Annotated in this window: 62 protein-coding genes and 1 pseudogene (1 of these 63 cut by a window edge); 30 read left to right on the top strand and 33 right to left on the bottom strand. The window is 70.1% G+C overall.

What is annotated here, in order from left to right; translation table 11 throughout:
• On the bottom strand, nucleotides 1-15 hold the 5' end (the start) of the coding sequence (locus ACA514_RS37965) for a hypothetical protein (protein WP_375046126.1). Its footprint begins 1179 nt before the window's first position; 15 of the gene's 1194 nt are visible here — the first part of the coding sequence; its start codon is at nucleotides 13-15; its stop codon lies beyond the left edge, outside the window.
• Between the two features lie 328 nt (nucleotides 16-343).
• Here ACA514_RS37965 and ACA514_RS37960 point away from each other — a divergent pair, with 328 nt between their 5' ends.
• Nucleotides 344-2344: a hypothetical protein gene (locus tag ACA514_RS37960; RefSeq protein ID WP_375046125.1), complete on the top strand. Its 2001-nt coding sequence runs from the start codon at nucleotides 344-346 to the stop codon at nucleotides 2342-2344.
• Here ACA514_RS37960 and ACA514_RS37955 read toward each other — a convergent pair.
• Both ACA514_RS37955 and ACA514_RS37950 read right to left on the bottom strand, forming a co-directional pair.
• The gene (locus tag ACA514_RS37955; RefSeq protein WP_375046124.1) at nucleotides 2317-2469 is read right to left on the bottom strand and encodes a hypothetical protein; all 153 of its coding nucleotides are present in this window, start codon (nucleotides 2467-2469) and stop codon (nucleotides 2317-2319) included. The genes ACA514_RS37960 and ACA514_RS37955 overlap by 28 nt on opposite strands.
• 10 nt (nucleotides 2470-2479) lie before the next feature.
• Nucleotides 2480-3232, bottom strand: coding sequence for an SDR family NAD(P)-dependent oxidoreductase (locus ACA514_RS37950; protein ID WP_375046123.1), 753 nt, complete (start codon nucleotides 3230-3232; stop codon nucleotides 2480-2482).
• 136 nt (nucleotides 3233-3368) lie between these two features.
• Between ACA514_RS37950 and ACA514_RS37945 the strand changes: the two genes are divergently transcribed.
• The gene (locus tag ACA514_RS37945; protein WP_375046122.1) at nucleotides 3369-3875 is read left to right on the top strand and encodes a MarR family winged helix-turn-helix transcriptional regulator; all 507 of its coding nucleotides are present in this window, start codon (nucleotides 3369-3371) and stop codon (nucleotides 3873-3875) included.
• On the opposite strand, the gene ACA514_RS37940 is transcribed toward ACA514_RS37945, so the two are convergent.
• The 5 genes and pseudogenes from ACA514_RS37940 to ACA514_RS37920 all read right to left on the bottom strand — a co-directional run bounded on the left by ACA514_RS37940 (nucleotide 3872) and on the right by ACA514_RS37920 (nucleotide 7794).
• Nucleotides 3872-4294, bottom strand: coding sequence for a hypothetical protein (locus tag ACA514_RS37940; protein ID WP_375046121.1), 423 nt, complete (start codon nucleotides 4292-4294; stop codon nucleotides 3872-3874). The two genes, ACA514_RS37945 and ACA514_RS37940, sit on opposite strands and share 4 nt — an antisense overlap.
• Before the next feature lie 304 nt (nucleotides 4295-4598).
• Nucleotides 4599-4952, bottom strand: coding sequence for a VOC family protein (locus ACA514_RS37935; protein WP_375046120.1), 354 nt, complete (start codon nucleotides 4950-4952; stop codon nucleotides 4599-4601).
• A gap of 546 nt (nucleotides 4953-5498) precedes the next feature.
• Nucleotides 5499-6788, bottom strand: coding sequence for an FAD-dependent monooxygenase (locus ACA514_RS37930; RefSeq protein ID WP_375046119.1), 1290 nt, complete (start codon nucleotides 6786-6788; stop codon nucleotides 5499-5501).
• 286 nt (nucleotides 6789-7074) lie between these two features.
• Nucleotides 7075-7344: pseudogene (locus tag ACA514_RS37925) on the bottom strand (tyrosine-type recombinase/integrase); the annotation flags it as partial.
• 60 nt (nucleotides 7345-7404) lie between these two features.
• Complete coding sequence (locus ACA514_RS37920) at nucleotides 7405-7794, bottom strand: hypothetical protein (RefSeq protein ID WP_375046118.1); 390 nt, start codon at nucleotides 7792-7794, stop codon at nucleotides 7405-7407.
• A 404-nt stretch (nucleotides 7795-8198) separates the two neighbouring features.
• Here ACA514_RS37920 and ACA514_RS37915 point away from each other — a divergent pair, with 404 nt between their 5' ends.
• Entirely contained in the window at nucleotides 8199-9200 is a 1002-nt protein-coding gene (locus ACA514_RS37915) for a hypothetical protein (protein WP_375046117.1), read from the top strand.
• A 162-nt stretch (nucleotides 9201-9362) separates the two neighbouring features.
• On the opposite strand, the gene ACA514_RS37910 is transcribed toward ACA514_RS37915, so the two are convergent.
• Nucleotides 9363-10229, bottom strand: a complete 867-nt coding sequence (locus ACA514_RS37910) for a hypothetical protein (protein WP_375046116.1) — start codon at nucleotides 10227-10229, stop codon at nucleotides 9363-9365.
• Nucleotides 10230-10764: 535 nt separating this feature from the next.
• Entirely contained in the window at nucleotides 10765-11376 is a 612-nt protein-coding gene (locus ACA514_RS37905; RefSeq protein ID WP_375046115.1) for a TetR/AcrR family transcriptional regulator, read from the bottom strand.
• Between the two features lie 145 nt (nucleotides 11377-11521).
• Here ACA514_RS37905 and ACA514_RS37900 point away from each other — a divergent pair, with 145 nt between their 5' ends.
• Nucleotides 11522-12256, top strand: a complete 735-nt coding sequence (locus ACA514_RS37900; RefSeq protein ID WP_375046114.1) for an SDR family NAD(P)-dependent oxidoreductase — start codon at nucleotides 11522-11524, stop codon at nucleotides 12254-12256.
• A gap of 33 nt (nucleotides 12257-12289) precedes the next feature.
• Nucleotides 12290-12913: an NADPH-dependent F420 reductase gene (locus ACA514_RS37895; protein WP_375046113.1), complete on the top strand. Its 624-nt coding sequence runs from the start codon at nucleotides 12290-12292 to the stop codon at nucleotides 12911-12913.
• Here the strand turns inward: ACA514_RS37895 and ACA514_RS37890 are convergent.
• On the bottom strand, nucleotides 12894-13322 hold the full coding sequence (locus ACA514_RS37890) for a hypothetical protein (protein WP_375046112.1): 429 nt from the start codon (nucleotides 13320-13322) through the stop codon (nucleotides 12894-12896). The two genes, ACA514_RS37895 and ACA514_RS37890, sit on opposite strands and share 20 nt — an antisense overlap.
• Before the next feature lie 652 nt (nucleotides 13323-13974).
• On the opposite strand from ACA514_RS37890, the gene ACA514_RS37885 reads away from it, so the two are divergent.
• Nucleotides 13975-14394, top strand: coding sequence for a DUF2809 domain-containing protein (locus ACA514_RS37885; protein ID WP_375046111.1), 420 nt, complete (start codon nucleotides 13975-13977; stop codon nucleotides 14392-14394).
• Between the two features lie 6 nt (nucleotides 14395-14400).
• The gene (locus ACA514_RS37880) at nucleotides 14401-14991 is read left to right on the top strand and encodes an MFS transporter (protein ID WP_375046110.1); all 591 of its coding nucleotides are present in this window, start codon (nucleotides 14401-14403) and stop codon (nucleotides 14989-14991) included.
• Between the two features lie 166 nt (nucleotides 14992-15157).
• Here ACA514_RS37880 and ACA514_RS37875 read toward each other — a convergent pair whose 3' ends face one another.
• Nucleotides 15158-15841 carry a LuxR C-terminal-related transcriptional regulator gene (locus ACA514_RS37875; RefSeq protein ID WP_375046109.1) on the bottom strand — a complete coding sequence of 228 codons (684 nt, stop codon included), beginning with the start codon at nucleotides 15839-15841 and terminating at the stop codon, nucleotides 15158-15160.
• A gap of 177 nt (nucleotides 15842-16018) precedes the next feature.
• Here ACA514_RS37875 and ACA514_RS37870 point away from each other — a divergent pair, with 177 nt between their 5' ends.
• Nucleotides 16019-16435 carry a nuclear transport factor 2 family protein gene (locus tag ACA514_RS37870; protein WP_375046108.1) on the top strand — a complete coding sequence of 139 codons (417 nt, stop codon included), beginning with the start codon at nucleotides 16019-16021 and terminating at the stop codon, nucleotides 16433-16435.
• Nucleotides 16436-16503: 68 nt separating this feature from the next.
• Here the strand turns inward: ACA514_RS37870 and ACA514_RS37865 are convergent, their stop codons facing one another.
• From ACA514_RS37865 to ACA514_RS37845, 5 genes are all read right to left on the bottom strand, one after another.
• On the bottom strand, nucleotides 16504-17667 hold the full coding sequence (locus ACA514_RS37865) for a hypothetical protein (RefSeq protein ID WP_375046107.1): 1164 nt from the start codon (nucleotides 17665-17667) through the stop codon (nucleotides 16504-16506).
• The gene (locus ACA514_RS37860) at nucleotides 17664-18197 is read right to left on the bottom strand and encodes a SigE family RNA polymerase sigma factor (protein ID WP_375046106.1); all 534 of its coding nucleotides are present in this window, start codon (nucleotides 18195-18197) and stop codon (nucleotides 17664-17666) included. The genes ACA514_RS37865 and ACA514_RS37860 overlap by 4 nt, the downstream gene beginning before the upstream one ends.
• Before the next feature lie 66 nt (nucleotides 18198-18263).
• Nucleotides 18264-19778, bottom strand: a complete 1515-nt coding sequence (locus ACA514_RS37855) for a glycosyltransferase family 39 protein (RefSeq protein WP_375046105.1) — start codon at nucleotides 19776-19778, stop codon at nucleotides 18264-18266.
• A gap of 154 nt (nucleotides 19779-19932) precedes the next feature.
• Nucleotides 19933-20433, bottom strand: a complete 501-nt coding sequence (locus ACA514_RS37850; protein ID WP_375046104.1) for a hypothetical protein — start codon at nucleotides 20431-20433, stop codon at nucleotides 19933-19935.
• Between the two features lie 381 nt (nucleotides 20434-20814).
• Nucleotides 20815-21189 (bottom strand): VOC family protein, encoded by a 375-nt coding sequence (locus ACA514_RS37845; protein WP_375046103.1) that lies wholly within the window; start codon nucleotides 21187-21189, stop codon nucleotides 20815-20817.
• A gap of 298 nt (nucleotides 21190-21487) precedes the next feature.
• Between ACA514_RS37845 and ACA514_RS37840 the strand changes: the two genes are divergently transcribed.
• The 3 genes from ACA514_RS37840 to ACA514_RS37830 all read left to right on the top strand — a co-directional run bounded on the left by ACA514_RS37840 (nucleotide 21488) and on the right by ACA514_RS37830 (nucleotide 23683).
• Nucleotides 21488-22222, top strand: a complete 735-nt coding sequence (locus tag ACA514_RS37840) for a class I SAM-dependent methyltransferase (protein WP_375046102.1) — start codon at nucleotides 21488-21490, stop codon at nucleotides 22220-22222.
• Between the two features lie 386 nt (nucleotides 22223-22608).
• A complete protein-coding gene (locus tag ACA514_RS37835) occupies nucleotides 22609-23094 on the top strand; it encodes a hypothetical protein (RefSeq protein ID WP_375046101.1) in 486 nt (161 codons plus the stop codon).
• A 451-nt stretch (nucleotides 23095-23545) separates the two neighbouring features.
• Complete coding sequence (locus tag ACA514_RS37830; protein WP_375046100.1) at nucleotides 23546-23683, top strand: hypothetical protein; 138 nt, start codon at nucleotides 23546-23548, stop codon at nucleotides 23681-23683.
• Nucleotides 23684-23893: 210 nt separating this feature from the next.
• Here ACA514_RS37830 and ACA514_RS37825 read toward each other — a convergent pair whose 3' ends face one another.
• The 3 genes from ACA514_RS37825 to ACA514_RS37815 all read right to left on the bottom strand — a co-directional run bounded on the left by ACA514_RS37825 (nucleotide 23894) and on the right by ACA514_RS37815 (nucleotide 27878).
• Nucleotides 23894-25582: a serine/threonine-protein kinase gene (locus ACA514_RS37825; protein ID WP_375046099.1), complete on the bottom strand. Its 1689-nt coding sequence runs from the start codon at nucleotides 25580-25582 to the stop codon at nucleotides 23894-23896.
• A 66-nt stretch (nucleotides 25583-25648) separates the two neighbouring features.
• Nucleotides 25649-25789 carry a hypothetical protein gene (locus ACA514_RS37820; RefSeq protein ID WP_375046098.1) on the bottom strand — a complete coding sequence of 47 codons (141 nt, stop codon included), beginning with the start codon at nucleotides 25787-25789 and terminating at the stop codon, nucleotides 25649-25651.
• Nucleotides 25790-25994: 205 nt separating this feature from the next.
• Entirely contained in the window at nucleotides 25995-27878 is a 1884-nt protein-coding gene (locus ACA514_RS37815; protein ID WP_375046097.1) for a cellulase family glycosylhydrolase, read from the bottom strand.
• Between the two features lie 124 nt (nucleotides 27879-28002).
• On the opposite strand from ACA514_RS37815, the gene ACA514_RS37810 reads away from it, so the two are divergent.
• Nucleotides 28003-28614, top strand: coding sequence for a TetR/AcrR family transcriptional regulator (locus ACA514_RS37810; RefSeq protein ID WP_375046096.1), 612 nt, complete (start codon nucleotides 28003-28005; stop codon nucleotides 28612-28614).
• 103 nt (nucleotides 28615-28717) lie between these two features.
• On the opposite strand, the gene ACA514_RS37805 is transcribed toward ACA514_RS37810, so the two are convergent.
• Nucleotides 28718-30211: an MFS transporter gene (locus ACA514_RS37805; RefSeq protein WP_375046095.1), complete on the bottom strand. Its 1494-nt coding sequence runs from the start codon at nucleotides 30209-30211 to the stop codon at nucleotides 28718-28720.
• Nucleotides 30208-30507, bottom strand: a complete 300-nt coding sequence (locus tag ACA514_RS37800) for a hypothetical protein (protein WP_375046094.1) — start codon at nucleotides 30505-30507, stop codon at nucleotides 30208-30210. Before ACA514_RS37800 ends, ACA514_RS37805 begins: the two co-directional genes overlap by 4 nt.
• Nucleotides 30508-30692: 185 nt before the next feature.
• On the opposite strand from ACA514_RS37800, the gene ACA514_RS37795 reads away from it, so the two are divergent.
• Complete coding sequence (locus ACA514_RS37795) at nucleotides 30693-31730, top strand: sigma-70 family RNA polymerase sigma factor (protein ID WP_375046093.1); 1038 nt, start codon at nucleotides 30693-30695, stop codon at nucleotides 31728-31730.
• Nucleotides 31731-31984: 254 nt separating this feature from the next.
• Entirely contained in the window at nucleotides 31985-32788 is an 804-nt protein-coding gene (locus tag ACA514_RS37790; RefSeq protein WP_375046092.1) for a VOC family protein, read from the top strand.
• Between the two features lie 100 nt (nucleotides 32789-32888).
• Here the strand turns inward: ACA514_RS37790 and ACA514_RS37785 are convergent, their stop codons facing one another.
• Nucleotides 32889-33506, bottom strand: a complete 618-nt coding sequence (locus ACA514_RS37785) for a TetR/AcrR family transcriptional regulator (protein WP_375046091.1) — start codon at nucleotides 33504-33506, stop codon at nucleotides 32889-32891.
• A 93-nt stretch (nucleotides 33507-33599) separates the two neighbouring features.
• Between ACA514_RS37785 and ACA514_RS37780 the strand changes: the two genes are divergently transcribed.
• The 5 genes from ACA514_RS37780 (at nucleotide 33600) to ACA514_RS37760 (ending at nucleotide 37773) form a co-directional block, all read left to right on the top strand.
• Complete coding sequence (locus ACA514_RS37780; RefSeq protein WP_375046090.1) at nucleotides 33600-34313, top strand: SDR family oxidoreductase; 714 nt, start codon at nucleotides 33600-33602, stop codon at nucleotides 34311-34313.
• A gap of 244 nt (nucleotides 34314-34557) precedes the next feature.
• A complete protein-coding gene (locus ACA514_RS37775) occupies nucleotides 34558-35421 on the top strand; it encodes an oxygenase MpaB family protein (protein ID WP_375046089.1) in 864 nt (287 codons plus the stop codon).
• A complete protein-coding gene (locus tag ACA514_RS37770) occupies nucleotides 35418-36065 on the top strand; it encodes a TetR/AcrR family transcriptional regulator (protein WP_375046088.1) in 648 nt (215 codons plus the stop codon). The genes ACA514_RS37775 and ACA514_RS37770 overlap by 4 nt, the downstream gene beginning before the upstream one ends.
• Before the next feature lie 30 nt (nucleotides 36066-36095).
• On the top strand, nucleotides 36096-36896 hold the full coding sequence (locus ACA514_RS37765) for an alpha/beta fold hydrolase (protein ID WP_375046087.1): 801 nt from the start codon (nucleotides 36096-36098) through the stop codon (nucleotides 36894-36896).
• Nucleotides 36897-37362: 466 nt separating this feature from the next.
• A complete protein-coding gene (locus ACA514_RS37760; RefSeq protein WP_375046086.1) occupies nucleotides 37363-37773 on the top strand; it encodes a hypothetical protein in 411 nt (136 codons plus the stop codon).
• A 21-nt stretch (nucleotides 37774-37794) separates the two neighbouring features.
• Here the strand turns inward: ACA514_RS37760 and ACA514_RS37755 are convergent, their stop codons facing one another.
• Both ACA514_RS37755 and ACA514_RS37750 read right to left on the bottom strand, forming a co-directional pair.
• On the bottom strand, nucleotides 37795-37962 hold the full coding sequence (locus tag ACA514_RS37755; RefSeq protein WP_375046085.1) for a hypothetical protein: 168 nt from the start codon (nucleotides 37960-37962) through the stop codon (nucleotides 37795-37797).
• A gap of 90 nt (nucleotides 37963-38052) precedes the next feature.
• Nucleotides 38053-38964, bottom strand: a complete 912-nt coding sequence (locus ACA514_RS37750; RefSeq protein WP_375046084.1) for a TetR/AcrR family transcriptional regulator — start codon at nucleotides 38962-38964, stop codon at nucleotides 38053-38055.
• On the opposite strand from ACA514_RS37750, the gene ACA514_RS37745 reads away from it, so the two are divergent.
• Nucleotides 38950-39858, top strand: coding sequence for an FAD-dependent oxidoreductase (locus tag ACA514_RS37745; RefSeq protein ID WP_375046083.1), 909 nt, complete (start codon nucleotides 38950-38952; stop codon nucleotides 39856-39858). The genes ACA514_RS37750 and ACA514_RS37745 overlap by 15 nt on opposite strands.
• 36 nt (nucleotides 39859-39894) lie before the next feature.
• On the opposite strand, the gene ACA514_RS37740 is transcribed toward ACA514_RS37745, so the two are convergent.
• Nucleotides 39895-40044: a hypothetical protein gene (locus ACA514_RS37740; protein WP_375046082.1), complete on the bottom strand. Its 150-nt coding sequence runs from the start codon at nucleotides 40042-40044 to the stop codon at nucleotides 39895-39897.
• A gap of 441 nt (nucleotides 40045-40485) precedes the next feature.
• Between ACA514_RS37740 and ACA514_RS37735 the strand changes: the two genes are divergently transcribed.
• The gene (locus tag ACA514_RS37735; protein ID WP_375046081.1) at nucleotides 40486-41220 is read left to right on the top strand and encodes a dienelactone hydrolase family protein; all 735 of its coding nucleotides are present in this window, start codon (nucleotides 40486-40488) and stop codon (nucleotides 41218-41220) included.
• Nucleotides 41221-41259: 39 nt separating this feature from the next.
• On the opposite strand, the gene ACA514_RS37730 is transcribed toward ACA514_RS37735, so the two are convergent.
• A complete protein-coding gene (locus tag ACA514_RS37730) occupies nucleotides 41260-41424 on the bottom strand; it encodes a hypothetical protein (RefSeq protein ID WP_375046080.1) in 165 nt (54 codons plus the stop codon).
• A gap of 122 nt (nucleotides 41425-41546) precedes the next feature.
• Between ACA514_RS37730 and ACA514_RS37725 the strand changes: the two genes are divergently transcribed.
• Together ACA514_RS37725 and ACA514_RS37720 are read left to right on the top strand one after the other, a co-directional pair.
• Nucleotides 41547-41783 carry a hypothetical protein gene (locus ACA514_RS37725; protein ID WP_375046079.1) on the top strand — a complete coding sequence of 79 codons (237 nt, stop codon included), beginning with the start codon at nucleotides 41547-41549 and terminating at the stop codon, nucleotides 41781-41783.
• 323 nt (nucleotides 41784-42106) lie between these two features.
• On the top strand, nucleotides 42107-42847 hold the full coding sequence (locus ACA514_RS37720) for a class I SAM-dependent methyltransferase (protein ID WP_375046078.1): 741 nt from the start codon (nucleotides 42107-42109) through the stop codon (nucleotides 42845-42847).
• A gap of 235 nt (nucleotides 42848-43082) precedes the next feature.
• On the opposite strand, the gene ACA514_RS37715 is transcribed toward ACA514_RS37720, so the two are convergent.
• Nucleotides 43083-43532 (bottom strand): MarR family winged helix-turn-helix transcriptional regulator, encoded by a 450-nt coding sequence (locus ACA514_RS37715; protein WP_375046077.1) that lies wholly within the window; start codon nucleotides 43530-43532, stop codon nucleotides 43083-43085.
• 134 nt (nucleotides 43533-43666) lie between these two features.
• On the opposite strand from ACA514_RS37715, the gene ACA514_RS37710 reads away from it, so the two are divergent.
• Entirely contained in the window at nucleotides 43667-45046 is a 1380-nt protein-coding gene (locus tag ACA514_RS37710; protein WP_375046208.1) for an MFS transporter, read from the top strand.
• 11 nt (nucleotides 45047-45057) lie between these two features.
• A complete protein-coding gene (locus ACA514_RS37705) occupies nucleotides 45058-45705 on the top strand; it encodes a nitroreductase family protein (RefSeq protein ID WP_375046076.1) in 648 nt (215 codons plus the stop codon).
• Here the strand turns inward: ACA514_RS37705 and ACA514_RS37700 are convergent.
• From ACA514_RS37700 to ACA514_RS37690, 3 genes are all read right to left on the bottom strand, one after another.
• Nucleotides 45650-45931, bottom strand: a complete 282-nt coding sequence (locus ACA514_RS37700) for a Tn3 family transposase (RefSeq protein ID WP_375046075.1) — start codon at nucleotides 45929-45931, stop codon at nucleotides 45650-45652. The two genes, ACA514_RS37705 and ACA514_RS37700, sit on opposite strands and share 56 nt — an antisense overlap.
• 443 nt (nucleotides 45932-46374) lie before the next feature.
• Nucleotides 46375-47198, bottom strand: a protein-coding gene (locus ACA514_RS37695) for an IS5 family transposase (protein ID WP_375046207.1) whose coding sequence is annotated in 2 segments (ribosomal slippage) — nucleotides 46375-46829 and nucleotides 46829-47198 — 825 coding nt in all. Because the reading frame shifts where the segments join, the coding sequence is not laid out codon by codon here.
• Between the two features lie 29 nt (nucleotides 47199-47227).
• Nucleotides 47228-47476: a hypothetical protein gene (locus ACA514_RS37690; protein WP_375046074.1), complete on the bottom strand. Its 249-nt coding sequence runs from the start codon at nucleotides 47474-47476 to the stop codon at nucleotides 47228-47230.
• 294 nt (nucleotides 47477-47770) lie between these two features.
• Here ACA514_RS37690 and ACA514_RS37685 point away from each other — a divergent pair, with 294 nt between their 5' ends.
• On the top strand, nucleotides 47771-48784 hold the full coding sequence (locus ACA514_RS37685) for a helix-turn-helix transcriptional regulator (RefSeq protein ID WP_375046073.1): 1014 nt from the start codon (nucleotides 47771-47773) through the stop codon (nucleotides 48782-48784).
• A 15-nt stretch (nucleotides 48785-48799) separates the two neighbouring features.
• On the opposite strand, the gene ACA514_RS37680 is transcribed toward ACA514_RS37685, so the two are convergent.
• Together ACA514_RS37680 and ACA514_RS37675 are read right to left on the bottom strand one after the other, a co-directional pair.
• Nucleotides 48800-50038 carry a hypothetical protein gene (locus ACA514_RS37680; protein WP_375046072.1) on the bottom strand — a complete coding sequence of 413 codons (1239 nt, stop codon included), beginning with the start codon at nucleotides 50036-50038 and terminating at the stop codon, nucleotides 48800-48802.
• A gap of 3 nt (nucleotides 50039-50041) precedes the next feature.
• On the bottom strand, nucleotides 50042-51151 hold the full coding sequence (locus tag ACA514_RS37675; RefSeq protein ID WP_375046071.1) for a ThiF family adenylyltransferase: 1110 nt from the start codon (nucleotides 51149-51151) through the stop codon (nucleotides 50042-50044).
• Between the two features lie 1035 nt (nucleotides 51152-52186).
• Between ACA514_RS37675 and ACA514_RS37670 the strand changes: the two genes are divergently transcribed.
• The 4 genes from ACA514_RS37670 (at nucleotide 52187) to ACA514_RS37655 (ending at nucleotide 54002) form a co-directional block, all read left to right on the top strand.
• A complete protein-coding gene (locus tag ACA514_RS37670) occupies nucleotides 52187-52612 on the top strand; it encodes a MarR family winged helix-turn-helix transcriptional regulator (RefSeq protein WP_375046070.1) in 426 nt (141 codons plus the stop codon).
• Nucleotides 52613-52731: 119 nt separating this feature from the next.
• Complete coding sequence (locus ACA514_RS37665) at nucleotides 52732-53622, top strand: NmrA/HSCARG family protein (RefSeq protein WP_375046069.1); 891 nt, start codon at nucleotides 52732-52734, stop codon at nucleotides 53620-53622.
• Nucleotides 53623-53697: 75 nt separating this feature from the next.
• On the top strand, nucleotides 53698-53859 hold the full coding sequence (locus tag ACA514_RS37660; RefSeq protein WP_375046068.1) for a hypothetical protein: 162 nt from the start codon (nucleotides 53698-53700) through the stop codon (nucleotides 53857-53859).
• Nucleotides 53856-54002, top strand: a complete 147-nt coding sequence (locus ACA514_RS37655) for a hypothetical protein (protein ID WP_375046067.1) — start codon at nucleotides 53856-53858, stop codon at nucleotides 54000-54002. The genes ACA514_RS37660 and ACA514_RS37655 overlap by 4 nt, the downstream gene beginning before the upstream one ends.
• Nucleotides 54003-54538 lie beyond the last annotated feature (536 nt).

The following is a 54538-nucleotide window of genomic DNA, read 5'->3' as shown; positions in this document are numbered from 1 at the left end:
CCCTCGGCGACGCACCAGCGGGACTCCGCGCGCGTCCCGTCGCCTCTTCCTGACCATGGTGCCTCCAGGATTCGGACGGTGCCGCCGGTCGCGGCACCCACGAGGGAGGCGTGCCACCCCGTGCCATGGCGGGACGGACCGGAACGGCACGCGACGGCACGACTTCCGGCGGGCGCGTCCGCATCCGGTCAGTGGTTGAAACCTCATGAACCGGGCGGCCCGGTGCCCCCGTGGTGGTGTAAGTACGACGCGGCCTCGGCTCGGGATCCCCGCACGACCGAGTGACCGTCTCCCGCACGCGATCCGCGCGCGGGCGGTGACCGGCTACTACGGGGATGGGCCTGTGAAGGGAATACGGGAAGCGGAGACGGCCCCGGCCGCGTGGGGCGGCGACGTCGAGCTGTCACTGGCGGCCGGGGAGCGCGCGCTGGCAGAAGAGGGCGACCTGCGGACGAGCCGGATGTGGTTCGACGCGGCGTACCGCGAGGCGGAGCACTGGGGCGACGGCGAAGCGATGGCGCGGGCCGCGCTGGGCCTCGGCGGTCTGTGGGTGCACGAGCACCGCACCGTGGCCGACGCGGCGACGGTGCGCACCCGCCAGCGCACCGCCCTGGCGGCGATCGACCCGGGGTCGCCGGCGGCGGTGCGCCTGCGCGCCAGGCTCGCCGCCGAGGCGGACTACCTCGCGGGCGGCCACGCGGCGGTCCTGGACCTGCTCGCCGAGGCGAGGCGGACCGGTGACCCGGTGGCGCGGGCCGACGCCCTCAGCCTCACCCACCACTGCGTCCTCGGCCCCGGGCACGGCGCGCTGCGCCTCGAACTGGCCACGGAGCTGATCGGCGAGGCGTCCCGGACGGGCCGCCGCGGCGACCTGCTGATGGGCCTGCTGTGGCACGCCGTCGACCTGTTCCTCGTCGGGGACCCGCACGCCGAGCGCAGCCTCCAGGAGTTGCGCGCCCTGCTGGCCGGGCGGGACCATCTGGCGGCCGGGTTCGTCCTCGGGTCGCTGGAGGTGATGCTGGCCATCCGGCACGGCCGGTTCGAGGAGGCCGAGGAACTCGCCGCCGAGTGCGCGCGGCGCGGCGAGCACGCCGGCGACGCCGCCGCGACCGGCTGGTACGCCGCGCAGCTGGGCACGATCAGGTGGTACCAGGGACGTGTCGCCGAGTGCCTGCCGGCACTGACGGAGCTGGTCGGGTCTCCGCTGATCAGCCCGATGGACAACGCCTGCTACGCGGGCCTGGCGATCGCCGCCGCCGGTGCGGGCGACCGGCGTCTGGCCGAGGGGACGCTGGCCCGGCTGCGCGCCCGCCTCCAGGAGGGGACGCCGCGGTCGAGCACCTGGCTGTTCGCGATGTACGGGGTCGCCGAGGTCGCGTACCTGCTCGGGGACGCCGACGCCGCCGTCCAGGCGCGGAACCTGCTGGGCCCGTTCGCCGGGCTGCCCGCCGTCCTGTGCCTCGGCGCGGCGTGCCTGGGGTCGGTGCGCCACTCGCTGGGAGTGGCCTCGCTGACGATCGGTGACGCGGACGAGGCGGTCCGGCAGCTGCGCCAGGCCGTCGACGACAACCTCGCGCTGGGCCACTGGCCCGCCGCCGTCCTGTCCCGGGCGCGGCTCGGCGAGGCGCTCGCGCTCCGCGACGGGCACGCGGACGAGACGGCGCGCAAGACCCTGGCCCTCGCGGCGCAGGAGGCCGCCGAACTCGGCATGGCACTGCCCGCCGGACCCTCTCGCGGCTCCGCCGGCGTTCCCCGTCCCGCCGACGTCGCGTTCGAACGCCACGGCAAGGGATGGCGCGTCACCTCGGGCGCCCGCTCCGTGGCCGTGGCGGACAGCGTCGGCATGCGGCACCTGGCCACGCTGGTCGGCAATCCCGGGCAGGACATCCCGGCGCTCACTCTCGCGGCCGGCCCGCCGCCGCTGGGGTCCGCGGGCGGCGGGATCGGCGCCGCGTCCGCCCAGCCCGTCCTGGACGAGGAGGCCAAACGCACCTACCGGCGACGCCTCTCCGAACTCGAAGCCGAGTCCGCGAGGCTGGAGTCGCTGGACGAGTACGACCGGGCCGACGCCGTCCTCGCCGAACGCGACTGGCTGGTGGCCGAACTGTCCGCCGCCGCGGGCCTCGCCGGCCGTACCCGGAACTTCTCCGGCAGCGAAGAACGCGCCCGCACGGCCGTAGGCAAGGCCATCCGGCGCGCTCTGCAACGCATCGACGAGGCCGACCCGGTCATCGGTGGCGGACTCCGCGCCACCATCCACACCGGCCTTCTCTGCTCCTACTCCCCCGAAAGCCCCCAAGAGACGCGCCAGACCTGTCAGCCGGCGAGTGTCCGGGCGACGTAGACCTGGAGTTGCCCGGCGAGGTGGCTCAGCGGCTCCGGTTGGTAGAAGTCGGCATGGCCTGGCGCGAGGACCTGCCCGGGCGAGCAGGTCGATGTCCGGCAGGAGCCGATGATGAAGATGTTCATGAAGGCTCCTTCAGGAGGGCAGGGCGCTGAGCTCGCCGCCATCGGCGAACAGGACGGCGCCGTTGACGTAGGAGCTGGCCGGGCTCACCAGGAAGGAGACGATCTCGGCGATCTCGGTGGGGTCTCCGGCACGGCCACGGGCGGTGGTCTTGTCCAGCATCGCGGTGTGCTCGCCGAGCATGGCCTTAGTGCCCTCGGTGTGCACGGGGCCGGGCGAGACGGTGTTGACGCGTACGCCGGACGGGCCGAACTCGGTCGCCCAGTAGCGGGTGAGGATCTCGGCGCCGGCCTTGGAGGCGCCGTAGGCGGCGCCGATGGGGGCGGGCATGCGGGCCGCGCTGGAGCCGACGATCACGATCGAGCCCCGGCCGCGCTCGGCCATACCGGGCGCCAGCGCGCCGACCAGCAGGAACGGGGCGCGCGTGTTGACGGCGACCTGCCGGTCGAAGCTGGCGGCGGCGGTCGCAACGGTCGGAGCGAACTCGTACAGACCCGCGCTGTTGACCAGGATGTCCACCGCTCCGGCCGCGGCGGCCAGGCGCAGTGTGTCATCGGCGTCGGCGAGGTCCGCGGCGACGAAACGGGCGGTGCCGCCCGCTGCCGCGATCTCCTTGACCAGGGCTTCGCCGCGGACCCGATCACGGCCGTGCAGGACGACGTCCGCGCCCTGGGCGGCCAGGTTCTGCGCGATGGCCTTGCCGATGCCCGAGGTCGCTCCGGTCACGAGTGCGGTGCGGCCCTGCAAAGCGTTGTCGGCACTCATGATGATCTTCCTCGCTGTGGTGCGTTCGGCGCGCGGCACGGATCACTGCCGGCGCCCTGTCCGGAATCAACTATGCATTACAGATGTTCTGTTCACAAGAACATCTGTTGCTCAGCACATATTGTACGATGTGCGGGTGAGCGCATCCACGTCCGAGAACAAGAGGCCGCGCGCCGAGGCGGAATCCCTGGCGCTGGACACCGACCTGGGCTGGGCGATCCGCATGGTCTCCGCGGCGTTCCGTCGCGTCGCCACCGACTCCGTCGCGGACCTGCCCGGCGGAGCCCGCGGCTACCTGGTCCTGGTGGCGCTGGCCGGCGGCAGCGAACCGCCTTCGCAGCTGGCCCTGGCCAAACAGGTGAGTCTCGACCGCACCGTGATGACCTACCTCCTCGACGACCTGGAAGCCCACAGCCTTGTGACCCGCAAGCCCGACCCGCGCGACCGGCGCGCCCGCCAGGTCCTCATCACCGACACCGGACGCGCCCGCCTCGCACAGGTACGCGAAAGCCTCGGCGCCGCCGAAGCACGCCTCCTCACCGACCTCGACCCCAAGGACGCCGAGCAACTGCGGACGCTGCTCGCCCGCGTCGCCCAGACCGCGCAGCGCGAAGTCATCGCCCCCGACGAAGCAGAGTGCTAGCCACACACGGCCTTGGCCCCGGAATCCCAGCTCAGACACCAGCCGCAAGGTAGCGGTGGATCACGCGCCCGAGTTCGTCGCGGCCTGCTCGTCGTGATCGCGCAGCATCCGCATGACGGTGGCTGGCGAGGCACGAGCTTCGCCGCCATGTCGCGCAGGCTCAGGCCCTGGTCCCGGTAGTGCAGGGCCATCGTGAGCATGTCCGGGTCGGCAACGGTGGCGCCGCCGATGATCTTGCCGCACTTGCGGGCGGACTCGATCGTCCGGGCGCGAAGCTCCTTCTCCCACAGTTCCCGCGCGGCAATCAGGATCTTCTCGATCCGGCTCGGTCTCGGGGGCTCGATCTTCCGTGCCCGGTACTCGATCAGCAGCGCCGACCGCCGCCACCGCCTGCCACGCACTACCTCTCTCACCTGCACGGACGTAGTCTCGGCGAGCACAGGCCCGGCGGACTGGGCGTCGTTGGAGCTGCCGCGCGAGAACCGAATGGCCGCGTGACCTCGTCGGCGCGTATCTGATCTCCACGCATACGCCGAAAGCGGAGCCTGGCCGAGGACCAGGACCCGCGCGCGGTCTACGAGCCGGACGCCGATGAGGCGGCCGGTCCGGCGCTGTGGCGTTTCCGCGGCTGGTGTCGGGCCGCTGAGACGACGAAGCGCCGCCCCGCGTCCGGCGGGGCGGCGCTGTGCCGCATTTTTGGAGGGACCTAGAACCGGGGCATCGTCAGGCGGGCTGCCACAACTCGACCCGGTTGCCCTCGGGGTCGGTGACCCAGCCGAATCGGCCGACCCCCTCCATGTCCTGCGTTTCCTGCACCACATCCGCGCCCTTGGCGCGCAATTGCGCGAGCATCGCGTCCAGGTCGCGGACACGGAAGTTGAGCATGGTCTGCTGGGTGCGGGACCCGAAGTAGCCGGTCTCGGACTCGAAGGTCGCGAACACCGTCGGCCCGGCTTCCTGACGCCACAGGCCGTTCCCATCGACGTCGAGGCCCAGGCAATCGCGGTACCACTCGCTCAGGGCCGTCGGGTCGGTGGCGCGCATGAAGTGACCACCGATTCCAAGCACATGTTCCATGCGGCCATCTAACCGGAACGTCGACCAGGGGCACCTCGGCCGCTTCGTAGCCGTCAGTGCTGAGGGCACCTGAGGAGGGAGTTGCACGGTGATGTCGACCCACTCTGGCTGCGCTCGTCCTGCCGTTTGCTCGCCATGGCGTGACAGTACGGACACCACCACCATTTTCATGCGCTGCCAGCACCGATCCGCCGTGACCAGCCTCGGCCACCTTGGTTCGGCTGTTGGCATGGCCGTTTGTGGGTGTGTGCGCCCAAGGACGTTTACATCCGGCCATGTGATCCGCGGCTATTTGAGCCGTGCTCGGTCCGCCGGGGTCTCCTCGCGGCCCGCCGCTCAGCCGGCGGCGGCCGCCGAGTCCGACGTGGACCTGGCGGCCGACGACCGGCGTGGCCGCCTGCTTGCCCTGCTGGACGACATCGCGTCGTCGTGGGCGCCGCCGAGCTCCTGGGACGGCGAGACGAGCACGGGCACGCCGCGACTGAGCGGAGGTCGTCCAGGGGTGTCCCGCCGAAGCACGGTCCCTCTCGACACGTTATGCGACACCTACGGCTTGGCCGACAAGGTGATCGGCGATCTGGCCGGAGCTGCGGAGTCCGGCACCCCCGCGTAGTCGGGCAGCTCGATGCCGTTGATCGCGCGCCCGACCAGCTCGGTGAACCACTCGCCGGCGAAGTCGGGGAGCGGCTCGGCGTCTGCCCCGGGGACGTCGCGGGTGCGGGCGTTCAACCGGCCGATCTCCTGGTTGGCCTCGACGAACGGGCGCATCCGCGCCTCGTAGCGGGCGAACCCGGCGGCGGGGTCCCATCCGGCGGAGGCCAGCTCTCCGGCCAGCACGTACGCGCCGACCAGGGCCAGCCCGGTCCCCTGCCCCGACATCGGCGAGGAGCTGAACGCCGCGTCCCCGAGCAGCCCCACCCGTCCACTCGACCAGCGGTCCATCACCACCTGGGCGACCTGGTCGAGGTAGAAGTCCGGGGTGTCGTCCAGGTGCGCGAGGATGTCCGGGGCCAACCAGCCCAAGCCCGCCATCCGCTCACGCAACAGGACCTTCTGCGCCGCGACGTCACGGTAGTCGACGTCGAAGCCGGCCGAGGCGAAGTAGAACATGGCCATCGCCCGGGTGGCGTCCTGGATGGGCCGCAGGAGAGCGGAGCGCCCGGACTCCTGGTCCTGGTGCTCCAGCAGCCAGCGGTCCAGCCCGAACTCGTTGGGCACACTGTAGAAGGCCAGCACGTGCCCGACGTGGCGCAGGAACCGCTCATGCGGCCCGAAGACCATCGCTCGCAGCTCCGAATGCAGCCCGTCGGCCCCGACCACCAGGTCGAAACGCCGCCGGTCGCCGCCCGCGAAGACCACGTCTACCCCGTCCGCGTCCTGGGCGAGCTCCGCGATCCGGTCGCCGAAAACGTACTCGACGCCGTCGCGGGTGTCGTCGTAGAGCACCTGGGCCAGGTCCCCGCGCAGGATCTCGATGTCCGCGATGAACCCGTCGCCACCGTCATCGTCGGCACGGAAGGTCTCCAGCACCTGCCCGTCCGCGTCCACGGTGTGCGCGCCGGCGGTGTCGGTGCACGCCGCCCGCACCGCCGCGTCCAGCCCCATGCGCCCGATGACCTCCTTGGCGACCCCGCGCGCGTCCACCGCCTGCCCGCCGGGACGCAGTTCGGGAGCCCGCTCCACCACGGTCACCTCGGCCCCCCGCCGGCGCAGCCAGTGGGCCAGTGCAGGTCCCGCGATGCTCGCCCCCGCCACCAACACCCTGGGACCGCTCACCCTCGTACCCTGCTCGCCAATCCGGATGGTGCGCTCCTGCTCGGAGTCGTCGACGCTCATCACTGCCTCCATGTGCTTCCTGCCGCGCTCGAATGTTCCCAGCACAGGCCCACCGCTCTCGGTGTGTCCGCCCTATCGACCACGGATGCGCACGAAAATCATCGGTACGACCGAATCGCGTCCACGCTCCCGCAAACACCCCGAACTCGGCAGACCAGCATGTTCCTCCCGAAGCTTGGGAGTCAGGTGCCGGAGGCCATGTAGGCGGATGACGATCGAGGTTGTTGCGGGCCCGGTCATAGCGCATCGTCGTGCGCGGATCGGCGTGGCGCGCGGCGATCTGCACGTCCCGCAGGTCGACGCCGGCGTCGAGCATGGTGGTGACGATGGTGTGGCGGAGCATATGCGGGTGCATCCGCGGGAGCCGCACGACCGATTCGGCCGCGAGCCTGCGCAGGCGCCGGGTGCCGGCGTGCCGGTCCATCCGGCCCCCGCGGGTGTTGAGCAAAATCGGTCCGGCCGTGCGGTCACCGATGGCGCGATCGATCGCCCTGCCCACCGCAGGCGGAAGTGGGAGCAGCACGATCCGAGTGCCCTTGCCGACCACGCGCAGCACCCGGTGACCGTGTTCCTCGCTCAGGTCGCCGATGTCGGCGCCCGTGGCCTCGAAGATCCGCTACCCGAGCAGGCCGAGCATCGCTACCAGAGCGAAGTCGTTGGGGTTGGCCAAGGCACGTGCGGCCGACAGCAGCGCCTCGAACTGCAGGTGCGACAACCCAAGCGTGGGTGATTCGGGTGGGACGTTGGGGCGACGGACGTGCTCGGCGGGTGAGTGCTCGAGAATTCCGTCGATCACGTAGGTCCGGTAGAACCCGGCGACCACCGACAGTCGTCGAGACACCGTGGAGGGCCGGAACCGGCGGACCTCCTGCAGCCACCGCACGTACATCTCCATCTGGGCCCGCTTGGCCGTCAAGGGCTCCAGGTGCCGCTCGGCGCAACAGGACAGGTAGATCCGCAGATCCGACTCGGTGTGCATCCGCGACACGCCCTTGTACCGAGCCAAGCAGGCGACCGTCGCCAATCGCAGCACGTCTCTGGCGGTAGCCCGGGCCGGGGCGTCACCGTCACGAACTCATCGATCGAAGCCATGCCTTGGCCGCTGCGCCCGGACTCAGCACGATGCCAGAGGCCGACTAGCGACAACTACCAGAAGCGGCATGAGCGCCTGTTGGCCGGGGGCAGAGAGCACACTGTGCGGGAAGCGGGATTAACGGCCGACCGTCACGGTCGGGCACCGATATACGCCGCCTCGGCGGGCGCTACCCGCAAGGAACCGAATGGCCGTCCGTCCCCTCGGCTGCTCGTGAGCCACCGGCACTGGATCGGCGTTCGCCGGACGATTGCACCGAAGGGCTCGTCCAGTAAACGTCTTTGCCGGATCGGGCAAGGCGGGTCCATGATCGTCGAATGGGACTCGACTGGGCCTATTTCCGTCGGCCCTACGAGGAGCTGCACGACCGTCACGACGCCGCCGAGCGCCAGGAATACCTGGTCGGTCGACAACCGACGGCGGCGGCCCATCTGGCCGAGCTGGCGCCGCTGCGCAAACGGGAGCCGATCCCCGCCAGCGGGTACACCGGCGACGACGAGCGCCTGTGGCAGATCATGAAGCTGTACGCGCTGAGCCGGGTCAGCGACTACCTAATCGAACTCTTCTGCCCCGCGGGGGACCCGCCCCCGGGATTCGGAGTCACCGGAGGACGTGCCGTCATGGAGGGCAGCACCACCCACAGGCTGGAACTCGGCGGGTGGCAGATCAACGCCACCCCAGGGTGGATCGGCTCCCGCAGGCTGGAACTCGACGAACTGGCCGCCTACACCGGCTTCTTCACCGACATCGGGCTGACCCCGTTCGAGCACGCCGAGACGTTCTCCCCATTCCACCACGAGATCTTCGCCGTGATGCAGGATCCCTCCGCGACGCGCGTGATCCTTGAGGAGGTGCTGTGGCCCGGTTTCTGGTTCGGTGACCTGCTGTTCAGCCGCGCCGGTGTGCGGGTGCGAGCACCACGGCACCTGATCGACGCCGCGGTGGCCACCACATCAACGCTGTACTTCACCTTCAGCCGCGAGCCGCGTCCCACCAGTGACCTGTCGCACAACTGGGGATCCAATTCGCAATGGCGCACGAGCTTCCACCGGTTCTACTCCGACGAGGACGGCCTGCACCTCAACTGGGACGGCCAAGTGGACATCGGCGAAGACCCTCCACAACAGCCGGCCGACCAATCCGACGATCCAAATCCACTGGACCAGCGCCGCGAACTGCTCCTGCACCGCTGCTTCGTCCGCAGTGCGCTGCCACGCGACGAGGATGACCGGTTCCCCTACGACGACCGGCTCAGCCTCACCACCGCCGAGTGGCCGCTACGGCCAGAGTCGATCGTGCGGGTGCCATGGACACGGTGAGGGTCCCGAGACAAGGACCGACTCGCTGCCACCGTCTTCACGGACGGGAGACTCAAGATCGTATCGAGCGCGCTGCCTGCGGTAGAAGAGGATGTACCAGGTTGACCGCTGTCCGGCGTCGGTCACTTGGAGCACATCGTTCACGTCTTGTTGGCGTGAGCGTCACGCCTCTTGGAATACGAGATCCTCGGGCGGCCGAGTCAGCCGCACAACCTGATCAGCGACCTCGACGAGCGTGCTCAGGCCGGTGAACTGCCCGGTGGGCAGGACCAGGACACGGTCCGCGCGCTGGTCGAGGAAAGCTCGAAAGCCTGCGAGCGATGGGGCTCCGCCGCCAAGGGCGAGGAAGTCCGCCAGACGCCGGAACAGCTTGGGCAACAAGACGGCCGTGTCGGTGATCGTCGCCAGGCCGTCGATCTTGGCACCAGTGGTGGTGATGTCGGCCGGCCACAGCCCAGAGCCCGCTTGCCGTGCCGCCTGCACGGCTTCGGTCATGGCGTCGCGCAGGTCGAAGAAGAGCTTGCTGTAGTACGTCGGGTAGGCGACGCCCTCGCTGAGCTGTCGGAAGTTGGCTGTCTGCCGCAGCAGGGCTACGTCCACATGATGTGGGGTGCCGCTCGTGCCAGGGGCTGGGCCCCGGCCTGCCAGTGCGACGCATCGACCGTGGACGTCGGCGCCGCGCGTCAGGATGTAACCGGGTACCCGCTCGGGCTCACTCGAGGTGATCGTGCCGCTGGAGTTGCGTTGCACGCCGGTGAAGCCGAGCCAGGCCACCAGCTCGTCGGCGGCGCGGTCGGCGAAGGGCGCTGGCTGGTGGAGTTCGGCGCCGTGCGGCGGCCGGTAGTGGGTTTCGAGGGTGTCGATGCCATCCAGGCGGAGTTGGGCTCCGCCGGTGCTGTTGCGCCGGACCTTGTGCGGCCCCTCGACCAGGTCCCACTGCGCAGGATCGTCAGGGATGAACCGGACGCTGTCGCCGTCTGGCCGAGCTCCGACCACGCGGTAGGTGCCTTGGATCATAAGCATCGGCATGACGACCCCCGTTGATTTACAATCACGCGGTCACCGTTAGTACACGCCCGCTCAGCGTAGAGCCGCCCCTCAGCCCGCGGCCAGGCAGCTCACCTGTCCGGATCCGGACTGAGGTGCCAGTGTCGTGGCATGTCCCGTGACGGTTCCCAAGCTGCGCCGCTACCCGCCAGACACCACGGCTCTCACCTGCGCGGACGTACTTTTCGGAAAGCACAAGGTCCGCCGGCGACGAATACGCGCATTTGACTGACTGGTGATCAGCGCGAATGGTTAGGCCGGGTCGGTCCAGACGTCAACGTTGTCCTGCCCGCGAGGAGAGCGCCGCGGTGGAGTGTCAGCGCCCTGGGTCGGGACGACGGCCTCGAACTTTTGAAGCGTTCAGGGGCGCTGGTCTCCCCCGGCGGCCTTCCGCGGGGGGCGACCAGTTCCGCAAAAGCGGGCAGGTCTGGGCCGGGTGCCGGGCGGCCGGTGTCGCGTACCGGCGGGTGCGGCCGCATGATCGGCAGCGCGTCCAGCCCGGGTGCGGAGTGCCGAGTCAACTTGGCACTTCCTCCCGTCGCCGGTCATCGCCGGCTGTTGCGGGGATGGCATTGTCGATGAGGACGGCGGCGATGGCGGCGGCGGCGGGGAAGGCGTCGGCGTTGAGGACCCGGGTGCGGGCCGCGGCGCCGTCGATGAGCAGCGCGAGCTGCTCGCCGAGCTGTTCGGGGTCGGCTGCACCGGCTTCGCGGGCGGTGTCGGCGAGCCGCGCGGCGACGGCCTTCTTGTAGTCGCGCGCGTACTGGGACGCGGGGTGCTGGGGGTCGTGGAGTTCGACGGCGGCGGCAATGTAGGGGCACAGGGGGGTGCCCGGGGGGATGTCGAATGCGGCGAGGAGCCGTTCGCGGGGCGTGAGGTCGGTGCGGTCGAACACGCCGGACAGAACGGAGGGGTCGAAGCGGCGCAGGTACTCGGCGACGAGTTCGTCCTTGCCGGCGAAGTGCTGGTAGGCCGTGCGCTTGGACACCTGGGCCGCCGCGCAGAGCTGGTCCATGCCGGTGCGGTTGATGCCCTGCTCGCGGAACAGCTGCTGGGACGCGCTGATGATGCGCTCGCGGGCGCCCCGGCCGCGGCGGCGGCCCGTGGGGCCCTTCTCCAACTCCGTCATGGGTCCATGGTACGCCGGCCGGGTAACGGGCGGTGTACATAGCTTGCATCCCGACGCCCCGCCCCGTACCGTAAGCAAACAGAACGGTGTACATAAAGCCATCGCCCCAGGTGCGCACCCGCACCACCGACCCAAGGGACCGATCATGGGAAAGCTCGACGGCAAGGTAGCGGTCATCACCGGCGGCACCACCGGCATGGCGCTGGCCGGCGCGAAGCTGTTCGTCGACGAGGGAGCGCACGTCTTCATCACCGGCCGCCGCCAGGACGTCCTGGACGAGGCCGTGAAGCAGATCGGCCACAACGTCACCGGTGTCCAGGGCGACGCCGCCGACCTGGACGACCTGGACCGCCTTTACGACACCGTCAAGCGGGAAAAGGGAAGCCTCGACGTGCTGTGGGCCAGCGCCGGCGGCGGCGAGCCCGCTCCGCTCGGCGAGATCACCGAGGCCCAGTTCGACACCTGGTTCGGGCTCAACGCCCGCGGCACCCTGTTCACCGTCCAGAAGGCCCTCCCGCTCTTCAACGACGGCGGCTCCATCCTCATGACCGGCTCCAACGCCTCACTCGGCGCGTTCCCGGGCTGGAGCGTCTACGCCGGAAGCAAGGCCGTTCAGCAGGCCTGGGCCCGCATCTGGCTCAACGAGCTCAAGGACCGCCGCATCCGCGTCAACGTCCTGACCCCCGGCCAGGTCGCCACCGCCAAGCAGGAAGAACTCTTCGACGAGACCACCAAGCGCCAGTTCGAGTCCCTCATCCCCCGCGGCCAGATGGGCCGCCCCGACGAGATCGCTACCGCCGCCCTCTTCCTCGCCTCCGACGACTCCAGCTACGTCAACGGCATGGAACTCATCGCCGACGGCGGCACCACCGCCATCTGAACCGAACAACACACAACCAGGACAGGACATCTCATGAGCAGCATCAGCATCATCGGCACCGGGAACATGGCCCGCACCATCGGCGCGCGGGCGGTAGCGGGCGGCAACACCGTCGAGGTCATGGGCCGCGATCAGTCCAAGGCCGCCGACCTGGCCAATGCGCTCGGCGGCGGCGCCACGACGGGAGAATGGGGCACCACCCCGGCCGGGGACATCGTCATCGTGGCCCTGTTGTACGACGGTGTCGTGCCGGTCGTCGCCCAGTACGGAGACGCTCTCGCGGGCAAGGTCATCGTCGACATCAGCAATCCCTTCAATTCCACATTCGACGGGTTGGCCCACCGCGAGGAGACCTCGATCGCACAGGAAGTCGCCAAGGCGGCTCCGGCCAGCGCCAACGTGGTGAAGGCGTTCAACACCATCTTCCGCCATGTCCTGGAGAAGGGGCGGCCCGATGTCTTCATCGCCGGCGATGATGCGCAGGCCAAGGCAAGTGTGAAGGCGTTCATCGAGAGCCTCGGGCTACGCCCGCTGGACGCCGGCGGCCTGAAAATGGCGCACTGGCTGGAAGGAGCGGGCCTGGTCACGGTGGGCCTCGCCAACCACGGAGTGGGGAATCTGGACTTCGCCCTCAGCATCACCGAACTTCCCGCCTGAGCAAACGGTTGACGGACCACCGAAAGGACTCGCCAAGTGAGCCCGTGGGCGAATCGGTGGGGCAGCGGTCCCGCACATCCTTGTCGAAGGCGGAGATCACTTCCGTCAGGTCGATGACCGCTATGTCCGGTCGTACTTCGGCCGCCTCCAGCCCCGGGCCGCCAGGCAGCCGTCGGTGAACTCGGCAAGCTGCCAGCTCACGCGGGTGGGGGTCTAGCTGTTCATCAAGGCCGCGAGTGAGACGGGCGACGATGTGCAGCAGCCGGCAGCGGAGCTTCTTGGGCTCGGCAGTGGCGAGCCCGCCCTCCGGCAGGAGGAGGCGTGCCCAGGTGAGGAGATCGGTCGCCGCAAGGCTGAGTTCGAGCCAGGCCGCGTTGACATCGAAGCGGCGGGAGGGGAAGCGGCGCAACTACGCCTCGGATCGTGAAGAGCCAACTACATCCCCAGAAACCCACCACACTCCGAAGCGGTGCCGAAGTCAGGACGAGAGGACAATGAAATGGGCAGTTGATAGTCGGACGCGCTCAGTCCTGTGCACGGCCCGCCCCGGCGATCGGCAAGCATCCGGCGCTGGGCGCGGGTGGCCATTGCGGCCCAGGTGATCTTCGTGGCGAGCTGGCTCACCGCCGCTTCCTGGCAAGGTCCGCGGTACCGCGTCCTCGCTCATTCCATAAGCGAGATGTACGCGCGCACCGCGCCGCACCCGACGTTCCTGCTGATCGTGTTCACGCTCTGCGGTGCCGCGACGATCTTTTCACGCTCCGCTCCGTCCGGCCCGCGCTGCGCCCCGGGGGCTGGGCCACGACGGTGGGCTCGGTCCTGCTCGCCCTTTCGGTCGCCGGCCTCGGCAACCGATCGCGGTGAACACCGCCTCGATCGCTCAGCGCCGCCATCCCGCTGCCCCTGCCGCCGGGCTCAGAACGCCGGTACCAGCGGCTCGGCAAACTCCCACAACTCATCCGGCACCAGACGCAACGCAAGATCCGACGACACGACCCCACAGGACTCACGCAATCCACGCAAGGCACACTTTCAACTGCACTGTCACCTACTATTGCGTCATGTCGCTCGCAGTGCGCTGGATTCGGCTGCTGATGGTGGTCTCGGCAGCCGGCTTTGCAGGCGCGGCCTTCGCAATCCGTGCCACGATGAACGGGCCCATCGAACAGTATTCAGGCGCCGCCTTGTCCGCGGCCATCGTCTACACGATAGTGATCTGCATTTGGCCGCCGATTTCACCACTGTCCGCCGGCAGTGCCACGATCGCATACTGCTGGTTCATCGAGTTCGCACAACTCACCCCCATACCCGCCGCACTCTCCCAACGCAGCTGGTTCGCCCGCCAGCTGCTGGGCGCCCAGTTCGACCTCATTGATGTCGCCTGGTACCCCATCGGCGTCATCCCATTGATCGCCGCGCATTGGTTCCTCCGGGCCCGCACACGTTCCCAAACCGACTCGGCACCCGTCCTAACTTCATGAACAGTTGTGCCCAGCCACCTGACCCAGCGGATGCGAACTCTGGTCGGATCCAGGGCGGCCAAGCTCGGCAACCGCTTCTTCCTCGTCATCGGCATGGCCATGAACACGATCGGGCTCGGCTGGTTCGCCCTTGTCGCGCACCCGTCGACGCCTTACCTGGAGCTGGTCTGGCCGCTGATCCTGTCCGGGATCGGCATCGCCTGCGTCTTCCCGACCGTCTCCAGCGAGGTCGTCTCCTCGGTACCACCCGAGCGGATGGGCGTCGCCTCCGGTGTGAACGGCAGCGTGCGCGAGCTCGGCGGCGTCCTTGGCGTTGCGCTGGCGGCCACCGTGTTCGCCCATGCCGGTGGGTACGGCTCGGCGGCGAGCTTCACCGGAGGCTTCGTCCAGGCACTGTGGGCCTGCGCGATCATGTCGGGCGCCGGAACGGCAGCAGCCTTCCTCGCGGCACCCCACAGAAGGGGTGCGCAGGAGACGGGCGGGGAGCAACCCGAGGCCGACGGGCTCGCCCCGCTGGAAAGCCGACGGTTCAACCCGGCCTTGAGGGCCTCTTCGTCGGAAGAGGCACCGGACGACAGCGCCGGCACCTCGACCTAGCGGCGGCCGCCGCCGTCACCGCGGCTGGAGCAGGCGGACGAGGGTTCCCGACCTGCACCTGGTCGCGGTGTCGGCGGTGGTGCGGCTTGGCTCCTAGTACTCCCGTGACCGGGGTGGTCGAGGGGACGAGGCGACCACCGCTGATCATCGTGATCGTGACGTCAACTCAAGATCCTTCGGTGGTTGCGCACCCCGGCGAAGTCCCTGGTCGTCTCGAACGAATCCCGGCGTCGGCACCAGCCAGCAGCAACGCCAGATGGAACCGGCTGCGCGCCCCGTGCTTCTCCATCAGGTCCGCGACCGTGTAGCTGATGGTGCGCCGGCTCAGGCCCAGCTGATCGGCCACCATCTGGTCGGTGCAGCCCTCGGCGAGCAGCGTCACCACGGCGCGCTCCCTGGCCGACAGCCCCGCCGGCCATCGCACCGGCTCGGCCGCCTGCCGCCACAGCCGCTGGTACATCTCGACCAGGGCGCGCACCAGCGGCTTGGCGGAGATCTGCCAGACCCCCTTCAGCGGATCCTCCGGGTCGATGGGCGTCATGACGATCGCCCGGTCGATGATGACCATCTTGGCCGGCAGGGCGGGCAGGATCCGATGTTCGGCGCCGGCGGCGATCAGGCGCACGTCATGGCTCGACGGGGCGGACCCCAGCCAGCGCGTGCGCACATCCGGCGGCACCGGGAGCGTCCCCAGCAGCGGGCGCTGGGACGACGCGGGAACCATGACCAGCCGCTCGCTGCGTTCGACGGAGACGATCTCGGCGAACCGGGCCACCACGGCATCGGCCCCGAACAGCGGGCACACACCGCGCCCGGCCCGCAGCGACTTCAGCCACGTCGCCTCGGACATCGCCGGCCCCCCTGACGTCCCACCCCGGTGAATCCGCATCCTGCCCCAGAAAACCGAGCGGCGGCAATGCGGGGCGGACCCCGTTGCGACTTTGCGCAAGAACGGGGCAGGGGTGATGCGCGCCCCCGCTGCGCCACGCATGGTTCCTTTCATCCACCAGCCCCGAAAGGACACCTCGTGAACTACGACCTGCGAACCCTGGCCGACCGGGCCGAACTGCACGACCTGCTGCTGCATCTGGGCCGGGCCCTGGACGAGCACCGCTTCGAAGACCTGAACACCGTTCTGACGCAGGACGCCACCGGCACGACCCGCAACGGGACCGGGACCGGCCGCGACGTCCTGATCGCACAGATCGAGGCCGGCAACAAGGACTACACCCGCCTGCTCCACCGGTTCAGCAGCGTGCTGATCGACGTCGACGGCGACACCGCGACGATCCGCGCCTACATCACCGCCCTGTCCGGCCACGCCGACAGTCTCGTACCGGCCTCCCGTGGCTACGGGTTGGTCCGCAACAAGGCCGTCCGGACGCCCGACGGTTGGCGGATCAGCGAGCTGAACGTCGAGCCGGTGTTCGTGGTGGAGCAATAACGCCGGACCTACCGCTGCGCGACGGCGGCCTGCGGAGACCGACCCTCGACGACGTGTTCGTGGTCGCGTCACCAGGCGATCAGGCCCAGGTCGGTGCGGTGCAGGTCGGGGAGGCGGCGCACGCGGCCGTCGTCCATGCGGAAGATGGCCCGGTCGTGCCGGGAGCTGACGAGCAGGTGCCTGCCGGTCGCGTCGAGGGTGGTCCTGAAGTCCGTCGGTGCCGCGGGCGCGATCTGCCGGGCCGTCATGCGGGCGAGCTCGCGGACGGGCGCCTTCCCGGCCCCGGCACCGGCTCCGGCGGACAGGGGCAGCTCCACTACCGCGACGGACCGGAACGTCCCGTGGTCGCTGGTGTCCTCGCTGATGGCCGTGACGGTCCGGCCGTCCGGGGAGGGCCGGAAGGACGACAGATCGAGATCGCCGACGTCGCCGCTCCCCATCGTCAGGACGATGCGGGCGTCGGCGAGAGCCGTGCCGGTGCTCCGGGTGTCGAGCGCGCGCAGGACGTCCCCGACGGGGTGGTCCGCATCTTTGCCCTGGTTGTCGCCGGCGAACAGCAGGGTGCGGCCGTCGGCCGCCCACACCGGCGACTTCACGTACGACGGTGAGCCGTCGCTGTTCGGCAGGCGCCACGCCCGGCTGCGGCCGGACGGGACTTCGACGACCGTCAGGTCGTCGCCGCGGCAGCCGTTGAAGTTGTTGAAGACGAGCGCGACACGGCGGCCGTCCGCCGAGACGGCCATGTCGTCCACCTGGCTACCGAACCCGCCCGGCAGCGTCTTCTTGCTCGCCACGGTCCCGTCGCGGCGCAGGGTCACCTTGTCGATGCGGGTGCGGCAGGCGGCCACCTCGTCGGCCAGGAAGAAGGTGCGCTGGTCGGCTGCGGCGGCGAGCGCGGCGTAGTGCCCGGCGCGGGGCTCGATATCGGCGATCCTGCGTCCGGTCCAGGAGTCGAAGACCCCGACGCCGCCTTTCCGGTGGGTCGCCAGGAAGTACGGGGTGCCTTCGTGCGCGCCGAGCGCGTCCGGACCGCGCATGGTGCCACGGAGGGTGACGGTCACGGCCACGACCGCGATCACCGTGAGGACGGCGGCGACAGGCACGAGCCACCGTCCCGCCGGCCGCTGCCGGCGGCGGCGGCGGGCGGGCAGGGCCAGGGGCGGCAGCGACTCGCGCGTCACCTCGCGCGTCTCTGCGGCGGCGGCGTCCTTCAGCAGCCGTTCGATGTTCACGGGTTCTCTCCCAGCATGCGCTCGAGGGCGGTCCGCCCACGGGACGTGTTGGACCGGACGGTGCCCCGGCTCACGCGCAGGATCCGCGCCGTCTCCTCCTCGGACATGTCGAGGACGAACCGGAGCACCAGCGTCTCCCGCTGGCGGTGAGGCAGCCGGCGCAGCGCCTCGAGGATCTCCTTGCCCTGCTCCAGGTCAAGGACCCGGCTCTCCGCCGACGCGGCGGGCACGTCCCGCGTGCCGAGAAGGCTGCGCCCCCTGCGCCGCAGCACCGACCGGCAGTTGTTGAGCACCGACGACCTCAGGTACGTCAGCGCCTTGCCGGGGTCCTTCAGCCGCCCCCAGCGCCGGTACAGGCCGAGGAAGGAGTCCTGGACGACGTCCTCGGCCGTCTGCCTGTCCCCGACCATCACCAGGGCCAGGCGGACGAGGTCCAGGGCGTGCGCTTCGTACAACTGCGTCACGGCTCGCTCGGCGGAGGGCTCCGCGATGTCCGGGGAGTCGTGCTCGCGGAAGTTGAGAAGGCTCACGGGGAAGAGACGCACCGGAGGCGCCGATGTTGCATGAGCGGCCGATCTTTTTTTCCGGGCGGGCCGTCACCGCTGGAACAGCGTCAGCGTGATGCCGCGGACGCGCCAGACGCCGGCCTGCCGGAAGTACCGCTGGAGGACGCCGACCTTCGCGCGGTCCCGCGGGACCAGCCACGGCTGGCGCCAGGGTCCCTCCAGCAGCCAGACCCGGGTCGTCGCGGGCCCGGTCGCCCGGCGGCCGATCTCGGCCGGGCCGAACTCCGTTCCGCCGAAGTTGCCGGCCTGGGCGGGGGTCCTGCGCAGGGCGATGTCGCGCACCCGGCGGAACCCGTCCGGGTACGCCTCGGCGACCGAGCGCCGGTCCGCCGTGATGTAAAGGATCGCGTCACCCGGCCGGGCCTCCCGCTCGACGATCGCGGCGGCCCCGCGGAGGTCGTCCCACCAGTTCTCCGGACGGCGCTGTGCGATGTGGAGCGGTGCCACGAGGACGGCGATCGCGACGAGCGCCGCGGTCCACGTCCGGCAGGGCAGCCGGGCGAGCCCTGCGGCGGCCAGCAGCGACACGGCCGGGAGGCTGCCGATCACGTAGCGGTTCGTGTAGTAGGGATGGAACTGGGAGGCCAGCAGCAGCACCGTCGCGGGGAGCAGCAGCCACGGCACGGCCAGGGCCTGCAAGCCGATCGGGCCGCGGCGCCGCGCGGTGATCAGGCCTACGGCCATGGCCGCGGCGAGCAGGTACGCCACGGTCGGGGGGCCGGTGAACGCCTCGGCCAGGTAGCGGGCGTCGCGCCATCCCGGGCGGGTCAGCCAGTCCAGGGCGTTGCGCTGGGTGACGGCCAGCGCGACCAGCGGGCTCACCGCGGCCACCGCTCCCGCCGCGGCGGCGGACCACCGGCGCAGCATCGTCCTGGTGCGGCCCGTCATCAGCAGGGTCGCCAGGTGGGCGGGCAGGATGAGCAGCGCGAACAGATGGACCAGCCCGAGCAGGGCGATGCCCGCGCCGTAGGCGGCGTACCGGCGCCGGGAGCCCCGTTCCGCCAGGTCGGCGAACAGCACGGTCAGCCACACGATGAGCGCCGCGACCAGGGAGTAGGAGCGGGCCTCGTGCGCGTAGTGGCTCGCGAACGGCGCCCCCGCATAGAGCAGCCCGGCGAGCAGCCCGACCGGCCCGGACATGATCTTGCGGCCGAGGACGGCGATGCCCGCCGCGGCGGCCGCGAACGCCGCGATCGACGGGAGCCGCAGCGCGAACTCGCCGGTCCCGAAGACCTGCACGACACCGTGCATGAACAGGTAGTAGGCGGCGTGGACGGCGTCGATGTGCCGGACGCACCGCAGGATGTCAGGGGTCGAGCGGCGAGCGATCTCGGAAGTGATCGCCTCGTCCCGCCACAGCGGCAGCCGGGCGGCGCCCCATACGCCCATCGCCAGCGCCAGCAGGGCGGGCCCGACGGGAAGCAGCCGGGCTCCCCACCGCTCTCTCCGCGCCTCGCGGCGCCGACCTGCGCCTTCGGCGGGCGGGCCGGCATGCTCGGCCGGAGCCGGCCGGACACCGGGCAGAAGATCCAGTTTGGAGTTCACGCCAAGAGACGCGAACGACCCCGCGATGTTGCATTTCGCCCGCCGGTTTTCGGGTCAGGTGCAGGCGGCCTGAGAGCACGGGGCGGATGTTGGCCGCCAGTGCCTTCTTCGCACTCTGGGCGACTCCCCTCGCCAGCGTCGGGGTTCGTCCAGGTCACAGCAGCGGACGATGCCTGCTCGACCGGATGCGCCGGGGCCCCATGGTCGCCGTCCCGCGGTGCCGTGGCGACGGGCGGCAGTGGCGGCGCGGTCCTTCAGGGGGCCTGATCAATGTTCGCTGGTGAAGGCGCCGGACGCGATACCTGAGGCCGGGGACGAGGCGGGCCGAGCCGTTCTGCAGGTGGCAGCCGGTGGACCTGAGCCGGTCGAACCAGGCGGTCATGAGGTTCTCGGCGGCTCCGGTCCCGCGTGCCTCGGGGACGAGGTTGATGTGCAGGTGCGCGGGCCACCGGGCGTCCTCAAAGGCGGTCGCCCTGGGGCGGCGGCGCGCCGCCGCCCACAGCAGGTCCCCGGTGCTGCGCGCGAAGAGGGCCCCGAGACGGGGGCGCAGCATGAGGCGGTAAGCCCGGATGGCCTCCAGCGTGCGAGCCTCCTCGCTCGGGAGGCGGGACGAGTCGCGGCATCCGGTCGGCTCGGTCGGCGTCCGCAGTCGCACTCGGCGACGAGAAGGCGGCTCACCGGGTCTCACCGAGCGGAGACGCCGGCGCGTTCGGCCCGGACGACCGCCTGCTGGCCACGGCGGAGGCGGACGGCGACGTCCGTGTCCGGGACGCGCCCGCCCACCGGCTCGTCACCGCCCTGCCCCACCCCCCAACCGGGTGACCGACGTCCACTCATTAGCCCGGACGGGCACCTGCTCGCCGGCGCCACCTGTGCGGGCGCGGACGTGGTCCTGTGGAACATCGCTGGCCCCGCCATCCGAACCGGGTCGGACCGCGCCTCCCCAGAACCCAAGCCTGTGGGAGTGGGTCCGGGCCTTCCTGGTTCGCGCCAGTTCGTCTCGGCGAGCTCGCCGCGGCCGCCGCGACGCAGACCATCAAAAGCCCGTCAGGGCCCCGGAGACCTCCCAGCACACTTCGATTCGGTAACCGTCCGGGTCTGTGCAGGTGAATGAGACGCAGCCTGGGTCGTCATACTGCTCGATGATGTCCACTCCGTCCGCCTGCATCCGGGTGAGCAGGTCATTCACCTCCTCGGGCGCGAAGAGCTGGAAGCCGACGTGGACGAATGCAGGCGGCGGCCCGACGTCCTGGCCGCCGTGGAGGGCGAGAGCCACGCCGTCGGCGTTGCGGACGACGACCGTGCCGCCGCCCATTCGCGCGGAGGCGGGGTCGAAGCCGAAGTAGGTCTCATAGAACAGCCGGCTGCGCTGCACGTCGCGGACCGGCAGGCCAAGATGAATCAGACGCATGACGCAGCATGGAACGCCGGGGCCGCTAAAGACAAGAGGGCCGCTGGTCTAAAAGCGCATAACAACACATCAGATGGAGCCAGAACACATCCGCAGATGGGACCACTCTTCACCTTGTGATCAGGCAGTTCTGCAGCCGGTCCAGGTCACGTTGCCGCCAAGTGAAGGCGGGCGATCCCGCGGGCTTCATCGAACCCGGCGCGGTTCAATCTCGGGTACTCGGCGGCGAGTTGGTCGGCGGCCGGACCAGTGCGTCGTAGCCAGCCCCCGAGCGGCCGGTTCGTGGCAGAGTGGCGGGATGCCTGGCGCGCGGTACGGGATGGATGCGCCCTACGGGTTCGGCTTCGTGGGCCTGGTCGTGCTGGGGTTCTGGGTGACCGGGCTGGTGATGGCGGTCACCGCCGATCTGGCCGCCGCGCTGCCCGCGCTCGTCTCCGGCACCCTGCTGGCGGGATGCCTGGCCCTGAGCCTGCACGCCACCCTGCGCGGCAAGTTCCTGGTCTGGCGGAACGTGCTGGACGAACTGGACCTGCGTGGCGACGAGCGGCTGCTCGACCTCGGCTGCGGACGCGGCGCCGTCCTGTTGGCCGCCGCCCGGCACCTCCCGCAGGGCCGGGCGGTCGGCGTGGACCTGTGGCGCGGACGGGACCAGTCCGGCAACACCCCGGCGGCGACCCTGCGCAACGCCCGCGCCGAAGGCGTCGCCGACCGCGTCCACGTGCAAGCGGGTGACCTGCGCAGACTCCCGTACGCGGAGGCAAGCTTCGACCTGGTCGTGTCCAGCCTGACGGTGCACACCATCTTCGGCTCGGACGCCCGCGCCCAAGCGATCGCCGAGGCGTACCGGGTACTGCGGCCGGGCGGCCGCCTGCTGATCGCCGACCTGGCGCGGACCCCCCGCGAGTACGCCGCAGTGCTGGCCCGGCTGGACGCCCAGGACATCCGCGTGCGTAGCCTCGGCTGGCGCGCGTGGTGGGGCAGTCCGTGGGTCCCGACCCGCCTGCTCACCGCCCGCAAACCAGCCACCCCCTGAACACCGCGCATGCCGAACCGGATCGGCACGCGGCGGTACCGTGCGGCACGAATATCGGGCTCGATGGGGACGAGTCGACACAGGCTGACACTGAGCAGGCCGCTCCGATACGGCAGTTTTGGACTTTTAATTCGCAAGGTGTCGGACGTCGAGGTCCCCACTCCCCCGTCCTGCACTGGTCTATATGGAGACGAACAAGCCAGACCCGTGCGCGCATCAGCCATCACCGAAGACGCGGGCTATGACGACCTATCTCTGTCGTACTAAGCCGGCGCCCCGCAAAACCGCCAGGAGCGCACCCGGCATCTAGGGCGTACCTCGAAGCGTGCCCAACTGCGGCAGGTCACGCTCTCGACTCATCGGTCGTACCGCGTCACACTTGCGGCATGTGGCGCCGCATCTGGGCCAAAAGGTGGTCGCCCTGGGCGAACACCTTGCTGTTCCTGTGCGGAATCTTGCTGGCCATGAGTGCTTCGAGCGGCCTGGCCAAAGGACACGAGCAGCGCGTCAACGCCGTCCGGGCCGAAGCGACGGTAACCAAGGTCAACCACCTGGCAGCCACGTCCTGGAATCTGCGAATCGAGGAGCCGCGCCAGTTCACCGTACGGCACGCCAGTGCCTTCCAGCACGATCCGCGGGTCGGGGAACGGGTCATCGTCTACTACTCCGCCCTCCACCCCACCGACCAGGACATGGTCACCGACGTCCACCTCGGCCCACCGGGCGGCCGCCTGATCCGGGGTGCGAAATTCGCGCTGATGGCCGCACTCGTTCCGATCGGACTCGCCATCTTCGGGCACACCCGCCGTCGCGGATCTCCTTTCAGCGGCGGGGATATGAGCGCGGTCAGGGCGATGGGCGGTCTCGACTGAGAAAACTGGCCCAGACTCGCGCCCAGGCCCTGATCGACCGCGAGCCGTCGGCGGAGGAGCGCTGGGCCCTGGGGTAGCGCCCAGCCGCCTCGCCGCGCCGCCACACCCTCACCAGCTCGATGGGGACGCCACCGAGAACGAGGCCCCCGGCGACAATCCCAGGTGGCCCGATCCCAGCGCGGCGAGGCCAAGGACCGCCACGACTGGGCCCGCACCGCTGACGCCCTGCTGGAGCGGATCGAGCCGGCGCTGGACGGCAAGGAGGCCCCCTGATGATCGACCCTGCGGCCTGCCGTCGGCGGGTGCTGGTGCTGGACCCCCGGCGACCAACGAGCTGAGCGAGGTGCTGTCCACGCTGCACTGGTGGAGACCCAGCCCCGGAGGACGGCGAGGTTCCGATGGACCTGCCGACCCGCTGGCGGGCGGCCACGCGCACGATGCGCTGGAGCGGGTGGCATCAGCGCTGCGCGCCGTCCACGCCGAGGCCGGGCACACCGGGCTGCTGTGGGCGCGCACGGTGGACCGGACGTGGCCCACACCCGGCGGACGACTGGAGCTGGAGCCGCTGCGGATCCTGGAGGTGGGCTAGGACGACGTCGAGACGCTGTTCGCGCTCGCCCGCGTCCTAGACAGCAACCCGCTGGACGACGACCTCACCAGCGCCGTCGAACAGGTGGCCGAGGCCGCCGGATCGCCGCCCGTCGAGGTGAAAGCCGACGCGGGCAGGCCGGCCGCACTGCTGACGATCGAACTGACCGCCGCCTCCCGGCGTCCTACTCCCGAAGCTGACCCCAGGTGGCTACGTGGTCCAGGTGGCGTTCGCGAGGATCTGTGCCAGGTTCGGGGTGTCCCAGATGTCGACGATGAGGATCTTCGATTGCGGCAGGTACCAGAGCCGCTCGGTGTAGGTGGTCGACGTGCGGCGGGTGGGGCCGTAGCCGTCGACGTCCTGCGAGGTCTTCTCCCGCGTGTAGCAGGGCACGCGCCATTCGCGGTACTCGGCCTTCTTGGCCCCGACGGGAGCGAGCCGGTCGGCGGTCTTGACGGCGCCGCGCTCGACGCCGACGGCGCGCAGCTCGTCATGACGGGGGCAGCTCATCCCTTCGTCCTGGTGGAAGAGCGAGGCGTAGGTGTTGCTCCTGCTGTACTTGTCGGCGATGTAGGCGCCGAGGTCGGTGAAGAAGCTCGGGCCGAGCAGATGGATGCCGGGACACCAGCTCTGCCCCGGGTAGAGCGACGCTTCGAGCGCATTCTCCTTCTTGCAGGGCGTCGTCCAGGTGCTCACGTAGTAGGTGTCGGGCTTCTGCGGCGTGTCCGTGTCGAACGCCGAGCGCGGGACCGGGTGCGTCTTCCACGCGGCGGGGGCGCGGATGGTCAACGGGCCGATCTTGAGCAGCACGCCCGACAGGGTCGGGCTCGCGGGCGCCGCGGCGACGGTGCGGTGGGTGGTCTGGTCGGGTTCCGTGGCCCGGTAGACCGCGGCCCCGCCGACGCTGGCGCCCGCGACGGCGGTGGCGGCGATCGCCACGGACGCCTTGGTGCCGACGGCGGCGACCACCCCGCCCGTCCCCGCGGCGGTCCCGGCGGCCGCCCCGCCGCCCGCGGCCGCCGCCGGGACGAGCCCGGCCGCCCCGAGCGGGAACAGCGCGGCGAGCGCCATGGCGGCTCCGGCCAGCGCGCGCACGCCCCGCGCCTCCCAGTCCGCCCCGCAGACGACCTGCGCCAGCTCCTCCAACTGCCCGACGAACGCCGCCGCGCTCACCGGGCGCTCCGCCGCGTCCTTGGCCATCCCGCGGGTGATGAGCGGCCGCAGCGGCTCCGGCACGTCCTCGGCGGGTACGGCGCCGTTCAGGTGTCCGGCCATGATGGACGCGCGGTCGCCCTCACCGTACGGGCGGCGGCCGGTGAGGGCCTCGTAGAAGACGCACGTCGCGGCGTACACGTCGGTCGCGGGCGTGGCGGGCTCGCCGCGCCACTGCTCGGGCGCCATGTACAGCGGCGTGCCCGCCGCTGACGACGCGCCCTCGAACACGGCGATGCCGAAGTCGACGAGCTTGCTGCGCCCGTCCGACGGGACGATCACGTTGGCGGGCTTGTAGTCGCGGTGGACGACTCCGGCGGCGTGCGCGGCGGCGAGGCCGAGCAGCGAGCCCTTCAGCACCGTCAGCGCCGCCTCCGGCTCCAGGGACTCGTACCGGCGCAGAATCTCCTTGAACGGGACGCCGTCCACCGCCTCCATCACGATGGCGAGGTCCTCGCCGTGCTCGACGAGCCGGTACAGGCGCGCGACGTTGGGGTCGGTGACCCGCCCGAGCATCCGCGCCTCGGCTCGGAACCCCTCGCGCGCGGCCGGGTCCGCGCCCGCCGCTAGGTACTTGATCGCGACCGGGGTGCCGCGGGCGGCGTGCCGGGCCAGCACGACCCGGCCCTGCGCCCCGCGCCCCAGCTCGCGGACCTCCTCGAAGTCCGGGACACGCCACTGCGTCACAGCCGCTCCTGCGCCATCGTCCGGTCGCTTCCCCTCATGTGACGCCGGACGGGCCCGCAAGGTTGGTCACTCGACGACGGTGCGGACGCGGCGCGCGGCGAAGGCCACGTCGCCGTCGGAATGGGCACGCAGGAACCGCAGCAGGTCGGGCGGCGCGCGGGCCGTGCCGTCCGCGGCGAACAGCCCCGCGCGTGCCGAAAACTCCATCCGTGCAGTTCAGGTGGCAGCCAACAAGGAAGCCGCAAGATCACTAACGGCGCCCCATCGGCTCGTCGTCGGCTCGGCGGTTCCGAAGCGGATCGGCATGCTCTGCGACTATTCGAACCCCACGTCGGAGCCCGCCTCCTATGCCTCTCACCTGCACGGACGTGGTTTTGGCAGCCATAAGCGGCAGTGGCGGCCGCGGGTGCTGTCAGGGGGTGGGAAATTTCTGGGTCAGCCAGGTGGTGAGCTGGGTGCGGGCGGCGGTGAGCTGAGCTTGGGTGGGCGGTGTGCCCGTTGCGGTGTTGACGATCAGTGCGACGTGGACGCCGGAGGAGGGCGGGGCGGCGAGCCGCAGCCGCTTCGCGGTGGTGGAGCCTGTTTCGGGTGCGGTCGAGACGGGGCCGGAGGCGGGCAGGCCGGTGAGGGTGGCCAGGTCGCTGACGACCGTGGTGCCGGCGGGGGCCAACGATTGCGGCAGGTGGAGTTCGGTGGGGGCGCCTGAGGTGCCGCTGCGCCAGACCAGGACGCCGTACTGCCGGTTCTGCACCAGGGTGGACAGGTCGGGCATCGAGGACGGGGCGATCAGCCAGGGCTGCTGCTGGCCGGTGCCGGCGTAGCCGGAGCGGGCCAGGTCCTCGTAGGCGAAGGCCAGGCTGTCGCCGCTGATGGCGTCGGGGTACAGGCGATCCAGGACGCGCTGGTCCAGGCGCAGCGTGATCTCGCCGGCGTCGTTGGTCTTGATGACGGAGAAGTCTTCGTCGTTCCACCCGTCGCCGTCGGTCTGGACCTTGCCGGGGTTGCCGTTCATCAGCTCGTGGTGGCGTCCGCTGTAGATGTCCCAGTGCCATTGAATGGCCGACAGCGGATCGCCTCCGGTGGAGGGTGCGTTCCACCAGTTCTTGCCGGACGCGCCGGCGTCCATCGCCTGGTACATGGAACGGATCATCCAGGGGGTGCGGTCGCTGCCGCTGCCCGACAGCTTGTATCCGAACTCGGAGATGAAGGGGGCGGTGTGCAGGGACGCGGCGCGCTGCCGGATCTCGTTGATGGGTTCGGCGTAGGTGCCGTCGGTGGCCGGTGAGGTGTCGATCGACAGGCGCGGGCCGTCGTAGTAGTGGCTGTTGAACACCATCCGGGCGCCCAGCGGTGCGATCTTGGTCATGCCGCCCTGTTCCAGCAGCACGGTGTTCCAGAAGACCAGGGGTTCGACGAATGCGGGTTTGGAGGTCCAGCCCGCCTGGTCCATGGACGCGCGGAAGCGCTGGTAGAAGGGCATCAGGGTGTTCTTCTCCCAGTCGACCCCGGACTTGCCGTCCAGCCCGCCGTCGAACGGTTCGTTGAAGGGGTCCATGCCGACGATGGAGTCGAAGGCCTGCTGCGGGAGCCGCTGCTTGAGGTAGGCCATCGTCGCCTGGGCCTGCTGCAGGTAGGCGGTCTGGACGGCGACGGGCCCGGCCGGGGTGAGCACGACGCGGTCGCGCCAGAAGTCGTACATCGCCTGGCGCACCGCGCCGTTGGTCTGCATGTTCTGGCCCCAGGTGAAGCAGATCCCGCACGACTCGGTGGGGTAGCCGCCGGCATCGGTCACCCATTTGGGGGCGCCGTCGCCGGTGTACCAGCTGCCCGGGTTGAACAGGTGCGCCGAGTACAGGTCCTGGTGGTAGTCCAGCAGGACGTTGATGCCGCGGTCGGTGAATGCTCTGATCTGGGCGATGGCCTTGTCGAGGTAGGCGTAGTCGATGCGGTCGGGCGCGGGCTGGACGCCCTCCCAGCTGATGAGGAACCGGACCGCGTTGGATCCGGTGAGATCGCGCATTGCCTGTGCGGACTTGGCGGCGTCGGCGGTGCTGCGGAAGGGCAGCAGGCTGTTCTCGTTCAGCTTGGTGCTCGCCGAGACGTTGAAGCCGCGCAGGGTCAGCTGCCGGCCTTGGGCGTCGCGCAGTACCCAGCCCTGTTGTTTAGCGGAGACGACAACGTCGGCGCGGGCGGGGGCGGCGATCAGAGCAGGCGCGGCGACCAGGGCGGTCGCGGCGAGCGCGGTCGCCGCAGTGGCCGCGGCGGTCCGCAGGTGGCGGCGGGAGAGTCCGGTCATGGGGGGTGGGCCTCTCGTCCAGGAATGTAAGAGCCTTCTTGCACCCCCCGAGCGACTTCAGTATGCAAGAAGGCTCTTGCTGCTGCAAGAACGTTCTTGCATGGCCACGGGCTACTTTTCTCAGGTGACCTCCCCTACACGCGAGCGCATCCTCGACGCGACGCTGACGCTCGTCCGCGAGCACGGCTTCGGCGGCACCACGGTCACCACCATCGAGGAGCTGGCCGGGCTGTCGCCCGGCAGCGGCAGTTTCTACCGCCACTTCCGCTCCAAGGACGAGGCGGTGCGCGAGGTCTACGAGCGCGAACTTCAACGGGCCATGCGCAGCCGCGAGACGTTCGAGCGCGGCCCCGTGGACGAGCCGCTCCAGGCTCTGACCCGCCGTCTCGTCCAGCAACTGGACTACATGGAGCAGATCAGGCCGCTGATCACCCTGCTGGCCCGCGAGCACGGCAGGTTCCCCGACCTGGAGGCCAAGATCGGCCGGTCGCTGCTGGACGAGGCCATCGTCGAGGAGGCCGACCACCTCACCCGCGACCTGAACAGCGGCCTGGTGAGCGAGGACCCCAGCGCCCTGCTGGCCGTCGTCATCTCCGCGCTCACCGGCTACACCCTGGCCGGCATGTTCTTCGGCCGCTCCCCCGGCGACGTCACCGGCGACCGCTTCGCCGCCATGCTGGCCCGCCTGATCGCCGCCGACCCCGCCAGGAACCCTCCGGACGCCCCCGCCCCATGACGCATCGCTCGCCTTCCAAGCCCGAAGTCTGGTCGCGCGCTCGACGGTAAAGAGAATCCCGGGATGGCGTTGAACGCCATTCCGGGATTCTCTTTGTGTTGTGTTATGCGGAGTCGTAGGAGGGTTCCGGCTTCTGCTGGATTTCTGGTGTGGCGGCGGGTTCGCCGCGGGTGTTGGAGGCGCGCAGCGCGATGGCTCCGGCTGCCACCAGGCAGAGGGCGCTGACGAGCAGGGCCCGCTGGAAGCCGGCGGTGAGCGCCTCCGGGCGCGGGGTGTGGGCGGCCAGCAGGCGGCTGGTGCGGCTGGTCGCGATCCCGCTGAACACCGCCAGGCCGAGCGCCGACCCGAGCTGGAAAGAGGCGGTGATCAGAGCCGCGGCCAATCCGGCCTGTTCCTCCGGCACACCCGCGTTCGCGGCCGTTTGCACACCGGCGTACAGCAGCCCCAGCCCGGCCCCCATGACCACGAGCGGGACGAGCAGGTCGCCGACATAGGTGCCGTCCACCGGGATGCGGGAGAGCCAGAAGATGCCGCCGGCGGCGAGCAGTGCGCCGGAGACGATGATCGGACGGGTCCCGGTACGGACGAACATCTTGGTCGCCACGGTCGAGCCGAACCCGATGCCGACGCTCACCGGCACATACGAGAGCCCGGCCCGCAGCTGGGAGTAGCCCAGGACGTTCTGCATGTACAGAGTGAGGAAGAAGAACATCGAGTAGAACCCGGCCCAGGCGATCACCTGGGTGGCGTCGGCCGCGGCCAGGCCCTTGATCCGGAAGATCGACAATGGGACCAGCGGATGTGCGTGCCGCCGCTCGTTGACCACGAACGCGGCCATCAGCACCGCCGAGGCGCCCAGCCCGCCGATGGTGCGGCCCGCGGCCCAGCCCTCGTCCGGCGCCTTCACCAACGTGAAGATCAGCAGCAGCATGCCGGCGGTGACCAGCACCGCACCGACCGCGTCGAACCCGCCCGGCACGGACCGGCCGCGATCGGCCTTCAGGATCCGGAACGCCCCGAACAGCACCAGCGCGCACACGGGGAGGTTCACGAAGAACACCCACCGCCAGCCGAAGTCCTGGGCGAGCAGCCCGCCGAAGAGCAACCCGACCGCCGAGGCCAGCCCGCTGAGCCCGGCCCACACGCCCAGCGCCTTGTGCCGGTCGGAGCCGTGGAAGGTGGTGGTCAGGATGGACAGCGCGGCCGGGGACATCATCGCCGCCCCGAAGCCCTGGGCGAGCCGGCCGCCGACCAGCAGCCCCTGGCCGCCGGCCGACCCGCAGGCCAGCGAGGAGGCCGCGAACAGCGCGGTCCCGGCGACCAGCAGCCGCCGCCGCCCCAGCAGGTCCCCGGCCCGGCCGCCCAGCAGCAGGAACCCGCCATAGGTGATCAGATAGCCGCTGACCACCCACTGCAGGTTCTGCACCGAGAACCCGAGATGCGTACGGATGGTCGGCAGCGCGACGTTCACGATCGAGCCGTCCATGACGTCCAGGAACGTCACCGCGCACAGCAGCGCCAGCGTGGCCCTGCCGCGGCCGGTCGCCAGGAACGACCCCTCCGGCGGCGCCGTCGATGCGGTCGTGGCGTCGCTCACGACCCGGCGGCTTCCATCACGGGACCGACCTCGACCCCGCCGCCGACCCGCATCACCGGGCAGTCCCTGGCCAGCGCCAGCGCGGAGTCCAGGTCCTCGGCGGACACCACCGAGTAGGCGACCATGCGGGAGTCGCCGCCGCCGACCTCGCCGAGCGAGGCGTGGCCGGTCACCGCGTTGCCGATGTCGACCAGGGCCGAGCCCAGCCCGCCGAACCAGGCCTGCCACTCGGCCGTCGTCCCGGCGTGGGGCGCGTAGCCGGAGGGCACCCGGAAGGAGAAAACGTACGTGGCCATGATCTGTGGTCCTCTTCTGTGTCCGGGGCGCGCCCCCGACTGGGACCGCCTCCATTCGGGTAGACGCGGGCACGTCCGCGAATTGGGCGTGCGGACACCGCCCAATTCGCGGGGCCGGCGGCGTCGGTACTTTCAGACGAGCCGAACGCGCCCTGCGGAAAGAAGCAAAGCGAGGATGCATGCCGATGGAGATGGAAAGGGACACGACGGACCTGATCGCTCGGGCTCGGGACGGCGACCACAACGCGTTCCGCGACCTGGTCCAGGGCCACTCCCACGAGCTGCAGGTGCACTGCTACCGCATCCTGGGATCCCTGCAGGACGCCGAGGACGCGCTCCAGGAGACCCTCGTGTCCGCCTGGCGTAACCTCGGCGAGTTCGGCCAGCGGTCCTCGCTCCGGACCTGGCTCTACAAGATCGCGACCAACCGGTGCCTGAGCATGCTGCGCGCCGACGGCCGCCGCCCGCGCATCGCCCGCGCGCTGCCCGAGGCCCCCCTGCCCGAACCCACCGGTGCCGGCGACGCCCCGCCCTGGTTGGAGCCCTACCCCGACGTCCTGCTCGACCACCTTGTCGACCAGCGCCCCGGACCGGAGGCCCGCTACGAGACCACCGAGGCCATCTCCCTGGCCTTCATCACCGCCCTGCAACTGCTGCCCCCGCGCCAACGCGCCGCGCTCGTCCTCCGTGACGTCCTGGGCTTCCACGCCGCCGAAGTCGCCCAGATGCTCGACACCACCCAGGCAGCTGTGAACAGCGCCCTCAAACGCGCCCGTGCCACCGTCGACGACCATCTGGCCGGCACCGGCGGCCGCGGGCCCGCACGCCAACCCGACACCGCCGCCGAACACCGGCTGGTCGCCGGGCTCACCAACGCCCTGGAACGCGCCGACCTGGACGCCCTGATCGGACTGCTCGTCACCGATGTGAGACTCTCGATGCCCCCGGCCATGCTGGAATACCGCGGCATCGAATCAGCCCAGCGCCTCTTCGCCGCCGTCGTCTTCCGCCCCGGCCGGACCTACCGCGTGGTACCCACCCGTGCCAACGGGCAGCCCGCCTTCGGCTTGTACCTGGCAGACCCCCACGCCGGTGTCTACCGCGCCTACAGCCTCCTGGTCATCACCACCGCCGGCGACCACATCACCTCCATCACCGGCTTCAACAACACCAATGTCATGACGCGCTTCGGGCTACCCCGGACCCTTCCCGAAACAGATTGACCGACTTCTGGACCACGACGCCCGCGACAATTGCGGCCGCCCGCTGCCGGAGGGGTCGCAGGCGACGCGCGGATACTGCTCGGACGCGTGGCGGGCCGACGGGTGGGAAGCTCTTGGTGGATTCCGTAATCGCAGGTCCGGTGCTGTTTGCGTGACCGCTCATAGTGTGGTGTCCATGTGCGCTGCGCGGGCCGGACGTTGCCGGGGACGAGGGGGCGCGGTCCCTGCCCGGCTTCAGGCCGGGAGGTTCGAGGATGCCTGAGGCGGCCGTCCCTCTCGGCCGGCCAGGATGGGTCGACCTGGCCAGCCCCGACGTGTCGGCGTCCAAGCGCTTCTACCGCGGGTTGTTCGGCTGGTCCGACTTCACCCTGGCCGTGCCCTCCTACGGCGACTACGAGATCCTCACCCTCGGCGACGACCAGGGGCCGGTGGTCGCGGGCCTGCAGTCGCTGGCCGACGATGCGCAGCCGCCGACGTGGACCTGCTACTTCCGGGTCGAGAACCTCCAGGACACCGCCGCCGCCGTCGAGGCCGCGGGCGGGCAGGAGCTGATGCCGCCGACCAACGTCGCCGATCTCGGGCAGGTGGCGCTCTTCCAGGACCGCCAGGGCGCCGACTTCGGCGTCGCACTTCCCGGCATCCTCGAGATCGGTTTCGGTACCGAACCGTCGACGGTGTGCTGGATCGAGCTGATGTGCCCCGACATCCGGCAACCGCGCCGCTTCTACGGCGCGGTACTCGGCTGGGAGGCCGTTGACCATGTCCACCACGGTCGCCCATGGATCACTTGGAAAGCCGGTGACCGGTTCTTCGGCGGCGCGGTCTCCCCGGACGAACCGCCGCCGCACACCCCGGCGCAGTGGATTCCCTACTTCTGGGTCACCGACTGTGACGCCTCCGCCGCCAGAGCGGCAGAGCTCGGCGCCCACATCCAGCTGCCGCCCACCGACGCCCCGCCCGGCCGCTATGCGAGGCTGACCGACCCGACAGGCGCCGGCCTCGGCATCATCACTCCCGCCCGACGGCCGGACGGCGCCGAAACCAGCACCCGCTCCTGACCTCAGCGGGCTTTGAGCACGAGAAGCACCGCCGGTGCTTGAATGCCTCGCTCGCCACATCGGTGGCGGCCACCGGCCGACGATCTGCCAAAGCGGCGGCTTACGCGCCTGAGGGGGTGTCGCAGGCCGCCTTCACTCCCGCGGCATCGAGCAAGGCGCGCGCCGTGCCGATGGCGAGACCGTCCAGGCCCTGGCCTTGCACGACGGCACGCGCGCTCGACCCGTCGAACACCACCGTCAACTGCCGTGCGAGCAATCCCGGGTCCTCGGCCCCTGCATGCTCCGCCTCACGCTGGAAGAACGCGGTCAGCTCGTCCTTGCACCGGCGGGCGACCTGGCTCGCCGGGTGCTCAGGCGATTTCACCTCCACTGCCGCGGCCAAGAACGGGCACCCCCGGAAGTCCGGCGCCGCCGCGGCCTCCTCGAGGCGTTCGAACACATGCAGTATCCGTGCGCGCGGCGAGCGCACGGCGTCGGCGGGCTGCAGGAACGCCTGATACACGGGCGCGATGCGCTCGAGGCTCGCCGCCACCACCTCGTCCTTGCTGTCGAACAGCTGGTACATCGAGCGCTTGGACACTCCCGCGGTGCGGCACAACGTCTCGACGCCCACCCCCACGCCCTCCTGGTAGAAGAGCCTCGCCGCGGCGTCGAGCAGACGGTCGCGCGTCGACGTGGAGGTGGACGGCGCCGTCGGTGCGAGCGTCGGTTCGATCATGCGCCCAGGTTACGCCCCTGCTTGCACCCTGGAAACCGATCGGTTTACAGTGGCTGGAAACCGATCGGTTTACAACCCGGAGGAGCCGGCCCCATGACCGACATCAAAGACTCGGTGGCATTCGTCACCGGCGGAAGCCGCGGCATCGGAAAGGCGCTGGTGCAGGCCCTCTACGACCGCGGCGCCGCGAAGGTCTACGCGACGGCCCGGGACCCCCGGAGGATCACCCACCCCGACGCGGTCCCGCTGGCCCTGGAGACCACCGATCCCCGCTCCGTGGCCGCGGCCGCCGACCAGGCCCGGGACACGACGATCCTGATCAACAACGCCGGGGGCCTGCTGGGCGCGTCCTTCCTCGACTCCAGCGTCGAGGACGTCCGCCGCGAGTTCGAGGTCAACTTCTACGGCCCCCTGCTCACCGCCCGCGCCTTCGCCCCCGTCATCGAACGCAATGGCGGTGGCCACATCCTCACCATGCATTCGGTTCTGTCCTGGTTCACGCTTCCCGGCAGCGACGCCTACAGCGCGTCCAAGGCCGCATTGTGGGCCCAGACCAACGCGCTGCGGCTGGCGCTACGGCCCCGTGGCATCATCGTCACGGGACTGCACGTCGGCTACGTGGACACCGACATGACCGCCGGCATCGACGCACCGAAGGTCTCGCCCGACAGCGTCGCGGTACAGGCCTTGGACGGGATCCAGGCCGATGCCCCCGAAGTCCTCGCCGACGACATCACGCGCCAGGTCAAGGCCGGCCTTTCCGCCGACCTCGCGACCCTGTACCCCGAGCTCGCCGCACGGGGTTAGCCCCCGCAGAGCGCGGCGGCTCCGCGACGCCCGCCTCAGCGGGCAGGTGGCCCGAGCCGGCGGAGACCACCTGCCGCTGCGGGCGGACGCCGTCAGCGAACAGGCACCGCTCATGTTGCGGCCGTTAGGGGTGCTGGTCTGCGAACCCAGCAGGTCGTCACCACTTCCGTTACCAGGTAACTGGTACTGATGAGATTCTGGTCGTACCATCTGTCCGGAGGCTGGGATGAATCTTCGGAGTCAGGTGGTCGACGCGGTCCAGACCCTCAGCGGTCGGCACGACCAGGCGAGCGTGTACGCCGGTCCCGCGGGGGATCCGGGACTGTGCGGTCCCGGCAGCGTGTCGTGGGTAGTGAACGGCGATCTCGGAGCGGTGGCGATGGCCGGGGTGGCGGCGATCGTGCTGGAGATCCTGCATCCCTCGGTGATCGCCGGAGTGCAGGACCATTCCAGCTATCGGCAGGACCCGTTCCGGCGCGGACGGACCACGATGGGGTACGTGCTCGGCACGACGTTCGGCAACACCCGGGCCGCGACGCGCCTGATCGACGGCGTCAAGAAGGTCCACGGGCAAGTGGCCGGAACCCGTCCGGACGGAACCGGCTACCGCGCCCTCGATCCCGCCCTGCTCGCCTGGGTGCACACCTGCATCCCCTGGATGATCATGACCGCGTACGAGCGGTTCAACCGCCCTCTCACCCCGCGAACACGCGACCGCTACCTGGCCGAGCAGGCGGTCATCGGCCGGATGGCCGGGGCCGACGCGGTTCCCGAGACCATGGACGAACTGGCCGGCCTGGTCTCCCGGGTGCGGCCCGAACTGGCGGTGACCGAACAGACCCGCGATTTCCTGGAATTCCTGATGACGCCACAGTTGCCGCAGCAGAGTCCTTTCGACGTCCCTCTGCAACGGTTCTACGTGCGCGCGGGGATGAGCCTGGCGCCGCCCTGGGCGCGGCGCCTGACCGGACTCGACCACCCCGTCGGGGCCGCGCGCCTGCTGGACGGCTCCTATCTGCGGACCCACGCACGACTGATCCGCTGGGCGTTCCAGGTGCCGCCCTACCTGGCCATGGCCCGCGCTCGAACCGCCGGCGTGCAGGCATGATGGGCGATCCGCAGTGGGCCGCGCTCTTGAACGAAGCGGCCATCGCTCCTCCTGCCGAGGCCGATGGCGCCCGCGAACGCATCTTGGACGCAGCCCTCGCCGAAGCGGCCGCCGTGGGCGTGAACCGGATGACCGTCGAAGACGTGGTGCGGCGCAGCCGCCTGGGCCGCATGACCGTCTACCGACGCTTTCCCCGCCGTGACGACCTGGTCAACGCGCTCGCCGTCCGGGAGATCCAGCGCTTCCTGGCGGCGGTCGCCGCAGGCATCGACCGAGCGCCCGACGGCCGCGCGGGCGTCGCCGAGGCGTTCGTCGCCGCCGTCACGTTCGCCCGCCGCCATCCCCTCCTGCAACGCCTCGCCTTCACCGACCCCGGCCTTCCCCTGGAAGCCGTGGCCGCCGACAACGCCGAGATGCTCTCCATGGGAGCGGCGTTCATCGCCCGCGAGATGCACGGGGACCGGCCCGGCTCCCCCAGCCGTGAAGTCAGGTGGGTCGCCGACACCTTCGCCCGCCTGTTCATCACCTACCTGGGCGTCCCGCCCGCCGACCCCGACGTGGCCGACGACGCCCAACTGCGCCTGTTCGCCGAACAAGTGCTCACGCCCATGGTCGAGCGCGCGACCGCCGGGGCTCGGCCGTGATCTGCTCCACCGTCTCCTTCGAAGGACAGCATGGACATCACCATCTCGGCGGACGGAAGCAGGATCGCCTACGAGCCGGTCGGAAGCGGCCCCGCCGTCATCCTGATCGGAGGAGCGTTCAACGATCGCGCCGCCCTCGCCGGGCTGGCGCACGCGCTCGCCGCCGGCGGCCACCGGGCCATCGCCTATGACCGGCGCGGGCGCGGGGACAGCACCGACAACGCCGTCCGCTTCGACCCGGCCCGCGAGATCGAGGACCTCGCCGCGCTGATCGAGGCGGCCGGCGGCCGCGCGAGCCTGTTCGGCCACTCCTCCGGCGGGGTGCTCGCCATCGCCGCCGCCCTGCACGGTCTGCCGGTGACCACCCTCATGGTGTCCGAGCCCCCGTACGCCGTCGACGGCGCCCGGCCGATCCCGCCCAGGGGCGTCTCCGCACGGATCGAGGCGCTCGCGGCCAAGGACGACCGCGACGGCGCGGCCGCGCTCTTCCTACAGGAGCAGGCCCTTATCCCGGCGGAAGCCGTCTCACGGATGCGCGACAGCCCCATATGGGCCGCGATGACCGCGCTGGCCCACTCCCTGCCATACGACCTCGCGGTCTGCGGTCCGGACCTCGCCCTTTCCGACGACCTGCACGACATCGGGATCCCGACCCTGGCGGTCAGCGGAGACCGGACCCAGCCCTGGCTGACGGTCGCAGCGAAGGCGGTCGCCACTGCCGTCCCCGGTGCCCGGCACATCTCCATCCCGGGCGAGGACCACGGCATCCTCCGCCGTCCGGAAAACCTCGCCCCCATCCTCACCGACTTCCTCCGCCCGAACGCGCACTGACGCCGGCACAGCCCGACAAGGTCCCGCCGCCCTACACCAGCCAAGTCGGCGATAACCGGCGGCGACAGCACATGAACAGCGCTTCACGAGCAGCCCGCCCAGAGCACAAAGGGCGCCGCCAGTGAGGGCGATAGTGGCGCTGACGCGGACGACCTGCGCGTCGGTCACGAGCGGCCGGACCGGTTTCGAGTCAACCCTTAGAGCCTCCGCCCAATCCGGCGCGATTCGCTGCTGACCGGGAGTTTCATCAGCAGCCCACTCCGGGACGCTCGAACCTCTCCGGCGAAACCGGTCTCGACAACACACCGTGCCCCGATCCAACCTGTTCGGCGCGTCCCGCGCCTGACCGAAGCAGGCCATGTTCCGGATCTTGCCAGGTAATCCTTTTCGGTAGAGCGTCTGCAATGCAAGCCGCCAATAGCTTCCGGCATGGCGGGAACCGGCGAAAGGACCGATGGATATGCGGATGAGAAGGATGGCCGTCGCCCTGGCCGCCGGCGCCGCCGCCCTCGTGGCGACGGCCACTCCGGCGCTCGCGACGTCTTACAGCCTCTACGCGGACACCTCGTTCGGGTACGCGCGGCTGGACTACACCTACGTCCGCGACACCGGCCACCCGACCGGCGGCGTCTGGTATCACGCCTACACCGAGAACACCAACGTTTTCGACGACGGCGGCGACGGCCTCGGCTCGGTAGTGAAGGTCACCTACGATACGCCGAACGCCACGGGAAACTGGGTCGGAATCGGCTGGACCACCGACGGCGAGTACTCCTACGAACCCGAATTCAACGAGTTCGGCGTCAAGAACGTGCACTTCTACCTGTGCAAGGCGAACGGCATCACTCTCAGCGGCTGCGTCCGCATGACCACGTAGCGGCGCCCTGCACGAGGGCCGCTACATCCAGCTGCCGTCCTCGGCGTTCGGGACAAACAATTTGTGTTTCGCGTAGCCGGGCAGGGCGGACCCGCGGCCGACGAGGCCGGTTTCGCCGCCGGCGACGAACGCGAGGCACCAGCCGGTGACGAAGGCCAAGGGCCCGCCGCCGAACGCGTCTGACAGCACGACGGGACTACTCGGGTCCAGCGCGATCAGAGCGAACAGCGGTACTGCGGCGATCTTTCCGACGCGTTTTTCGATACCCCTAGACGGGATTCATGGGTTGTTGCCGGCGCCTCGCGGTTGCGGATGTTTGGTCGTGTCCAGGCCGTCCAGGAGGAGGTCCAGGCCGGCGATGAATTGGTCGCGGTCGTCGTGGTCGCGCAGGTCGGTGGCGGCGCGGGTCAGGAAGGGGTAGTCGGCGGGGTCGAGCTTCTCCCAGTGCTCGGCGGCTCGGGCGAGGTAGGCCTCGCGGGTGGTGGACGCGCCGACGATGGGGCCTGGGGCGATGATCTGGGCGCTGACGCCGGTGATGTAGTTGAAGATCGCGGTGGAGACCGCGAAGTGACGGTCGGCGGGCAGCCCGGTTCGCATGACGAGTGTGCCGATGCGGTCGAGCAGGCGGAGCGTGTTGGGCAGGGTGGCCGGCGCGGTGACGTGGGAGGCGGCCCACTGGTGCCGGTCGAGGGTGTCGAAGACGGTGACGGCGAGCGCGCGAAGCTGTCCTCCGGCGTCGTCGGCGTGCCCGGGGGCCCTGGTGAGGGCGCGGCCGAGGACCTGATCGGCGGCCAGGGCGACGAGTTCGTCCTTGTTGGCCACATGCCAGTACAGGGCCCCGGGACCGGTGTTCAGGCTCTCGGCCAGCAGCCGGAAGGTGAGTCCTCGTTCGCCGTGCTCGTCCAGCAGCGCGACGGCGGCGCCGACGACGACCTCTTGTGAGAGGGCGTCGTCGCGCCCACCGGCGGGTGCTCTTCCTCGTCTGCGTGGCATCCCCCCGTCCTGCACGTCCACGGCGTCCCCGCCACGGTCTACGAGGCCGACCCCTCGGCCGAGTCCCGCACGCAGGGCGGCCAGCTCGACATCCACGAGCACGACGGCCAGGCCGCGCTCGCAGCGGCCGGCCTCACCGACGAGTTCCGCGCGATCATCCACCAGGGTGCCGAGGCGACGCGCATGCTCGACCGGCACGGCGCGGTGCTGCTGGAGGTCCCCGACGACGGCGAGGCAGGGCGTCCCGAGGTGCTCCGCGGCGACCTGCGCCAGGTCCTGCTGGACTCCCTGCCCGACGGGACGGTCCAGTGGGGACGCAAGGTCACCGGAGTCCGGCCGCTCGGCGGCGGCCGCCACGAGGTGACCTTCGCCGACGGTTCGACCGTGACCAGCAGCGTCCTCGTGGGCGCCGACGGCGCCTGGTCGAAGATCAGGCCGCTGCTCTCCGACGCCGACCCCGCCTACCTCGGCACCACGTTCGTCGAAACGTATCTGTACGACGTCGACCGGCGGCATCCCGCGACGGCCGAGGCGGTCGGCCAGGGCGCCATGTACGCGCTCGCCCCGGGGAAGGGGATCGTCGCGCACCGCGAGGCGGGGAACATCCTGCACACCTACGTCGAGCTGAACCGCTCCGCCGAGTGGGTCGCCGGCATCGACTTCACCGACGCCGCCACAGCGCGCGCGCAGGTCGCGGCCGAGTTCGACGGGTGGGCCCCGCACCTCACCGCGCTGATCACCGACGGGGAGGCCGCTCCGGTCGCGCGCATGATCCACACGCTCCCGGACGGGCACCGGTGGGACCGCGTACCCGGGGTGACGCTCCTGGGCGACGCCGCGCACCTGATGCCGCCGTCCGGCGACGGCGCGAACCTGGCCATGTTCGACGGCGCCGAACTCGGCAAGGCGATCGCCGCCCACCCCGACGACATCGAAGCCGCACTCACTGCCTACGAACAGGCGATGTTCGCACGCACCGAGCCCTTCCACGCCGAAGCGCACGAGATCATTGACCTGTGCCTGGGGGAACGCGCACCGTACGGACTCATCGACTTCTTCAACGGCGCTCTGGTGATGGACGACCGGCGCTGACCGAGACAACTAGGCAACAGCCGAGCCCAGCGCGAGCTACCGGCCGCCCTTGGTCTTGCGGAGGATGTCACGGCGCCGGTCCTCGGCAAGAGCGAGGGCCAGGTCCAGGAGCAGCGAGCGTTCGGTGTGCTCGCCGGCCGCGATCCCCTCCAGCACCTTGACGGCGATGCGGGGCTTGAGCAGCAACCGAACAGCCAGTCACGTCAAGAAGCCCTGCGGACGCCTTTTTCCAGGTCCGCGAGGGTCCTGCGCCAGTCGGCGGTCTCGTCTTCGTGCATGTCGGCCCAGTTCTGGGCGCGGACTCGCCGGCGTGCTCGGCGGTCTCGGCCAACTTGTTCAGGACGGTTCCGGCGCTCATGCCGCCCGTGGGGTGACCTGCCCACGCTTGTGATCTTGTTTCATTAGACGGGGGACCGGGAGGGTGTGCGTCGGGGGGCGGGCTACGATGTGGCGATGATTACCGGGACGGCATTGCGCCACACACGGATTGGTGACCCGGTGCTCTTCTGAGCGCCGTACGGGCCGGTGCGGGCCCGCTGTTCGATCAAGGACCTTGCGCTGCCGCGCGGGCTCCGCCTCCGTCGTGTTGATCACAAGCTCGACACATCAACCACGACAGGAGAACTCATGCCCACCAAGACCCTGCAGATCCCCACCACGGACGGCCAGGCCGACGCCTTCGCCGCCTTCCCCGACGGTGGCGGCCGGCACCCGGGGGTGCTGATGTACGCGGACGGCTTCGGCATCCGGCCCGTACTTCGGGAGATGGCCCGCGAACTGGCCGGGCACGGGTACTACGTGCTCGTCCCCAACTTCTTCTACCGGCACGGCCCGGCACCAGTGGTCGAGCTTCCCGAGCACATCGGAGAAGAGGCCCGGCCCGCGATCTTCGCCCAGCTGATGCCCTTGATCGAGGCGCACACCACCCAACGGACCCTGAGCGACGCCGACGCCTACCTCAGATTCCTCGTCACCCAGCCCGAGGTCAGCACCGGACCGGTCGCGGTGACCGGCTACTGCTTAGGCGGCCTTCTGGCGGTGCGCACCGCCGTGGCCCATCCCGGCCTGGTGGCCGCCGTCGCCGGATTCCACGGTCCCGTGGGTGCCGTCGGGCCCGACGGCCTCTCCAAGCTCACCGCCCAGGTCCACTTCGGCCACGCCGAAACCGACCTGACGCCCGAGGCCCTCGGCGAGCTCAACCAGTTCCTGGATGCCGCGGGTGTCGACTACACCTCCGAGATCTACCCCGGCACCGTCCACGGCTTCACCATGTCCGACACCGACGCCTTCAACCCCTCCGCCCTGCAGCGCCACTGGGACCGCCTGCTCCCCCTCCTCGACCGCACCCTGGCCAACAGCTAAGGCTCCGGCTCGGAGAACAAACCCGAAGTACTGGGCTGGTCAGCAGGGGGGGGTGTCTTCGGCGGCCGCGGCGGCGCGCTGGCCGTCTGTGAGGGTCTTGTGGACGACACCGATGGAGACGTCGACTCCGGCGGCGGCGGTGCCGACGGATTCGCCGCGCTCGCGGCGGGCGAGGATGGCGGCGCGCTTGTCGTCGTCGACCACCGGCCGGTGGCCGCCGACCCGGCCGCGAGCGCGGGCGGCTTCCAGGCCGTTCTTGTCTTGCGGACGATGTCGCGGCGGCGGTCCTCGGCCAAGGCGAGGTCGAGGATGAGAGAGCGTTCAGTGTGCTCGCCGGTGGCGATGCCTTCCAGTACCTTGACGCCGACGCCGCGCTGGAACAGGTCGTTGAGAACGATGAGTCCTTCCAGGAGGTTGCGGCCGAGGCGTCGACCTCCTGGACGGTCAGCAGGTCGCCGTCGCGAAGGTCGGACAGCGCGTTGAGCAGCGCGGGCCGGTCGTCGGTGGCGAGCCTGCCGCTGGGTGTTCTGCTTGTCGGTGCTGACCCGGACCAGGCCGAATGAACGGCATGATGAACGCAGGGACGCCCCAGCCGGTCACCCACGGTGCACTTCTGCCGCATTCCGGCCGCAGCCCACGCGAGCCCTACTTTGGGGCTGGGGTCAGCTTCGGGAGTAGGACGCGGAAACGGGCCCGGTGGGTGCGGCCGCATGCGCTCTTGACAGGGAATGGGCCATTCCTTGTCGCATCACCGCGAGCGAGTCTTTGAGTAGATCAATCTGGCACCAGGCCCGCGGGCAGGCTGACACGCCAGGGCCCCTGCAATGATCCCGGCCCGTGCCCTAATCGTGTTGACCGCCCTCGACAGAAGTGCTGGAGTCGGCGCGTGGACAGCATCCCCGCCAACCGGCGGTTCTGGAACCAGATCAGCAGCACCTACCAGCACGAGCACGACCCGCAGATCGGCGCCACGCCCCGGCTGTGGGGCATGTACGCCATCCCCGACGCGCACCTGCACGCCCTGGGCGACGTCACCGGCAAGCGCGTCCTCGAACTCGGCTGCGGCGCCGGCCAATGGTCCAGGTCACTCGCCGCCGAGGGCGCCACCGTGGTCGGGCTCGACCTGTCCGAAGCCCAGCTCGCCGCAGCAGCCCGCGCGATGGGAACGGCCCGCTACCCGCTGGTGCAAGGCGCCGCCGAACAACTCCCCTTCACCGCCGACAGCTTCGACCTGGTGTTCTGCGACCATGGCGGGCTCAGCTGGGCGCCCCCGCACCTGGCCGTCCCGCAGGCCGCACGCGTCCTGCGCCGCGGCGGGCGCCTGGTGTTCAACGCCGCCAGCCCGTGGTTCGAAGCCTGCTACGACGACACCGCAAGCCGGGTCACCACCACGCTGCACCACGACTATTTCGGGCTGAACACCATCACCGAAGACCACGGCGCGGCCAGCTATCAGCTCACCTACGGTGACTGGATCAAAACCCTTCGCGGCGCGGGCCTCATCATCGACGACCTCATCGAACCGCGGCCCGAACCCGGAACACCCAACGGCTACAACAAAACGGACCCGCCCGACTGGGCACACCACTGGCCAGCAGAAATACTCTGGGTAACCCACAAACCGTAACTCTCCGGTGAGCCGGCCACCTGCGCACCGGCGAGGGCATGGCCCTGGCCAAGAGGAATGGCAAGCTCAAGGGCAAACAGCCCAGGTTGCCCGTGCCTAATCCGCCGCCGCGCCGCTACCGGCGAGGTGTCCTTGGCCGACCTCGCCACGGAGTACAGCGTCGGCTACTCCACCATTCACGGTCCGGGGGACGATCGGAGCCGACCAACGCGTGGTCCGCGTCTCGCCTCTGAGATCAGAGCTGCATGAGCTTGCTGACCAGGGCGGTGAGCTGGGCGCGTTCGCCGGTGGTGAGAGGGGCGAATGTTTCTTCCAGGTAGGAGGGGACGGTGCTCTCGGCCCCGGCGAGGCGTTCGCGGCCCTGATCGGTGATGGTGACGGCGTAGGAGCGGCGGTCGTCGGGGTTTCGTTCGCGGCGGACGAATCCGGACTGCTCCAGGTCGTCGCACACATTCACCATGACGCTGCGGTCGATCCGCAGTTCCTCGCTGAGCACCTGCTGGGAGCAGGGGCCGACGGTGTCGAGCATCTTCAGCACCAGGTGCTGGCCGACGCCGAGGCCGTGCCGGGCGGCGTGGGCGTCGGCGGCGCGGGCCAGGTACGCCGAGGCGCGGCACATCGCGATGTCCGGGCGTTCGGCCGCCAGCGTCGGGAAGTACGCCGGCCGGGCGGGCTTGGAAGGCATGGGTCTCCTGCACTGTCGACCCGCCCGAGGCTATCAGAACCATCTGCCAGACGATTGTTTGACAGCAGATCATTTGCCAGCATACGGTTCCGTCTCGTTGCAGATCGTCTGCCCAAAGATGGAGTGATCTGGTGATGCGTTCCGACCGCCGGGCGACGGCGGCCCTGATCCTGTTGTGCGCGGCGGTGTTCCTGGACTCGATGGACCTGTCGCTGATGGGCGTGGCGCTGCCCGCCATCGGCTCCGACCTCGCGCTGCCCGAGGGCACGCTGCAATGGCTGATGTCCGGCTATGCGGTCGCCTACGGCGGGTTCCTGCTGCTCGGAGGGAGGCTGGCCGACCTGCTCGGACGGCGCCGGATGTTCCTGGCGTCGCTGGCGGTGTTCGCGGCGGCGAGCCTGGCGGGCGGCCTGCTCTCCGACGGCCGGCTGCTGGTCGCCACCCGCGTGGTGAAGGGCGTCGCGGCCGCGCTGACCGCTCCGGCGGCACTGTCGCTGATCACCACGACGTTCGCCGAGGGGCCGCGCCGCAACCGGGCGCTCGGCGTGTACGCGCTGGCCGGAGCGACCGGCTACAGCGCCGGGCTGATCGCCTCCGGGCTGCTCACCGAGGTGAGTTGGCGGCTGGTGTTCTTCCTGCCGGTGCCCATCGCGCTGCTCGTGCTCGCCGTCGCCCCCAGGGTGATCCCGGCCGGACGCGCGGACGCTCCCCGCACGGGATTCGACGTGGCGGGCGCCGGCACCGTCACCACCGGCGTCCTGCTGCTTGTCTACGCGCTCACCGAGACCAGTTGGCCCGCCGGTGTCGCGGCGCTGGTGCCGCTGGTCGCGTTCGTGGCGATCGAGCGCCGCCGGCGGGACCCGCTCGTGCCGCTGGGCGTGTTCCGCTCGCGACGGCTCACCTCGGCGAATCTGGCGGCGCTGGCCTGGGCGTGCGCGACGATCGGCTGGCAGTTCGCGGCCGTCCTCTACCTGCAGGGCGTGCTGGGGTACTCGGCGCTGGACACCGGGCTGGGGATCGTCCCGATGGGATTGGCCATCGTCGTGACCGCCAACCTGGCCGGACGGGTGATCGGACGCTGGGGCCTGCGGCGCATCGCCGCGCTCGGGCTGCTGGTCCAAGGCGCCGGGATCCTGCTGTTCCTGCGCACGGGCGCATCCGGCGACTACGCGACCGTGCTGCTGCCCGCGCTCATCGTGCACGGTGTGGGCAACGGCCTGTCGTTTCCCAGCCTCAACATCGCCGCGGTCGGGGCCCTGCCCGACGACCGCCAGGGCCTGGCCTCCGGCCTGGTCACCTCCGCCGTCCAGATCGGAGCCGGCATCGGCGTAGCGGTGCTCGCGGCCGTGATGGCCATCCCGATCTCCCCGCTGGACGGTTACCGCGCGGCGTTCCTGACCGCCGGAGCCTTCTCGCTGCTCGGCGCCCTCATCGCCTACCTCGGCCTGCGGGCCCGCGCCGAACCCCCGGCCGACGAACCGGCGAACACCGCACCGACCTCCATACGAGCATGAGGAGCACCACGATGACCCTCGACCTGACCCCCGACGAACTGCTGTCCACCACCCGGGCCGTCCGCAAGCGGCTCGACCTCGACCGGCCCGTCCCGCGCCGGCTCATCGAGGAGTGCGTCGACCTGGCCACCCAGGCGCCGACCGGACGCAACCGGCAACGCTGGCACTTCATCGTGGTCACCGAGCCGCGCCTGCGCCGCAAGGTGGGCGACATCTTCCGCCGCGCGCTCGCCGCCGCGGAGGGCGCACCGCTGACCGAGCACGACATCCGCCGCATGAACCACGCCCCGCGCTCCACCCAAGGCGTGTTCGACGGACTACGGCACCTGACAGACAACATCCACCGCGTCCCCGCGTTCGTCATCCCCGCCATCGAAGGGCGCACTGACCGCGCCTCGACGGCCGTCCAATCCGGCACATGGGGCTCCATCCTGCCCGCGACCTGGAGTTTCATGCTCGCCGCCCGCGCCCGCGGCCTCGGCACCACGTGGACCACCGCCCAAGGACCACTCGAACCCGAACTCGCCGCCGTATTGGGCGTCCCCTACAACGAGGTCATGCTCGCCGCGTTCATCCCGCTCGCCTACACGATCGGCACCGACTTCAAACCCGCGCCCCGCATCCCACGCGACCAGGTCCTGCACTGGGACCGGTGGTAAACCCTCGACCACCAAGCCGAGCCCCCGACCAAGCCGCAGAGGCCGCGAAAGGGCTGATGTCGCCAAGCTCGCGCAGGCCCTCGGCGGGTGCCGAGGACGCGATGGAGTAGCGGCCCAGGCAGTTGAGGTGGGCGTGGCCGAGCGGGCTGAGCCAGACGGCGTCCTCATCGTTGACCGAAATCCCCTGGGCGCGCAGCCGGTCGACCGCGGCGGACAGGTAGCGCAAGTTCCACAGCGCGACGGCGTCGACGACCGAACCGTCACGCTGCTCGACGATGGCCGCCCGCTGGCCGAGATCGCCGCCTTCGAGCAGCCGTGGGGGCGGCGAAGCCGGCGACCTGGAACCGCAACCGCGCCGCGGTCGCCTCCTGGCTCACGTGGTGCCAGACCCGCAAGCGGTGGGCGGCGCCGTCGGTGCCGGCCAACTGCGAGCGCCGCCGCGAGTCGAGGACCTGGACCTGGAGAACCGGCGCATCCCGGTCCGCTCCAAGGGCGGCACCGCCCACCACTCCCCCGCCTGCTCCGCCTCCCCGACGGACACCGCGACGACTGTTTCGCGAGGTGGTAGGCGTAGGTGTGGGAGAGACCGAGCGCACAGGCGGGCCGTGATGATGTCGACGACCGTTGAGCACGTGGATCACACGGCCGCGCTAAGAGGTCGTAACAGAATCAGCGGACGAGGCGTCGCCAGCAGATGATGGCTGCGGCGAGGGTCATGAAGGCCTCGTGGATGTCGTCGCGGATCTCCCAGCGGATGCGTAAGCGGCGGAACCAGTGCAGCAGGCCGATGGTCCGCTCGACGACGTAGCGGTGGACGCCCAGCCCGGACCCGTGCGGGCTGCCGCGGCGAGCGATGACCGGTTTGATGCCCTTGGCCCAGACCAGGCGCCGGTATTTGTCGTGGTCGTAGCCGCGGTCGGCCAGCAGCCGCCCGGGTCTTCGCCGAGGTCGACCGACCCGGCCCCGGACCGGCGGCACCGCCTCCAGCAGCGGCATCAACTGAGTGACGTCGTTACGATTCCCACCGGTCAACGACACAACGAGCGGGATGCCGTTGCCGTCGGTCAGCAGGTGGTGCTTGGAGCCCGGCCGGCCACGGTCGACCGGGCTCGGCCCGGTTTTGGGCCACCCTTCAACGCCCGCACATGGGAGCTGTCGATCACCGCCCTCGACCAGTCCAACTGCCCGGCGGCATGCAGCTCCTCCAGTAACAGCCGATGCAGCCGCTCCCACACCCCGGCCTGATGCCACTCGGCCAGCCGCCGCCAGCACGTCATCCCCGACCCGAACCCCAACTCCTGGGGCAGGAACTCCCACCGGATCCCCGTATGCAGCACAAACAAGATCCCGCACAACACCTTGCGGTCGTCCAGCCGCCTACGCCCGGCGTGGCGCTTACGGCGCTCCACCTTCGGCAGCAGCGGCTCGATCCGCTCCCACCAGGCTGTCGGGCACGATCCACGGAGGTTGCTCGCCCTTACGCACCCACCCACACCACACCCGACCGTCACAATATGTCGCGCTACATACACATTTTGTTATGACCTCTAAGGCCAACGCGATCGACGGTCAGCGGGTCATACGGGTCGGTGACGAAGAGCAGCAGGCCACCGGTCAGCCCGTTGCGAGCAGGTGGATCCAGCTGTGCCAGCACAGCGGCAAGCCGGCCCGGGGCATGTCCGAGCAGCATCGAATCGTGCTGGACGAACTCGGCGCAGGCGCGAGCCGGCCGGTCGTGGTGCGCGATCGACTCGGCGAGCGTCAGCGGCACGAAAGGGAAGCTGACAGACCCCGGTCCTGTCGACCACGGCGAACATGAGTCGAAGACCCGCCTGCTTACCGAGTGGGCCAGACCGCCCGCTGCCTGCCGGATTCGTCGCCAACACTCACGACAGCTATAGGGCACGCGTTGGCCACCTGGTTCTGCCGGGTGGCCGCCTACGCCGTCTGGCGTGCGGCACGGTCAGTGTCCTGCTGGTCCACCACCACCTCGGAGGGCAGGAAGGGCCCATATCCACTCTTCGTGCACTGGTGTGTACGGTCCGTCGCAGTCACACTGGAAACCATGGTGACGGTCAGTGATCGGTTGCGTGGCGATCTGTGTTCTGCGCTGGTGCCTGGCGCGGGGCTGGAGCAGATCGGGGCTGAGCTGTCGCGTGTGATCGCTCCGGTGGTGGCGCATGATGCGCTGCGGTGCGGAGTGATGAACCCGGCATCGGGTTGGGGCGCCACCTCACTCGCGTTCTGGCACGGATACGTACCAGATCTCGGTCGCGCTTTGCTGGGTGCGGACGGTCTGCAGATGGCTGTACGGGATGTGGTGGGAGATGCCGTTCCCGTGGTCGTGGCTGATCTCGGAGTCGGCTCGGACGGATGCGACCGGCTGCCGACCGGGAACCGAGTCGGTGAAGAGCTGCGTTTCGCGCTGCGGGACGCGCGCGGCGTGTGGGGGTTGCTCTGCCTTCTGCGGGCGGCGGGCGGGAGGCCGTTCAACGATGCCGACGCGCGGCGGATCGCCGGGGTCGGGCCTTCGCTGATCGCCGCGCTGCGCGGCTACGTGACGGCGGAGCCCGGCGTGCCCGCCACACGCGAGCCGCCGCCGGGCATGCTGGTCGTCGGGGGCGACGGGCGGGTGAGGGCGATGACGCCCCAGGCGCGGCGGTGGCTGGAGGCGATGGCGGCGCGGCTTTCGGTACCGGAATGGCTGACCGAGGCGTCGTACGCCTCCCTGGCGACCGCGGTGCGCGAGAACCGGCGGCACCAGCGGCTGTGCGTGCCCTCGGTCGGGTCGGGCTGGTGGACCGCGATCGAGGCGCAGCCGCTCGGCACCAGCGGCGACGTCGCGATCCTGGTCCAGCGCGCGACCGGCGCACTGCTGCTTCCATCGTTCTGCGACTGGTACGGGATCACCGCCCGCGAACGCCAGATCATGCAGCGCCTCCAGCACGGCTCCGCACCCAAGCAGGTCGCCCGTGCGTTCGATCTGTCCGTCCACACGGTCAACGATCACCTCAAGGCGATCTTTCGCAAGACCGGCACCGGCGGACGCGACGAACTCATGGCCGCCATCAACGCCTGACGACGCCCCCAGCACCTATTCGCGGCGGTTGGAACGGCGGTCCAACGCCGCACGCAGTTTCGGTGCGTGCTTGGCGATGAACAGGCGCAGGAAAAGCACCTGAAGCGTTCCCTCGACAGCGAAGACGGTGATGCCGTCGGCAATCCTCACGCCGTCGCCTGATGTCACTCCGTCGAACGCCTGCCGACCTGCCTTGATGAACAGATGGAGCAGGATCGGCCCTTCATAAAAGAGGAACAGGGCGACGGACGCGAAAGATCCGAGCACCATGAGCCACGAGTAAATCCTGATCGACCGCCGCTCGCGAAACGGCACCTCGTCCAGAGGATTCAGGGGCCTTGGCCGGCCGGACACCGCCGCCGCCTTCTGTGCGACGTACCGGACATACTGCCAGCTGTCGGCGTACAGGTTCTTGCACCCCAGCAGCTCCTGCAGCACGAAGTACATGTCGGTTCGCATGTACAAGGCGAACTGCTGGGCGATCGAAAGCAGCAGGCCAAGGGTCAGCGCGTGAAGCGAGCGCAGGGCGAACCCCGAGGGGGCGCAGGCATCGATGGCGAGGGAGCAGCCCGCGATGATCACCAGGTCGGACGTGACGCCGGCGAGGTAGACCCGGAACCGGACGCGGCGGGGCGCGCCCCATAGCCCGGACACCGTCGTCTCGGCCACCAGGACCTGCAGGCGCGTTCCGAGCCCGAAGCGCGCGTGCACGCCGTCGGCCCGCGCGGCGGCCAGATGCCAGAACTCGTGGATCGCAATCGCCGTCAGGACCATCGCGGTGTTCCAGGCGAGGTTCACGCTCTGCGAGTCGGTGACGAAGTAGGCACGGAAGCCGGGGATCGGGTCGCCGCGCCTGGCCGCGGCCACGACGCCTGCCAGGACGAAGAGGTAGACCGCCGCCAGGAGCGGCCACCGGAACAGCCAGCGGACGTGCTCCGGACGCAGCCAGCGGAGACTGGTCGGAGGCGGGGGCTCGCCGACCCCGACACCGTCCAGGCGGGCGACGAAGCCCAGGCCGACGAGGTCGTCGACGAACGAGGCGGCGTCGATGTCCACGCCGTGTTCGCCCTGGACGCGCTCGCAAGCGCCACCGAGGTCGGCCCCGCCGGCCAGCGCGCGCAGGAACGCGGCCGCCTCGGCCGGCACCTCGACGAACTCCCCGGTGTCCGTCCGGCCGACGATCCACTGCCCGGCGCCCTCGTCCTTGAAATGGAGCGGATGCAACTCCACCCGGCTGTCGGCGGTGACGGGCATGTCTCAGTCCTCGGCCATTGGTCGGGCGGTGTCTCCGCAGTCCGGGCAGCCCGGCCGCTTCTTGGCCTCGATGTAGTACTGATGGTCGTAGTCCAGGAAGTTGCGGTGCAGTTTCCGGCCCGCGGTCTGCACGCGCATCCCCAGCAGCAGGAAGATGGTCTCCAGTGCGGCGAAGTGGCCGGCCATTTGAGCGGTGGGCGCCATGACCGGGTTGAAGCCGGGGATCCGCGGATTGGTCAGGTCGCCGCGGCCCTGGGACGCCAGCCGTTCCCGCTCGCCGTCCCGCATGCAGCGGTAGCAGCCGGTCTCGCCGGGGACGAACGTTCCGGCGCACAGCATCGGCCCCGCGTAGGCACCGTTCAGCCAGGGAGTTCCGAGCCGCAATGCGGCCTGGTTGGCGAAGTGCTCGATATTCTCGGGGCTGTCGGCGCAGAGCAGGAACACGTCCGCGCCGCGCACCGCGTCCGCGACGTCCTCGGCGCTGTCCAGCCGCAGGTCCGCGCCGCTGACCTCGATGTCGGAGTTCAGCATGCGGAGCCGCTGGACGGCCACCTCCACCTTGCGCCGTCCCAGATCGGCCTCGACGTACAGCAGTTGCCGGTTGAGGTTGGTCAGCTCCACCTCGTCGAAATCGACGCAGTGGATCCGCCCGACCCCGGACGCGGCCAGGCTCGACGCGACCGCGCAGCCGATCCCGCCCATGCCCAGCACCGCCACCCTGGACGCCTTCAGCCGGGCCTGGAGCTCGTACGGGTGCGTCCGGGGCGCGGTGTCGATCCAGGACTGGAACTGAACGCCCCGCTCGTACCGCCTGAGCTCGCGTTCCGACAGCGATGGCGGGGGTTGCGAGCCCGCATCCTCGACCCAGCCGGAGGCGATGAGGAAGTCCACGGCCTCGGCGACCTCACCAGGGTCGGCGCCCTGCTCGGCGGCCACCGCGGCGACCAGTTCGTCCTCACGGAGCGTCCCGTCCATGCGGCCGCACAGCGGCCACACCAGGCCCGACTCGTCGTCGATTTCGGCGCCCAGCCCGTAATGGCGGCTGCCGATCCAGATCTTCCCATCCGGACGGCGGACGGGAAGGTGTGCGGTCTTGATTCTCGGTTTCCGCATGGAACATTCCTCCGAAAGAAATGGTCGGTCAACGGAGAGGCCGGGGGCCGTGCCCGCAGTGGGCTCGGCCCCCGGCCCCGCACTCAGGTGTTGTTCTTCCGGTCGCCCGTGGTCTCGAGCTTGTCCAGCTTCCGGATCTTGATCTTCGTCATTTCTGTCACCGCCTTTCGCACTGAGGAGTCGGAGTGAAAGGGCCTTACGGAATTCGTTTTCCGAACCCGCCGCTCCGATGAGCACAACATTAGGATGGGCCGAGATAAGGCCGGTATCCCTAAACTTGGGGGGATGCGGTGCGATGACCCGAGTGATAGCGGTGCAACTCGGCCACCGAATGGCCGAGCAGCGCCGGTCATGATGCTGTTGCCTGTGTCGAACGAGGCCGCACGCGGGCCGGGAACCGGTAATGGCGGGACTTCCTGCTGCCGGGGGCAGGTGGAACGCCACCTTGATCGGCGATCAGGTCTCCACCTCGCGCGTGGTCGCCCTTGGTCTCGTACAGGTCCCGTGGGGCTTCGTTATCCCGGTTCGTGGCCTGATCTGCTGGTTTCCCGGCGGGGTCATGCCGCGGTCGGGCGGGCTGAAGCGCCATGGTGTGGTCGCGCGGCCTAGCACTCCAGCCGTAGGTCGTTATAGCGAGTGAAGTGTTGCATTGGCGCCAGATCGACCAGGCCTCGGAGCAGGCCAAGATGCGGGCGGGTGCCAGGACTCAGGCTGGTGAGCAGCCGTTGAGCTTCGTTTCAGGTCAACGCGATCAACCGGCCGGGGTCGGTCGTGTGGCATTGTCGTGGGCGGCGATCACGGCGAGCAGAGCGTGGACGAGCATCGCGAACACCGGCCAACGCCGCCAGGAGGTCCAGCGGCCGACCTGGTGCTCGTCGAGTCCGGCCGGATTTGCCAGGCGCCGAGGACTTCGCGGAGGGGTCGCGGCGCTCCAGGCCAGGCCAGGCAAGGCGGATTTCACTGGCAGTTGGACGGTCGGCGAGCCGGTCGGCGTCGGTAGACTAGGCGTTCGGCGCCAGGCGAGGGGCGGTGGGCGTGGACTACGGTGACAAGCTCTTCTGGCTCTCGGTCCTGATCCAGCGGAGGTACGCGCAGATCTGCGCCGAGTACGACCTGACTTCGTTGCAGGCCACGCTGCTGTGCGCGGTCAAGGACGAGCCGCGGCAGATGGCGTATCTCGCCGCCTCGCTCGGCATGACCAAGAACGCGCTGAGCCAGCTCGTCGATCGCATCGAGCGGCGCCATCTGGTCAGCCGAGCGAGTTCAGAGCAGGACCGGCGGGTCATCATGCTCAGCGTGACGCCCGCGGGGAAGGTGCTCGCCGAGGCGGTGTTCGCCGAGACCACCAAGCGCCTGCCCGACGTCGCGGAGAACCTCGACGCCGACGACCAGCGCGATCTCGAACGCCTGGCCACCGCCATCGTGGACGCGTCGGGCGTCTCCGCGTCCACCTCGTCCTGACATACCGCGCAGTCCTCCTGGGCACCCTCCTGCTTTGCATCAGTTCATGCCATGAACTAGTATTGTTCATGGCATGAACCAATCAGGGTTCATGCCATGCCTTAGCGAGAGGTGACGACATGGTCACGCGGGAAAACGGTGCGATCGCGGTCTTCGGTGCGACGGGACAGCAGGGCGGGGCGGTCGTCGACGCGCTCCTGGCCCGGGGAGCGCGGGTGCGGGCCCTCGTCCGCACCCCCAAGTCCGATCGAGCGCAGGCGCTGGCCGCCCGAGGCGTCGAGCTGGCGACCGTCCGGATCGACGACCCGGCGTCAACGGTCGCCGCGCTGGAGGCCGTCGACGCGTTCTACTTCATGACCCCGGAGGCGAACAGCCTCGAGGAGGTCGAGGAGGAGGTCCGAGTGGGCACCGCCCTCGTCGATGCGGCGGCCGCAGCGCGCGTGCCACACGTCGTGTTCAACTCGGTCTTCGGAGCGGATCGCGAAACGGGCGTGCCGCACCACGACTCGAAGCACCGGATCGAGGAATACCTGAAGCGTTCCGGTCTGAGGGCCACGATGGTTCGCCCGACCGCCTTCATGGAGAACCTCGCGACCGTGATGGCGCCGAGCCTGGAGGACGGAACGATCGTGCTGAGGCTGCCGCTGCCGGACGACATCCCCCTGAAGATGATCTCGATCAAGGACATCGGCCAGGTCGCCGCCGCGATCCTGCTCGACACCGCGGACGTGCCCGGTGGAGCCATCGAGGTCACCGGCGACGAGCCGACGGGCCCCCAGATCGCCGCCGCGTTCGGCGCGCGCGCCGGGCTACCGTCACGCTACGAGGCCCTGCCACTGAGCGTCCTCGGCAACGACCTCGACAAGGCGATGTTCCGCCAGTTCGCCAAGGGGTCCGAATCCCCGTCAGACCTCGCAGCACTGAAGGCGATCGAGCCGACCATCTGGGACCTGGCCGAGTGGATCCGCTCCACCGGCTGGACCGCGCCCGCGGACCGGGTCCGTTCCTAGTTCGCCGACACCACGGCGCGCTTCGCCCTCAGCGAGGTCAGGGTCGGGCCTGGGTCGCCGAAGATCGCTCACGACATGATCCTCACCGGCCGGCGCCTCACCGCCGAGGAAGCCCTGCACTACGGGCTGGTCAACCGCGTGGCGGACGCCGGCACAGCGCTGGAGGGCGCCCGCGCGCTGGCCGCCGAGATCCTCGACGACTCCCCACCTCGGTCCGGCTCTCGCTGCAGGTCATGACGGAAACGGCCGGGATCGCCGACCCCGTCGACGCCATCGAGACCTCCTCCCCGGTGCTCGACGAACTCATGACCACCGAGGACGCCGTCGAAGGCCTGACCGCCTTCGCCCAGAAGCGCAGCCCGAACTGGCGCAACCGCTGACCGGAGCCGTTACGGGCACGTCAGGCAAGCGATTCACGAACACTCATCGATGCCGCGGTGACCTCCTGACACCCCCGACGCCAGGCCTCCGCTACGTAGGGCACACAGCCCGACCGGTGACGGTAGTTCCTTTGCCGAGGATCCTGATCGACCTATGCCCGCGCCACTCGGCGGGTTCGCCGATCGCCGCTGGGGCGTCTCGCCAAAATGCGGATATCGCTTTCAGGTGTCACACCACCGGACGCGGCGCAGTGAGGCGCTGGCGGGCTTCGCCGATCGGATTGTCGCCGTGATCAGACGTCCACACCACAGAGCACGGAAAAGGTTCAGGGCCGCCGGACCTGGTGGTCGGGCGGCCCTGTTCGGGGGTCGGGATGGTCAGGTTTTGTTGTAGGTGTGTTTGGCCCAGAGGTAGGACAGGGCGGCGATGGCGGTGCACCAGGCGGTGGCGATGGCGGCGTTGTTGCCGATGTGGGTGCCGAGGAGGAGGCCGCGGATGGTTTCCATGATGGGGGTGAAGGGCTGGTAGTCGGCGA

This window comes from Actinomadura sp. NTSP31 (genome assembly GCF_041951385.1).
Classification (GTDB): Bacteria; Actinomycetota; Actinomycetes; order Streptosporangiales; family Streptosporangiaceae; genus Spirillospora; species Spirillospora napierensis.
This window is presented reverse-complemented; position numbering and strand designations above follow the sequence as displayed.

Coding starts and splice junctions, on each gene's coding strand:
- ACA514_RS37955 (WP_375046124.1), bottom strand. CDS start 2,469: ATGAACATCTTCATCATCGGCTCCTGCCGGACATCGACCTGCTCGCCC.
- ACA514_RS37950 (WP_375046123.1), bottom strand. CDS start 3,232: ATGAGTGCCGACAACGCTTTGCAGGGCCGCACCGCACTCGTGACCGGA.
- ACA514_RS37935 (WP_375046120.1), bottom strand. CDS start 4,952: ATGGAACATGTGCTTGGAATCGGTGGTCACTTCATGCGCGCCACCGAC.
- ACA514_RS37930 (WP_375046119.1), bottom strand. CDS start 6,788: ATGAGCGTCGACGACTCCGAGCAGGAGCGCACCATCCGGATTGGCGAG.
- ACA514_RS37915 (WP_375046117.1), top strand. CDS start 8,199: ATGGGACTCGACTGGGCCTATTTCCGTCGGCCCTACGAGGAGCTGCAC.
- ACA514_RS37910 (WP_375046116.1), bottom strand. CDS start 10,229: ATGCCGATGCTTATGATCCAAGGCACCTACCGCGTGGTCGGAGCTCGG.
- ACA514_RS37905 (WP_375046115.1), bottom strand. CDS start 11,376: ATGACGGAGTTGGAGAAGGGCCCCACGGGCCGCCGCCGCGGCCGGGGC.
- ACA514_RS37900 (WP_375046114.1), top strand. CDS start 11,522: ATGGGAAAGCTCGACGGCAAGGTAGCGGTCATCACCGGCGGCACCACC.
- ACA514_RS37895 (WP_375046113.1), top strand. CDS start 12,290: ATGAGCAGCATCAGCATCATCGGCACCGGGAACATGGCCCGCACCATC.
- ACA514_RS37885 (WP_375046111.1), top strand. CDS start 13,975: ATGTCGCTCGCAGTGCGCTGGATTCGGCTGCTGATGGTGGTCTCGGCA.
- ACA514_RS37875 (WP_375046109.1), bottom strand. CDS start 15,841: ATGTCCGAGGCGACGTGGCTGAAGTCGCTGCGGGCCGGGCGCGGTGTG.
- ACA514_RS37845 (WP_375046103.1), bottom strand. CDS start 21,189: ATGCGTCTGATTCATCTTGGCCTGCCGGTCCGCGACGTGCAGCGCAGC.
- ACA514_RS37840 (WP_375046102.1), top strand. CDS start 21,488: ATGCCTGGCGCGCGGTACGGGATGGATGCGCCCTACGGGTTCGGCTTC.
- ACA514_RS37835 (WP_375046101.1), top strand. CDS start 22,609: ATGTGGCGCCGCATCTGGGCCAAAAGGTGGTCGCCCTGGGCGAACACC.
- ACA514_RS37820 (WP_375046098.1), bottom strand. CDS start 25,789: ATGGAGTTTTCGGCACGCGCGGGGCTGTTCGCCGCGGACGGCACGGCC.
- ACA514_RS37815 (WP_375046097.1), bottom strand. CDS start 27,878: ATGACCGGACTCTCCCGCCGCCACCTGCGGACCGCCGCGGCCACTGCG.
- ACA514_RS37800 (WP_375046094.1), bottom strand. CDS start 30,507: ATGGCCACGTACGTTTTCTCCTTCCGGGTGCCCTCCGGCTACGCGCCC.
- ACA514_RS37795 (WP_375046093.1), top strand. CDS start 30,693: ATGGAGATGGAAAGGGACACGACGGACCTGATCGCTCGGGCTCGGGAC.
- ACA514_RS37790 (WP_375046092.1), top strand. CDS start 31,985: ATGCCTGAGGCGGCCGTCCCTCTCGGCCGGCCAGGATGGGTCGACCTG.
- ACA514_RS37785 (WP_375046091.1), bottom strand. CDS start 33,506: ATGATCGAACCGACGCTCGCACCGACGGCGCCGTCCACCTCCACGTCG.
- ACA514_RS37780 (WP_375046090.1), top strand. CDS start 33,600: ATGACCGACATCAAAGACTCGGTGGCATTCGTCACCGGCGGAAGCCGC.
- ACA514_RS37770 (WP_375046088.1), top strand. CDS start 35,418: ATGATGGGCGATCCGCAGTGGGCCGCGCTCTTGAACGAAGCGGCCATC.
- ACA514_RS37765 (WP_375046087.1), top strand. CDS start 36,096: ATGGACATCACCATCTCGGCGGACGGAAGCAGGATCGCCTACGAGCCG.
- ACA514_RS37760 (WP_375046086.1), top strand. CDS start 37,363: ATGAGAAGGATGGCCGTCGCCCTGGCCGCCGGCGCCGCCGCCCTCGTG.
- ACA514_RS37745 (WP_375046083.1), top strand. CDS start 38,950: ATGCTCGACCGGCACGGCGCGGTGCTGCTGGAGGTCCCCGACGACGGC.
- ACA514_RS37735 (WP_375046081.1), top strand. CDS start 40,486: ATGCCCACCAAGACCCTGCAGATCCCCACCACGGACGGCCAGGCCGAC.
- ACA514_RS37715 (WP_375046077.1), bottom strand. CDS start 43,532: ATGCCTTCCAAGCCCGCCCGGCCGGCGTACTTCCCGACGCTGGCGGCC.
- ACA514_RS37710 (WP_375046208.1), top strand. CDS start 43,667: ATGCGTTCCGACCGCCGGGCGACGGCGGCCCTGATCCTGTTGTGCGCG.
- ACA514_RS37705 (WP_375046076.1), top strand. CDS start 45,058: ATGACCCTCGACCTGACCCCCGACGAACTGCTGTCCACCACCCGGGCC.
- ACA514_RS37685 (WP_375046073.1), top strand. CDS start 47,771: ATGGTGACGGTCAGTGATCGGTTGCGTGGCGATCTGTGTTCTGCGCTG.
- ACA514_RS37680 (WP_375046072.1), bottom strand. CDS start 50,038: ATGCCCGTCACCGCCGACAGCCGGGTGGAGTTGCATCCGCTCCATTTC.
- ACA514_RS37675 (WP_375046071.1), bottom strand. CDS start 51,151: ATGCGGAAACCGAGAATCAAGACCGCACACCTTCCCGTCCGCCGTCCG.
- ACA514_RS37665 (WP_375046069.1), top strand. CDS start 52,732: ATGGTCACGCGGGAAAACGGTGCGATCGCGGTCTTCGGTGCGACGGGA.
- ACA514_RS37660 (WP_375046068.1), top strand. CDS start 53,698: ATGATCCTCACCGGCCGGCGCCTCACCGCCGAGGAAGCCCTGCACTAC.
- ACA514_RS37655 (WP_375046067.1), top strand. CDS start 53,856: ATGACGGAAACGGCCGGGATCGCCGACCCCGTCGACGCCATCGAGACC.